Source organism: Azospirillum sp. RU38E (assembly GCF_900188385.1).
Lineage (GTDB): Bacteria > Pseudomonadota > Alphaproteobacteria > Azospirillales > Azospirillaceae > Niveispirillum.
Genome location: NZ_FZOI01000001.1, coordinates 1,141,268 through 1,198,938, shown reverse-complemented (window position 1 = coordinate 1,198,938; position 57,671 = coordinate 1,141,268). Strand labels below are relative to the sequence as shown.

At 63.6% G+C, this 57,671-nt stretch carries 47 protein-coding genes (2 of these 47 running past the window's edge); 20 read left to right on the top strand and 27 right to left on the bottom strand.

From position 1 onward, the window contains the following. The 8 genes from CHB97_RS05195 to CHB97_RS05160 all read left to right on the top strand — a co-directional run. Positions 1–2,302, top strand: the 3' portion of a protein-coding gene (locus CHB97_RS05195) for a PAS domain-containing sensor histidine kinase (protein ID WP_089286814.1). It extends 5 nt beyond the left edge of the window; only the last 2,302 of its 2,307 coding nucleotides appear in the window; its start codon lies beyond the left edge, outside the window; its stop codon occupies positions 2,300–2,302. 6 nt (positions 2,303–2,308) lie between these two features. Next, positions 2,309–3,697: a sigma-54 dependent transcriptional regulator gene (locus CHB97_RS05190; protein WP_089286813.1), complete on the top strand. Its 1,389-nt coding sequence runs from the start codon at positions 2,309–2,311 to the stop codon at positions 3,695–3,697. 4 nt (positions 3,698–3,701) lie between these two features. After that, the gene (gene trkA, locus CHB97_RS05185; RefSeq protein WP_089286812.1) at positions 3,702–5,078 is read left to right on the top strand and encodes a Trk system potassium transporter TrkA; all 1,377 of its coding nucleotides are present in this window, start codon (positions 3,702–3,704) and stop codon (positions 5,076–5,078) included. Between the two features lie 39 nt (positions 5,079–5,117). Then, the gene (locus CHB97_RS05180) at positions 5,118–5,990 is read left to right on the top strand and encodes a D-amino-acid transaminase (protein WP_089286811.1); all 873 of its coding nucleotides are present in this window, start codon (positions 5,118–5,120) and stop codon (positions 5,988–5,990) included. Beyond that, positions 5,987–6,709, top strand: a complete 723-nt coding sequence (locus CHB97_RS05175) for an HAD family hydrolase (protein WP_244559391.1) — start codon at positions 5,987–5,989, stop codon at positions 6,707–6,709. Before CHB97_RS05180 ends, CHB97_RS05175 begins: the two co-directional genes overlap by 4 nt. Before the next feature lie 84 nt (positions 6,710–6,793). Continuing rightward, positions 6,794–7,045, top strand: a complete 252-nt coding sequence (gene hfq, locus CHB97_RS05170; RefSeq protein ID WP_029014379.1) for an RNA chaperone Hfq — start codon at positions 6,794–6,796, stop codon at positions 7,043–7,045. Beyond that, complete coding sequence (hflX, locus tag CHB97_RS05165) at positions 7,032–8,411, top strand: GTPase HflX (RefSeq protein WP_089286809.1); 1,380 nt, start codon at positions 7,032–7,034, stop codon at positions 8,409–8,411. The genes hfq and hflX overlap by 14 nt, the downstream gene beginning before the upstream one ends. Beyond that, complete coding sequence (locus CHB97_RS05160; protein ID WP_089286808.1) at positions 8,399–9,226, top strand: inositol monophosphatase family protein; 828 nt, start codon at positions 8,399–8,401, stop codon at positions 9,224–9,226. The genes hflX and CHB97_RS05160 overlap by 13 nt, the downstream gene beginning before the upstream one ends. Positions 9,227–9,269: 43 nt before the next feature. Here CHB97_RS05160 and CHB97_RS05155 read toward each other — a convergent pair whose 3' ends face one another. From CHB97_RS05155 to CHB97_RS05100, 12 genes are all read right to left on the bottom strand, one after another. Continuing rightward, entirely contained in the window at positions 9,270–10,052 is a 783-nt protein-coding gene (locus CHB97_RS05155; RefSeq protein WP_089286807.1) for an SDR family NAD(P)-dependent oxidoreductase, read from the bottom strand. A 25-nt stretch (positions 10,053–10,077) separates the two neighbouring features. Next, positions 10,078–10,893, bottom strand: a complete 816-nt coding sequence (gene mazG / locus CHB97_RS05150; protein ID WP_089286806.1) for a nucleoside triphosphate pyrophosphohydrolase — start codon at positions 10,891–10,893, stop codon at positions 10,078–10,080. A gap of 162 nt (positions 10,894–11,055) precedes the next feature. Beyond that, entirely contained in the window at positions 11,056–12,093 is a 1,038-nt protein-coding gene (locus tag CHB97_RS05145) for an oxidoreductase (RefSeq protein WP_089286805.1), read from the bottom strand. 26 nt (positions 12,094–12,119) lie between these two features. Continuing rightward, positions 12,120–12,893 carry an MBL fold metallo-hydrolase gene (locus CHB97_RS05140; protein ID WP_089286804.1) on the bottom strand — a complete coding sequence of 258 codons (774 nt, stop codon included), beginning with the start codon at positions 12,891–12,893 and terminating at the stop codon, positions 12,120–12,122. Positions 12,894–12,916: 23 nt separating this feature from the next. Next, positions 12,917–13,717, bottom strand: a complete 801-nt coding sequence (locus CHB97_RS05135; RefSeq protein ID WP_089286803.1) for a TatD family hydrolase — start codon at positions 13,715–13,717, stop codon at positions 12,917–12,919. Beyond that, on the bottom strand, positions 13,717–15,276 hold the full coding sequence (gene metG / locus CHB97_RS05130; RefSeq protein WP_089286802.1) for a methionine--tRNA ligase: 1,560 nt from the start codon (positions 15,274–15,276) through the stop codon (positions 13,717–13,719). The genes CHB97_RS05135 and metG overlap by 1 nt, the downstream gene beginning before the upstream one ends. Positions 15,277–15,315: 39 nt before the next feature. Continuing rightward, positions 15,316–16,437 carry a DNA polymerase III subunit delta' gene (locus tag CHB97_RS05125; protein ID WP_089286801.1) on the bottom strand — a complete coding sequence of 374 codons (1,122 nt, stop codon included), beginning with the start codon at positions 16,435–16,437 and terminating at the stop codon, positions 15,316–15,318. Beyond that, the gene (gene tmk / locus CHB97_RS05120) at positions 16,434–17,072 is read right to left on the bottom strand and encodes a dTMP kinase (RefSeq protein WP_089286800.1); all 639 of its coding nucleotides are present in this window, start codon (positions 17,070–17,072) and stop codon (positions 16,434–16,436) included. Before tmk ends, CHB97_RS05125 begins: the two co-directional genes overlap by 4 nt. A gap of 1 nt (position 17,073) precedes the next feature. Further along, the gene (locus CHB97_RS05115; protein ID WP_089286799.1) at positions 17,074–18,276 is read right to left on the bottom strand and encodes a D-alanyl-D-alanine carboxypeptidase family protein; all 1,203 of its coding nucleotides are present in this window, start codon (positions 18,274–18,276) and stop codon (positions 17,074–17,076) included. A 286-nt stretch (positions 18,277–18,562) separates the two neighbouring features. After that, on the bottom strand, positions 18,563–19,540 hold the full coding sequence (locus tag CHB97_RS05110; protein WP_089286798.1) for a septal ring lytic transglycosylase RlpA family protein: 978 nt from the start codon (positions 19,538–19,540) through the stop codon (positions 18,563–18,565). Between the two features lie 43 nt (positions 19,541–19,583). Next, positions 19,584–20,591, bottom strand: coding sequence for a lytic transglycosylase domain-containing protein (locus CHB97_RS05105; protein ID WP_244559390.1), 1,008 nt, complete (start codon positions 20,589–20,591; stop codon positions 19,584–19,586). Between the two features lie 96 nt (positions 20,592–20,687). After that, a complete protein-coding gene (locus CHB97_RS05100) occupies positions 20,688–21,470 on the bottom strand; it encodes a YdcF family protein (protein ID WP_089286796.1) in 783 nt (260 codons plus the stop codon). A 366-nt stretch (positions 21,471–21,836) separates the two neighbouring features. On the opposite strand from CHB97_RS05100, the gene CHB97_RS05095 reads away from it, so the two are divergent. After that, the gene (locus CHB97_RS05095; RefSeq protein WP_160105575.1) at positions 21,837–23,141 is read left to right on the top strand and encodes a bifunctional diguanylate cyclase/phosphodiesterase; all 1,305 of its coding nucleotides are present in this window, start codon (positions 21,837–21,839) and stop codon (positions 23,139–23,141) included. Here the strand turns inward: CHB97_RS05095 and mgtE are convergent. The 3 genes from mgtE to CHB97_RS05080 form a co-directional block, all read right to left on the bottom strand. Further along, positions 23,138–24,562: a magnesium transporter gene (mgtE, locus tag CHB97_RS05090; RefSeq protein WP_089286794.1), complete on the bottom strand. Its 1,425-nt coding sequence runs from the start codon at positions 24,560–24,562 to the stop codon at positions 23,138–23,140. The genes CHB97_RS05095 and mgtE overlap by 4 nt on opposite strands. Further along, on the bottom strand, positions 24,559–26,844 hold the full coding sequence (locus tag CHB97_RS05085) for an NADP-dependent malic enzyme (RefSeq protein ID WP_089286793.1): 2,286 nt from the start codon (positions 26,842–26,844) through the stop codon (positions 24,559–24,561). Before CHB97_RS05085 ends, mgtE begins: the two co-directional genes overlap by 4 nt. A gap of 154 nt (positions 26,845–26,998) precedes the next feature. Further along, on the bottom strand, positions 26,999–27,415 hold the full coding sequence (locus CHB97_RS05080) for a tautomerase family protein (protein ID WP_089286792.1): 417 nt from the start codon (positions 27,413–27,415) through the stop codon (positions 26,999–27,001). Positions 27,416–27,524: 109 nt separating this feature from the next. Between CHB97_RS05080 and CHB97_RS05075 the strand changes: the two genes are divergently transcribed. Beyond that, positions 27,525–28,385, top strand: coding sequence for a LysR family transcriptional regulator (locus CHB97_RS05075; RefSeq protein ID WP_089286791.1), 861 nt, complete (start codon positions 27,525–27,527; stop codon positions 28,383–28,385). A 9-nt stretch (positions 28,386–28,394) separates the two neighbouring features. Here the strand turns inward: CHB97_RS05075 and CHB97_RS05070 are convergent, their stop codons facing one another. Continuing rightward, on the bottom strand, positions 28,395–30,662 hold the full coding sequence (locus tag CHB97_RS05070) for a TonB-dependent receptor (protein ID WP_160105573.1): 2,268 nt from the start codon (positions 30,660–30,662) through the stop codon (positions 28,395–28,397). Between the two features lie 196 nt (positions 30,663–30,858). Between CHB97_RS05070 and CHB97_RS05065 the strand changes: the two genes are divergently transcribed. Both CHB97_RS05065 and CHB97_RS05060 read left to right on the top strand, forming a co-directional pair. Further along, the gene (locus tag CHB97_RS05065) at positions 30,859–32,133 is read left to right on the top strand and encodes a sensor histidine kinase (RefSeq protein ID WP_089286789.1); all 1,275 of its coding nucleotides are present in this window, start codon (positions 30,859–30,861) and stop codon (positions 32,131–32,133) included. Next, positions 32,126–32,746 carry a response regulator transcription factor gene (locus CHB97_RS05060; RefSeq protein WP_160105571.1) on the top strand — a complete coding sequence of 207 codons (621 nt, stop codon included), beginning with the start codon at positions 32,126–32,128 and terminating at the stop codon, positions 32,744–32,746. The genes CHB97_RS05065 and CHB97_RS05060 overlap by 8 nt, the downstream gene beginning before the upstream one ends. A 3-nt stretch (positions 32,747–32,749) precedes the next feature. Here CHB97_RS05060 and CHB97_RS05055 read toward each other — a convergent pair whose 3' ends face one another. From CHB97_RS05055 to CHB97_RS05045, 3 genes are all read right to left on the bottom strand, one after another. Then, on the bottom strand, positions 32,750–33,688 hold the full coding sequence (locus CHB97_RS05055) for an FAD:protein FMN transferase (RefSeq protein WP_160105569.1): 939 nt from the start codon (positions 33,686–33,688) through the stop codon (positions 32,750–32,752). Next, the gene (locus CHB97_RS05050; protein WP_089286787.1) at positions 33,678–35,774 is read right to left on the bottom strand and encodes a 4Fe-4S binding protein; all 2,097 of its coding nucleotides are present in this window, start codon (positions 35,772–35,774) and stop codon (positions 33,678–33,680) included. Before CHB97_RS05050 ends, CHB97_RS05055 begins: the two co-directional genes overlap by 11 nt. 124 nt (positions 35,775–35,898) lie before the next feature. After that, a complete protein-coding gene (locus tag CHB97_RS05045) occupies positions 35,899–37,083 on the bottom strand; it encodes an ABC transporter substrate-binding protein (protein ID WP_089286786.1) in 1,185 nt (394 codons plus the stop codon). A 197-nt stretch (positions 37,084–37,280) separates the two neighbouring features. Between CHB97_RS05045 and nosP the strand changes: the two genes are divergently transcribed. Together nosP and CHB97_RS05035 are read left to right on the top strand one after the other, a co-directional pair. After that, positions 37,281–38,429, top strand: a complete 1,149-nt coding sequence (gene nosP / locus CHB97_RS05040; protein ID WP_089286785.1) for a nitric oxide-sensing protein NosP — start codon at positions 37,281–37,283, stop codon at positions 38,427–38,429. After that, complete coding sequence (locus CHB97_RS05035; protein WP_089286784.1) at positions 38,426–40,675, top strand: NahK/ErcS family hybrid sensor histidine kinase/response regulator; 2,250 nt, start codon at positions 38,426–38,428, stop codon at positions 40,673–40,675. The genes nosP and CHB97_RS05035 overlap by 4 nt, the downstream gene beginning before the upstream one ends. Here the strand turns inward: CHB97_RS05035 and CHB97_RS05030 are convergent. Further along, complete coding sequence (locus tag CHB97_RS05030; protein ID WP_089286783.1) at positions 40,629–41,036, bottom strand: helix-turn-helix domain-containing protein; 408 nt, start codon at positions 41,034–41,036, stop codon at positions 40,629–40,631. The two genes, CHB97_RS05035 and CHB97_RS05030, sit on opposite strands and share 47 nt — an antisense overlap. 340 nt (positions 41,037–41,376) lie before the next feature. On the opposite strand from CHB97_RS05030, the gene CHB97_RS05025 reads away from it, so the two are divergent. Beyond that, on the top strand, positions 41,377–41,763 hold the full coding sequence (locus tag CHB97_RS05025) for a nuclear transport factor 2 family protein (protein ID WP_089286782.1): 387 nt from the start codon (positions 41,377–41,379) through the stop codon (positions 41,761–41,763). On the opposite strand, the gene CHB97_RS05020 is transcribed toward CHB97_RS05025, so the two are convergent. Both CHB97_RS05020 and adh read right to left on the bottom strand, forming a co-directional pair. After that, entirely contained in the window at positions 41,745–42,140 is a 396-nt protein-coding gene (locus CHB97_RS05020) for a DUF779 domain-containing protein (protein WP_089286781.1), read from the bottom strand. The genes CHB97_RS05025 and CHB97_RS05020 overlap by 19 nt on opposite strands. Before the next feature lie 134 nt (positions 42,141–42,274). Further along, positions 42,275–43,795 (bottom strand): aldehyde dehydrogenase, encoded by a 1,521-nt coding sequence (gene adh, locus CHB97_RS05015; RefSeq protein WP_089286780.1) that lies wholly within the window; start codon positions 43,793–43,795, stop codon positions 42,275–42,277. Between the two features lie 214 nt (positions 43,796–44,009). Here adh and CHB97_RS05010 point away from each other — a divergent pair, with 214 nt between their 5' ends. Next, positions 44,010–44,450 (top strand): pseudoazurin, encoded by a 441-nt coding sequence (locus CHB97_RS05010; RefSeq protein ID WP_089286779.1) that lies wholly within the window; start codon positions 44,010–44,012, stop codon positions 44,448–44,450. A gap of 60 nt (positions 44,451–44,510) precedes the next feature. Here CHB97_RS05010 and CHB97_RS05005 read toward each other — a convergent pair whose 3' ends face one another. Continuing rightward, positions 44,511–45,197 carry a response regulator transcription factor gene (locus tag CHB97_RS05005; protein WP_089286778.1) on the bottom strand — a complete coding sequence of 229 codons (687 nt, stop codon included), beginning with the start codon at positions 45,195–45,197 and terminating at the stop codon, positions 44,511–44,513. Between the two features lie 481 nt (positions 45,198–45,678). On the opposite strand from CHB97_RS05005, the gene CHB97_RS05000 reads away from it, so the two are divergent. Next, positions 45,679–47,496 carry a PQQ-dependent methanol/ethanol family dehydrogenase gene (locus tag CHB97_RS05000; protein WP_371332961.1) on the top strand — a complete coding sequence of 606 codons (1,818 nt, stop codon included), beginning with the start codon at positions 45,679–45,681 and terminating at the stop codon, positions 47,494–47,496. Between the two features lie 77 nt (positions 47,497–47,573). Beyond that, positions 47,574–48,149: a pentapeptide repeat-containing protein gene (locus CHB97_RS04995; protein WP_089286776.1), complete on the top strand. Its 576-nt coding sequence runs from the start codon at positions 47,574–47,576 to the stop codon at positions 48,147–48,149. 56 nt (positions 48,150–48,205) lie between these two features. On the opposite strand, the gene CHB97_RS04990 is transcribed toward CHB97_RS04995, so the two are convergent. The 4 genes from CHB97_RS04990 to CHB97_RS04975 all read right to left on the bottom strand — a co-directional run bounded on the left by CHB97_RS04990 (position 48,206) and on the right by CHB97_RS04975 (position 55,837). Next, entirely contained in the window at positions 48,206–49,951 is a 1,746-nt protein-coding gene (locus CHB97_RS04990; RefSeq protein ID WP_089286775.1) for a methanol/ethanol family PQQ-dependent dehydrogenase, read from the bottom strand. Positions 49,952–50,229: 278 nt separating this feature from the next. Next, entirely contained in the window at positions 50,230–53,292 is a 3,063-nt protein-coding gene (locus CHB97_RS04985) for an efflux RND transporter permease subunit (protein ID WP_200819798.1), read from the bottom strand. Beyond that, positions 53,289–54,410, bottom strand: a complete 1,122-nt coding sequence (locus tag CHB97_RS04980) for an efflux RND transporter periplasmic adaptor subunit (protein WP_160105567.1) — start codon at positions 54,408–54,410, stop codon at positions 53,289–53,291. The genes CHB97_RS04985 and CHB97_RS04980 overlap by 4 nt, the downstream gene beginning before the upstream one ends. 41 nt (positions 54,411–54,451) lie before the next feature. After that, positions 54,452–55,837 (bottom strand): efflux transporter outer membrane subunit, encoded by a 1,386-nt coding sequence (locus CHB97_RS04975; protein ID WP_089286773.1) that lies wholly within the window; start codon positions 55,835–55,837, stop codon positions 54,452–54,454. Between the two features lie 186 nt (positions 55,838–56,023). Between CHB97_RS04975 and CHB97_RS04970 the strand changes: the two genes are divergently transcribed. After that, entirely contained in the window at positions 56,024–56,713 is a 690-nt protein-coding gene (locus tag CHB97_RS04970; protein ID WP_089286772.1) for a response regulator transcription factor, read from the top strand. Between the two features lie 158 nt (positions 56,714–56,871). Further along, positions 56,872–57,671, top strand: partial view of a HAMP domain-containing sensor histidine kinase gene (locus CHB97_RS04965; protein WP_089286771.1) — the 5' portion only. The gene runs 451 nt beyond the window's last position; the window shows 800 of its 1,251 coding nt (coding positions 1–800); its start codon is at positions 56,872–56,874; its stop codon lies beyond the right edge, outside the window.

The following is a 57,671-nucleotide window of genomic DNA, read 5'->3' as shown; positions in this document are numbered from 1 at the left end:
TGATGTGGCACCCGACGTGACGCCCCCGTCGCAAGGGCTGTGGCGGCGCATTTTCGGCTGGTCACGCGGGCGGCACCTGTCGGCCATTGCGGCGGTGGCGCTGACCATTGCCGCCATTGCCGCCGGTGCCGCCACCTATGCGGCACTGACCGAGACCTTGCCCGTCGGCAATGATCAGAACACCGTCACCCTGTTGCTGACGCTGGATGGCGTGCTGCTGCTGCTGTTGGGGGCGGTGGTGGCAAGGCGCATCGTGGCGCTGTGGGTGGAACGGCGGCGCGGCATGGCGGGCTCGCGCCTGCATATGCGACTGGTGGCCGTCTTCTCCATCCTGGCGGTGCTGCCGGCCATCATCATGGCTATCTTCTCCGCCTTGTTCTTCTATGTCGGCCTGCAAAGCTGGTTCAGCGACCGGGTGCGGCTGGTGGTGAATGAATCCCTGGCCGTGGCCGAGGGATATCTGAAGGAACACCAGCAGACCCTGTCGCGCGATGCGGAGGTGATGCGCAACGACATTGCCCGCCTGCCGCCCTCGATCTATTGGGATCCGCCGCGTTTCCGCCAGTTCTTCCAGATGCAGGCGCTGCAGCGCTCCGTGACGGAAGCGGTGATCTTTGACGGTACCGGCCGGGTGGACGCTGTGTTCGGCCTGGGGTTCGCCTTTGATTTCACCACGGTGAACACCAACGATCTGGAACGCGCCCGCAAGGGCGAGGTAGTGCTGATTGTCAGCGAAAGCGGCAACCGGGTGAATGCCATCATCCTGTTGGATGCCGATTTCGACCGTTTCCTGTTCGTGGGTCGCCCGGTGGAAAGCCGGGTGTTGGAACATATGGACACGACGCAGAGTGCGGTTCAGGAATATCGCCAGATGGAGGGCCAGCGCTTTGCGCTGCAGGCCCGGATGACGGTGATCTTCGTCGGCATTGCCGTGCTGCTGCTGCTTTCCGCCATCTGGATGGGGTTGAACTTTGCAACATATCTGGTGGCCCCCATCGGTGCCCTGATCGCCGCCGCCGACCGTATCCGCGCCGGCGATCTGACAGCGCGCGTGCCCGATACCGGGCTGGAGCCAGAGGATGAGCTGGCTTCCCTCTCCCGCGCCTTCAACCGCATGACCAGCCAGTTGGAAAGCCAGCGCGGCGAGCTGGTGGAGGCAAACAAGCAACTGGACCTGCGCCGCCGCTTCACCGAGGCCGTGCTGGCCGGTGTCTCGGCGGGTGTGCTGGGGCTGGACCATCAGGGCCGCATCAACCTGCCCAACCTGTCGGCGGCGCAATTGCTGGGCGTCGGGGATCCGGCCAGCCTGATCGACCATGACCTGCTGGAAGTGGTGCCGGAAATGGCCGAACTGATGGCCAGCATCCGCCGCCGCGCCGGCCGGCAGGTGGAAGGGCAGGTACAGATCCGCCGCAATGGCCAGATGCGCACCTTGCTGGTGCGGCTGGCGGCAGAGATCGTGGCCGGGGAGGTGAAGGGCTATGTCGTCACCTTTGATGATGTGTCCGAACTATTGTCCGCCCAGCGCAAGGCGGCCTGGGCCGATGTGGCCCGCCGCATTGCGCATGAGATCAAGAACCCGCTGACGCCCATTCAGCTTTCGGCGGAGCGGCTGCGCCGCAAATATCTGAAGGAAATCACCAGCGACCCCGATACGTTCCGCACCATGACGGACACCATTGTCCGCCATGTCGATGATATTGGCCGCATGGTGGATGAGTTTTCTGCCTTCGCCCGGATGCCGCAGCCGGTGATGAAGCCGACCGCGATGCAGGATCTCTGCCGGCAAGCGGTGGTGCTGCAGGGCTCCGCCTATCCGGCGATCCGCTTCCAGGCAGCCTTGCCGGAGGCGCCGCTGCTGCTGACCTGTGACAGCCGGCAGGTTGGTCAGGCCCTGACCAACCTGCTGAAAAATGCCGGTGAATCCATCGAAGGCCGGATTGAGGAAACACCAGCCGGCACCGATGCACTGCCCGGTGAAATCACCCTGCGCCTGACGGTGGAGGATGAACGGGTGTTGCTGGCGGTGGAAGATAATGGCAAGGGCCTGCCGGTCACGGAGGAACGTGACCGGCTGACCGAGCCCTATGTGACCACGCGGGCCAAGGGCACCGGCCTTGGCTTGGCGATTGTGAAGAAGATCATGGAAGATCACGGCGGTGCGCTGCTGCTGGAGGATCGGCCGGGCGGTGGCGCCCGGGTGACCCTGGTGGTGCCACGTACCATCGAAGCGACGGGCGCGGCTGTTCTCGATGCTGCCGCCGACCGTGACGCGATGACCGCCGCCGGGCGGAGGGGTTGAGGAAAAATGCACGACATTCTTATCGTCGATGATGAAGCCGATATCCGGATGCTGATTGCCGGCATCCTGGAGGATGAAGGCATGGGCACCCGCGAAGCGGCGGATGCCGATCAGGCCCTGGCCGCCGTGGCACAGCGCCGCCCCAGCCTAGTGATCCTGGATATCTGGCTGCAGGGCAGCCGGCTGGATGGCCTGCAGATCCTGGCGGAACTGAAACGTGACCATCCGGATGTGCCGGTGGTGATGATTTCCGGCCATGGCAATATTGAAACGGCGGTCTCGGCCATCAAATCCGGCGCCTATGATTTCATCGAAAAGCCGTTCAAGGCTGACCGGCTGTTGCTGCTGGTGGAACGTGCCATCGAGGCGGCCCGGCTGAAGCGAGAAAACCGGGAACTGCGCCTGCGCACAGGCGTGGAACTGGACCTGATCGGCCGGTCGCTGCCGATCAACCAGATGCGCCATTCCATTGAAAAGGTGGCCCCCACCGGCAGCCGGGTGCTGGTTTCCGGCCCGCCGGGCAGCGGCAAGGAAGTGGCCGCCCGGATGCTGCACGCCCGGTCGCGCCGGGCCGATGGGCCGTTCGTGGCGCTGAACTGCGCCACCATGCGGCCCGACCGGCTGGAGGTGGAGCTGTTCGGCACCGAACATGCCAGCGAGGGCGGCGGGCGCAAGGTGGGTACCTTTGAACAGGCCCATGGCGGCACGCTCTATCTGGATGAAGTGGCCGACATGCCGCTGGAAACCCAGGGCAAGATCGTGCGGGTGCTGCAGGAACAGACGTTCGAGCGGGTGGGCGGCACCTCCCGGGTGGAGGTGGATGTCCGCGTCATCGCCAGCACCAACCGCGACCTGACGGCGGAAATTGAACAGGGTCGCTTCCGGCAGGATCTGTTCTACCGTCTGTCCGTCGTGCCGCTGAAAATGCCGGCCCTGCGGGAACGGCGGGAGGATATCCCCCTGCTGGCCCGCCATTTCATGCAGCGCACGTCGGAATCCGCCGGCCTGCCCATTCGCGTCTTTGGCGAGGATGCCATGGCAGCACTTCAGGCCTATGACTGGCCGGGCAATGTGCGCCAGTTGCGCAATACGGTGGAATGGTTGCTGATCATGGCGTCCGGCGATGCCTCGGAACCGATCCGCGCCGATATGCTGCCGCCGGAAATCGGCGCCATCACGCCGACGGTGCTGAAATGGGAGAAGGGCGGGGAGATCATGGGCCTGCCGCTGCGGGAGGCGCGTGAAGTCTTTGAACGCGAATATCTGTTGGCCCAGGTGACACGCTTCGGTGGTAACATCTCCCGCACCGCCAGCTTTGTCGGCATGGAGCGGTCAGCCCTGCACCGCAAGCTGAAATCGCTGGGCGTCCATGGTTCCAAACTGATCGTGGAGTAAGCCCATGAAGGTCATTGTCTGCGGCGCCGGTCAGGTTGGGTCCAACATTGCCCGCTATCTGGCATCAGAGGGCAACCATGTCACGGTCATCGACCAGTCGCAGGAACTGATCCAGAAGATCAGCGACCAGTTGGAAGTGCAGGCGATGGTGGGCTTCGCTTCCCACCCCAATGTGCTGGAGGCGGCAGGGGCGGCGGATGCCGACATGATCATCGCCGTCACCCTGGCGGATGAGGTGAATATGGTCGCCTGCCAGGTGGCGGCCAGCCTGTTCAACGTACCGACCAAGATTGCCCGCATCCGCCACCAATCCTATCTGCAGCCGATCTGGGCCGACCTGTTTTCGCGGGGGCATCTGCCCATCGATGTCATTATCTCCCCTGAGATTGAGGTGGCGCGCGCCGTGTCCCGTCGCCTGCAAGTGCCGGGTGCCTTTGACATGATCCCGCTGGCCGATGGGCTGGTGCGGGTAATCGGGGTGGTCTGTTCGCAGAACTGCCCGATCATCAATACGCCGCTGCGCCAGTTGACCGGCCTGTTCCCCGACCTGTCCATTGAGGTGGTGGCCATCATCCGGGGTGACCAGCAATTCATCCCCGGTGGCAATGACCAGATGCTGGCCGGTGACGAGGTTTATTTCGTCGCCGATACCAAGCATGTGTCCCGCGCCATGGCCGCCTTCGGCCATGAGGAGCGGGAGGCGCGACGGGTGGTGATTGTCGGTGGTGGGAATATCGGCCTCTGTCTGGCGGAAGAAATTGAGGCCAAACACCCCGGTGTTTCCGCCCGCATCATTGAAATCGACCGCCGCCGGGCCACCCAGGTGGCCCAGAAACTGGGCCGCACCATGGTGCTGCATGGCGACGGGCTGGACCCGGCCATTCTGGAAGAGGCCAATATCAGCGCATCGGAAACCATCGTCGCCGTCTCCAACAGTGACGAAGGCAATATCCTGGCCAGCCTGCTGGCCAAGCGCCATGGCTGCCAGCGCGCCATCACCCTGATCAACAAGACGACCTTCCAGCCGCTGGTGCAGCCGCTGGGCATTGACGCGGTGGTCAGCCCGCGCTCCATCACCGTTTCATCGATCCTGCAACATGTGCGGCGCGGCCGTATCAAGGCTGTCCACGCCCTGCGGGAGAATTTCGCTGAGGTGATCGAGGCGGAGGCGCTGGAAACCTCCACCCTGATCAATATGCCGCTGAAGGATATCAAGATGCCGGCCGGCATCATTGTCGGCGCCATTGTGCGCGGGCAGGAGGTGATTATTCCGCGCCCCTCTACCGTCATCAAACCGAACGACCGGGTGATTATCCTGGCGGAGGTTGGACAGGTGAAGAAGGTTGAGAAGATGTTCGCCGTAAGGCTTGAATTCTTTTAATCTTCTGGCAATCCCAAGAAATCACTTTAACGGGAAATCATGCCCCGCTTCGCTTATGTCAATGGCCGCTACCTCCCGCATGACCAGGCGCATGTCCATGTAGAGGATCGCGGCTTTCAGTTCGCCGATGGCGTCTATGAGGTCATTACCATCATCGGTGGCAAATTCGCCGATGAGGAAGGCCATATGCTGCGGCTGGAGCGCTCGCTTCGGGAATTATCCATTCCCTGGCCGGTGAAGCCGGGCAGCCTGCGCTTCATCATGCGGGAGTTGGTGCGGCGCAATAAGCTGCGCAATGCCACACTCTATATACAGATCACGCGCGGACCGGCCCCACGCGATTTCAAATTTCCCAAGGAACCCGTGCCGACGCTGGTGCTGACCTGCCGTCGCGCCGGTTTCCAGTCGCCGGCAGCCTTGGAAAAGGGTGTTGCCGTCATCACCCTGCCGGATATCCGCTGGCAGCGCCGGGATATCAAATCCGTTTCCCTGCTGCCCCAGGCCTTGGGCAAGCAAAAGGCGTTCGAAGCCGGCGCCTATGAGGGCTGGCAGGTGGATGAACAGGGATTCGTCACCGAGGGCTGTTCATCCAACGCCTGGATCGTCACGCAAGAAGGCGTGTTGGTGACAAGGCCGCCGAGCAACGCCATCCTGAACGGCATTACCCGTTTGTCGATTCTGGAATGTGCCCGTGCCCAAGGTATCACTTTCGAAGAACGGCCCTTTACCGTGACTGAGGCGCTGGCCGCCAAAGAGGCCTTCATGTCCAGCGCCGGCACCTTCGCCCTGCCGGTGGTGCAGATTGACGGTCAGCCGGTGGGCGATGGAACGCCCGGCCCGCTGACGCTGCGTATCCGCCGAGCCTATCTGGATCATGTCGGGGCGGCCGACCCGCTGCTGAAGGGGCAATGATGAGCGATATGATCACCCCGCCGCCGGCCCCGACCCGGCTGCCGCGCGCCGTTCTGTTCGATTGGGACAATACATTGGTCACCAATTGGCGCTGTATCCATGCCTCCATCAATGCGGCCCTGGCTGATTTCGGCCTGCCACTCTGGACGCTGGAGGAAAGTTATGAACGGGTGCGGCACAGCCTGCGCGACAGTTTTCCGCTGATCTTTGGGGAAGAGTGGCCGCGCGCCCGCGATATTTTCTATGCTCATTTCGAGAAGCATCATCTGGATTATCTGGATGTGCTGCCCGGTGCGGCGGAATTGCTGGTGCTGCTGCAGCAAAGGGGCGTGGTGCTGGGCGTGGTCAGCAACAAAACCGGCCGGTTCCTGCGGCGGGAGGCGGAGGTTCTGGGCTGGACCGGTTACTTCACCGCCGCCCTGGTGGGGGCGAACGATGCCGCCGCTGACAAACCCGATCCGGCCCCGGTGACCATGGCGCTGGCCGGCACGGGCATCGAACCGGGGCCGGATGTCTGGTTCATCGGCGATGCGGATGTGGATATGGAATGCGCCCACCGCACCGGCTGCACCCCCATTCTGGTCGGCCATACGCCGGCAGGGGGGGAGGGGTTGCGGCATTTTCCCCCTGCGTTAAGGCTGGATAGCTGTGCGGCTATTTCATCCTTGGTTATTACATTTGATGATACCATATCTGCCGATGCTGGGATGGACCGGTAAACTGCCGGACACTGGCATCATGTCGATGTAGTCGGGTACCCACCAGGGTGCCCCAATAAACTGAGCATAAGCGAGGCTGCTCCAATGTCTGAAAAATCCCAAAACGTTCAGGACGTCTTCCTCAACCATGTCCGTAAAAGCAAGACCCCGGTGACCGTATTCCTGGTCAACGGTGTGAAGCTGCAGGGCATCATCACCTGGTTCGACAATTTTTCGGTCCTGTTGCGGCGTGACGCGCATTCCCAGCTGGTTTACAAGCACGCCATCTCGACCGTGATGCCGGCGCATCCGATTCAACTGTTCGACCCGCCGGCGAAGGAGAATGACCACGACTGAGTTGGGTAACCTCGAAGCGCGCGGGTCTTCCACCCGCGCCTTCGTTCTGCACCCGGTCCTGCCAGAGGACCGCAATGGTGCCCGTGAACCTGAATCCTGCCTGGAAGAGGCCGTGGGCCTCGCCGCCGCCATTGAGGTGGAGGTTGCCGCGTCGCGCATCGTACGCACGATGCGCCCGCGACCGGCCACCCTGTTCGGCAGCGGTGCGGTGGAAGAGGTGGGGGCGGCGATTGAGGCGGAAGAGATCGGCCTTGTCATCGTCAACCATGCCCTGACACCCATCCAGCAGCGCAATCTGGAACGGGACTGGAAGGCCAAGGTCATCGACCGCACTGGCCTGATCCTGGAAATTTTCGGCAAACGCGCCCGCACCCGTGAAGGTCAGCTTCAGGTGGAACTGGCAGCGCTGACCTATCAGCGGTCCCGCCTTGTCCGCTCCTGGACCCACCTGGAACGCCAGCGCGGCGGTTTCGGCTTCCTGGGTGGTCCCGGTGAAAGCCAGATCGAAATGGACCGCCGGTTGATCAGCGACCGCATCGTCAAGCTGAAGGCGGAACTGGACGAGGTGCGCCGCACCCGTGGCCTGCACCGCAAGGCGCGCGAAAAGGTGCCTTATCCGGTGGTGGCGCTGGTCGGTTATACCAATGCCGGCAAAAGTACCCTGTTCAACCGCATGGCCGGGGCGGATGTGTTTGCCAAGGATCTGCTGTTCGCCACGCTGGACCCGACCATGCGGTCGATCACCCTGCCATCGAACCGCAAGATCATCCTGTCCGACACGGTGGGCTTCATCTCCGACCTGCCGCATGGTCTGGTGGAGGCGTTTCGCGCCACTTTGGAAGAGGTGATGGCCGCCGACATCATCCTGCATGTCCGCGACGTGTCGCATCCCGATACGGGGGCGCAGAAGGCCGATGTGGAAGCGGTGCTGCGCGATATGGGGATTGAGGCGGAGAGCGACGAGCGGGTGATGGAGGTGCTGAACAAGCTGGACCGGCTGGGGGAGGAGGATCAATCCACCCTGTTGCGGCAGGCCCGGCGTACCGGCGGTATCGCCATTTCAGCCCTGACCGGCGATGGCATCGACACGCTGTTCAACGCCATCGACCGCCGCATGGTGGCCGGGCGGGAGGTGGTGGATTTTGTTCTGCCGCCAGACGATGGCGCCGCCATGGCTTGGCTCTATGAAAAGGGCGAGGTGCTGGAACGTGACGATCAGGATGAGCATATCCGCCTGCGCGTCGGGCTGGAGCCGGCTGATCTAGCCCGGTTTGAGGGGCGCTTCCCCTACAAGGCGCAGCTTGGCCCCGGTCAGGTCTCTGCACGGGAAGCCAGGCAGGAGGGGCGGCAGCCATGGCTTCCCTGACGGCCCATGCCCGCGTCGATATGGATGCCGTGGCCGCCATCCTGCGGGATGTCGCGGCCACGGAAATCATGCCGCGTTTCCGCAACCTGCAATCCAGCGACATCCGGGAAAAGAACCCTGGCGATCTGGTAACGGTGGCGGATGAGGCATCCGAAAGGGTGCTGACGGCACGGTTGCGCGACCTGCTGCCCGGTTCCATCGTGGTGGGGGAGGAGGCGTGCGCCGCCGACCCCGCCCTGGTGCGGCATCTGGCCCATGCCGCAGAGCCGGCCTGGATCATCGATCCGGTGGATGGCACCCATAATTTCGCCCATGGCAAGCCGGTGTTCGGCCTGTTGCTGGCCCTGTCCCAAGGTGGACAGGCGAAGGCCGGCTGGATTTACGATCCGGTGGGCGACCGGATGGCGATGGTGGAGGTGGGAGAGGGCGCCTGGATGGCGGGTCAGCGTTTGACGGCCAAGCCGGCAGCGCCGATCCCGCAGATGCAGGGCTCACTGTCCACCAAGTTCTTTCCGCCGGAGGAGCGCCAGCGGCTGGATAAGCTGCGCCCGCATTTCGCCGATACCTATCGGCTGTTCTGCGCGGCGCATGATTATCTGAACCTGCTGACCGGTATCGGCCAGTTCGCCATGTATAACCGCATCATGCCATGGGACCATGCCGCCGGCACCCTGGCCTATGCGGAAGCGGGCGGCCATGTCGCCAAATTCGACGGCACACCCTATCGCGCCGCCGACGTGGATGGTGGGTTGCTGATGGCACCCGATCTTGTCACCTGGACCGGCCTGCGCGATTTCATTTTTCCTGAAATTTAAATTCAGCGCGGGCGATCAGGCCCGCGCTGTTCTTTCATCAGGCTCAAGGCTTTGGCGTGCGATGCACGGCCAAAACGCCCGGTCCCTGGGTGGTGGGCATGATCTCCAGCCGGTTGACATTGAAATGTGCCGGTAAGGTTGCCGCCCAATAAACTGATTCAGCGACATCTTCAGCCATCAGCGGCACCGTGTCGGCATAGACCTTGGCGGCCCGTTCCGCATCCCCCTTGAAGCGCACCAGGCTGAAGCTGGTTTCCACCATGCCGGGTTCGATGGAGGTGACGCGCACGCCCGTGCCGATCAGATCGGCCTTCAGGGCCAGACTGAACTGCGTGACGAAAGCCTTTGACGCGCAATAGACATGGCCGCCGGGATAAGGGTAGCTGCCGGCGATCGAGCTGATATTGATGACATGGCCGCGCCCCCGTTCCACCATGCCGGGCAGGACCAGTCCGGTGATGATGGCCAGCGCCTTGTCGTTGGTATCGATCATCACTTCCCAATCATCCAGATTGGCCTTATGCGCGGGCTCGGCACCCAGGGCCAGCCCAGCATTATTGATCAGCAGATCGATATCCTTGAATTCGGCGGGCAGGGCGGCCAACGCCGCTTCAACCGTCTTGCGGTCCCGCACATCCAGTTCCAGCACATGCACCGGCACATCCAGCGTATCCAGCAGGGGACGCAGCTTTTCCGGCTTGCGGGCCGTCAGGATCAATTTGGAGCCGATGGCGGCGAAACGGCGGGCAAAGGCGGCACCAAACTCACCAGTGGCACCGGTAATCAGCACGATATTGGGCCGGTGGGCGGGGGCAGGGTGGTTCATGGCGTTTCCTCGTTCCTTCAAGCGTTCAGGCGTTATCCGGGCGTTCACGGCGCTTGGCCTCCACCCACAGGGCTTCCATCTCTTCCAGACTGGCCCCTTCCGGGCTGCGGCCCTGGGCGGCAAGGCCGGCTTCCACCTGCCGGAAGCGACGGTCAAACTTGGCATTGGTGCCGCGCAAGGCGGTTTCTGGGTCGATATCCAGGCGGCGGGCGAGATTGACCAGGGCGAACAGCAGATCGCCCAATTCATCCTGCATCCGTTCCTTGGTCGGGGTGGCGGCCGTGATCTCCACCCGCAATTCGCCGATTTCCTCCTCGATCTTGTCCAGGATTTCCTCGGCGCGGGTCCAGTCGAACCCGACACGGGCGGCACGCTTTTGCAGCTTTATCGCACGGGTCAGGGCGGGCAGGCCGGCAATCACCCCGTCGAGCGCAGAGGGCGGCTTGCCACTGGCGGCGGCCTTTTCGGCGCGTTCCCGCGCCTTCAATTCCTCCCAATGGCGGACCTGATCATCCGCCGTCGCCACATTCACCTCGCCGAAAACATGGGGGTGGCGGCGGATCATCTTGTCGGCGATGTGGCCGGCAATGGCGTCAAAATCGAACAGGCCGCGTTCCTTGCCCATCTGGGCATAAAAAACGCTCTGAAACAGCAGGTCGCCCAACTCATCCTTCACCGCCATCATGTCGCCGGACTGGATAGCGTCCGCCACCTCATAGGCTTCTTCAATCGTGTGGGGGGCGATGGTGGCGAAATCCTGCTCCAAATCCCACGGGCACCCACCATTGGGATCACGCAATTTCGCCATGATATCCAGCAAGCGGGAAAGATTATCGGACATGGATCAGGTTCCGGTCGTTGACGGCGGTTTGGACCTTAGCCCGTTGCAGGCGGTCATTCCAGCAGCAGGAAATAGGTAAAAATACCAAAATAAGAAAATATTCTTAATACGCGATAAGTAAGATTATGGAAATTAAAGATAGCGGCGCGGCATAAAACCCGTTCAGCTCAGGGAAATTTCCCGCTTCTGGTCAGCGGCCCGCTGACCATTCTCAATGAGTTCCATCACCTGAATGGCTTCTTCGGGCCGAACGGGATTGTCCGCACCATGCAGAATGGCGTCCCGCAGCTTTGCGAAATACCGCAGATAATTGCCGCGTTCGGCGCTGACCGTCCGGTTCGACAGGCTGCCATCCTCGGCAACGCTGGTGATGGATGGCGGCTGATACGCCGCACCCCAGCCATCACCGCCCGGCTGCTGGCCGGCCTTCAGCGCGTCCTCCTGGCTGTCCAGCCCATAGCTGATGAAGCTGGCCTTGTCGCCATGGACGGCGAAGCGCAGGCCGCTGGCCGGTGTCAGCATGGAACCATGCAGGATTATCCGCAAACCATCAGCATAGCACAGCAGCGCGTGGAAATAATCCGGCGCCCCGTCGCCGCTGCGTTGGGTGCCGATATCGGCATAGATTGATTGCGGTGGCCCGAACAGGCAGAGCGCCTGATCGATCACATGCGGTCCCAGATCGTACCAGAGGCCGGCACCGGGCCCCGGCTTTTCCCGCCAGCGGTCGCGCACTGCCGGACGGAAGCGGTCAAAGTGGCTTTCAAACTGGGTGACGCGGCCCAGTTCCCCGGCATTGATCAATCGCTTTAAGGTAAGAAAATCACCGTCCCAGCGGCGATTATGGAAAATAGATAAAATCCGACCACATTGTTTAGCCTGGACGGCCAGCCGTTTCGCATCGTCCAGTTCCACGGTGAACGGCTTGTCGACCACCACATGCTTGCCAGCGGCCAGGGCCCGGCCGGCAAGGTCGGCATGGGTATCGTTGGGCGTGGCGATGACGATCAGGTCAATGTCGGCGGCGTCAAAGGCCATGTCCGGCGTCGGCAACAGCCGCACATCGGGCAAATGCCCCCTCACCTTCTCCGCATTGCTGGAGACAATAGCTGCCAGTTCAAGCCCGGGCGTGGCTGCAATCAAAGGGGCATGAAAGGTCTGTCCCGCATAGCCATAGCCGATAAGAGCGACCTTTAACATTGCCGGATATCCCCTTGATCTAAGGCTCAGATGACCTCGACCACCATGCCATCATAGGCGGGTTCCACACCGTCGGGCAACAGGTCACACAGCGTGTCATAATCCATCATATGGTTCATATGGGTGAGGATGGCGCGCCGGGGCCGCAACCGCTCAATCCAGGCGCGCGTGATGTCCCAATGGGCGTGAACCGGGTGTGGCGGTTCCAGCCGCACACAATCCACGATCCAGGTATCCACCCCTTCCAGAATCTCGAACGCCTCATCGCTCAACCGCACCACATCGGTGGAATAGGCAATGCGGCCGAAGCGAAATCCCAGACTATTCGAGTGACCATGATCCTGCACGAAGGGAATAATATCAATGGAACCAACACGGAACGGTTCATTGATGATGTGCGGTGTCAGCACGGGTCGGGCATAGATATTGCCGCCGGGCGGCAATGGCTTGAAACAATAATCGAACCGCTTTGTCAGGATGGCCAGCGTGTCGGCATCGGCATGAACATCCAGCGCTTTGCCGGTCAGCCAGTTGATGGCCCGCAGATCATCAATGCCATGGGCATGGTCGGCATGGGCATGGGTATAAAGCACGCCATCCAGATGCTGCACCCCGGCATCCACCAACTGTTCGCGCAAATCCGGTCCGGTATCGACCAGAATGGCGGTGGACGCATTCTCCACCAGGATGGAGGGGCGGCGGCGGCGATTGCGCGGGTTGGCCGGATCGGCCTTGCCCCAGACATTGCCGATCAACGGCACACCGGAAGAGCCACCGCAGCCCAGAATGGTGACACGCATGGCCGCCCCTTTTTCCCCCGCCGTCACGCCGCAAGCGACAGGGCGGCGGCGGGCACCTTGGTGAACAGGCGCTGGAAGTTCGCCGTCGTCACCCGTGCCAGTTCGGCCTCAGTAACGCCCTTCACCTCCGCCACATGGCGGGCGGTGTGGGCAACGAAGGCCGGCTCGTTCCGCTTGCCACGCATCGGCACCGGCGCCAAATAGGGCGCATCGGTTTCCACCAGAATGCGATCCAGTGGCACATCGGCGGCAATGGCGCGCAAATCCTCCGACTTCTTGAAGGTTACGATGCCGGATAGGGAGATATAGAAGCCCAATTCCAGAGCTTCTTCAGCCAGTTGCCGGCCGGAGCTGAAGCAATGCAGCAACCCGCGCAGCCGCCCCTGCCCCTCTTCCCGCAGGATGCGGATCGTGTCCTCATCCGCATCGCGGGTATGGACGATGATCGGCAGGTCGGTTTCCAGGCACACCCGGATATGGCGGCGGAACGCTTCCTGCTGAATGTCGCGCGGGCTCTTATCGTAGAAATAATCCAGGCCGGTTTCACCGATGCCGACAACCTTGGGATTTTCCCTGGCCAGTTCGATCAGTTTTTCAACGTCGCAAAGGGAAAATTCCTCCGCCGCCTGATGCGGATGGATGCCCAAGGTGCAATAAACATCGGGATAGGATTGAGCAACATCAAGCACTTGCCCGAATTTGCTGACATGGGTGCAGATGGAAAGCATCAAACCCACGCCGGCATCGCGGGCGCGCTGCACCACGGCATCGCGCTCCGGCGCGAAATCCGGGAAATCCAGATGGCAATGGCTGTCAACCAGCATCACTTGGTCTCCTCCGCCTCCGGCGCCACATAGCGCGGGAAGGCCGGCTGCGGGGCGGGCAGCGGCGTACCGGGCACCAGCTTGGCGGTCAGCAGATCGCCGAAGCCACGCTGATCGGCCGGGATCACCAGTTGATCCAGAATGCGGGCGCTGCTGCCCGGCATGAAGGGCTGGGTCATGATCGCCAACTGGCGGATCACATCGGCCAGATTATAGAGCACGGTGCCCAGGCGGACCTGATCGGTCTTGCGCAGGGTCCAGGGTGCCATTTCATCGACATAGCGGTTGGCATCGCCCACCACGCGCCAGATGGCATCCAGCGCCTTGTTGAAGGCCTGGTTGTTCAGTTCTGCCCGCACGCTATCCAGCATACCGGCAGCAGCACCCAGCAGGGTGTTATCCGCCTCTGTCAGCGCGTCAGGCTGGGGCACCTTGCCTTCATGGTATTTCTGGATCATGGAGAGAACGCGCTGGCACAGGTTCCCGTAATCATTGGCCAATTCGCCATTGATCCGCTGCACCATGGCACGCTTGGAGAAATCACCATCATTGCCGAAGGGGATTTCGCGCAGCAGGAAATAGCGGGTCTGGTCCAGGCCATAGGTATCCAGCAGTTCCTGCGGCTTCACCACATTGCCCAGCGACTTGGACATTTTCTCGCCTTCCACCGTCCACCAGCCATGGGCGAACACGCGGCGCGGCAGCGGCAGGCCGGCCGCCATCAGGAAGGCCGGCCAATAGACGGTGTGGAAACGCAGAATATCCTTGCCCACCATATGCAGGTCGGCCGGCCAATATCGGGCGAAATCCGTGCCCTCGCCGGTTTCCGGATAGCCGATGGCGGTGATGTAATTCACCAGCGCATCCAGCCAGACATACATAACATGTTTTTCATCGCCCGGCACCTTCACCCCCCAGTCGAAGGTGGTGCGGCTGACCGAGAGGTCGCGCAGGCCAGTCTTGACGAAGCTGATCACTTCCGACCGCTTGCCCGACGGCATGATGAAATCCGGCTGTTCCTCATAAAGCTTCAGCAGCTTTTCGCCATAGGACGCCAGCTTGAAGAAATAGCTCGGCTCTTCCACCCATTCCACCGGGGCGCCGGTGGGGGCGAAGCGCTGGCCATTGCGCTCCGTCAGCTCATCCTCGCCGTAATAGGCCTCGTCACGGACGGAGTACCAGCCCTTATAGCTGCCCAGATAGATGTCACCATTATCCAGCAGCTTCTGCCACACAGCCTGCACGGCCTTGATGTGGCGCGGTTCGGTGGTGCGGATGAAATCGGTGTTGCTGATATTCAGCAGGGCCGCCAGATCGCGGAAATTCTGGGAATTCTTGTCGGCCAGGGCCAGCGGCGTGGTGCCGAAATTCTCCGCCGATTTTTGCACCTTCTGCCCATGTTCGTCGGTGCCGGTGAGGAATTTCACATCAAACCCGTCCAGCCGCTTGAAGCGGGCCAGCACGTCGCAAGCGATCGTCGTGTAGGCGTGGCCGACATGCGGGGCGTCGTTCACGTAATAGATCGGCGTCGTGATGTAATAAGGCGCGCGCCCGGACATGGTGCTTCTCCGCAAAAAACGGCAAATCGGAAACGTTTTTCAGGCGGATGCTGCTTCGATCTGCATCAAGACGCCCATCAGGGTCTGACGCCGATCCAGGCTGGCATGATCCGCCTTGCTGAACAGATGGTTGGTGTTCTCCCACACCTCCACCCAGCGATCAAGGCGCCCGGCCCGAAGGCTCCCCTGCATCAGGCGGTGGACAAGGGCCGCTTCCCCCGGCACCACCTCCGGCGGGATGGTGCCGCGCGCGGCGGCACGCGCGATACGCCCCAGCCACCAGCCGATCAGTTCGGAAATGGCGGCCCAGCTTGCCTCATCATTGCCGCGCAGCACGGCATCAATGAAGGCATAGGCACCCAGAATATCCAGCCGGGGCAGCGTGTCGAACACGCCCAGCATGGCCTTGTAAAGATCCATGCCGCCGGCATGATGCAACTCCAGCGCCTTGCCCACCGAGCCTTCACCCAAGCGGGCAAGGGCTGTGCGGTCACCATCGGCCATATCAGGCTGATAGCGGAACAGCAGGCTTTTCACCTGCGCCTCGCTCAGCGGCTCCAGCATCAGCTTGCGGGTGCGCGACCGGATGGTCGGCAGCATGGCGCCGACATTATCCGCCACCAGCAGGATCAAAGTCTTGGGCGGCGGTTCTTCCAGAATTTTCAGGATGGCGTTCTGGCCGCTGGTGTTCAACTGGTCAGCGCCATCCACGATCACCACGCGCCATCCCCCTTCTGCGGAGGTCAGGTGCAGGAAGGGGGCGATCTTGCGTACCTCATCCACCGGCAGGTCGCGCTTATAGCGTTTACGCTTTTCGTCCCAGGTCCGCTGAATGGTCAGCAGGTCGGCATGACCGCTGGCGGCGATCCGGCGACAGGCCGGGTGCTCTGGATCGACATTCAGGCTGGTGGGCGTGGGCGGCGGGCCGAACAGGCCGCCATCCGCTTCCCCCGGCAAACCCTTGACCAGCACGAAACGGGCCATACGATAGGCCAGCGTCGCCTTGCCGACACCCGGCGGCCCGCCGATCAGCCAAGCATGATGCATCCGACCGGAATTCCAGCTTTCCAGCAACAAGGCCTGGGCAGCGGAATGGCCTTCCAGATGGGTATTGCGACGCGGATGATAGGTCTCCGCGTCGAACGGGGTTTCCGCGCTCACCGCAGGCCCCCCAGCCGGTCCCGCACGGTCTGGCGGATGGCGGCCTGGATAGCATCAATGCCTTGGGCAGCGTCGATGATGGCGCAGCGTTCCGGCTCGGCCGCTGCGATGGCGAGATATCCCGCGCGCAGACGCCGATGGAAATCCAGCTTCATCTGCTCGTACCGGTCCTCCCCGCCATTGCGGGCGGCGGCACGGGCAAGACCGATGGCGGGATCAATATCCAGAATCAGGGTCAGGTCGGGCTGGGTCTCCCCGACCGCAATCCCCCGCAACTGTGCCAGCAACGCCTTGTCCAGCCCATGCCCATCGCCCTGATAGGCACTGGTGCTGTCGGCGAAGCGGTCGCACAGCACCCATTGCCCATGCTCCAATGCCGGCAGAATGGTCCGTTGCACATGGTCATAGCGGGCGGCAGACAGCAGCAAAGCTTCGCTGACCGGCAGCCAGCGGCCAACATCGCCATTGACCAGCAGGTTGCGGATGGCCTCCGCCCCCGGTGAACCGCCGGGTTCACGGGTGGTCACCACCTGCCGGCCATCGACGCGCAACGCCTCGGCCAGCAGGCGGATCTGGGTGGATTTGCCTGCCCCTTCGCCGCCTTCCAGGGTGATGAAGCGGCCGCGTTCAGCCATGTTACGGGGCCTTTGCCGGTTCCGCCGCCGGCGCGGCGGCGGGCTTGGCCGGCCCGAACAGCATATGGGAGGCGGCAGCGGCCACACGACCGAACAGGCCCAGACGTTCCACATCGGCCGCCGCCACCAGCGGCACCTCCAGCGTCGGGAAATCTGGTGCCGTCACCTTCAGGGTGGCCAGCTTGGTGCCCTTGGCCACGGGTGCCGCCACCGGCGCATCGGCCACCAGCGTCACCTTCATCAGGCGGCGCTGTTCATGGGTCAGGGTGATTTTCATCTGGCTCTGCACGGTCAGCGGCACGGTTTCCGCCTGCCCCAGCCAGACGGGCAGGTTGTCCACCACCTCCCCTGCCTTGAACAGGGTGTAATTGTCAAATTCGCGCCAGCCCCATTCCAGCAGGCGGGCGCTTTCATCGGCGCGGGCCTGCATGTTGGGCAGGCCATTCACCACCAGGACAAGCCGGCGCTCATTACGCTTGCCGGTGGCGATCAGGCCATAGCCGGCAATATCGGTATGGCCGGTCTTCATGCCGTCCACCCCCATATTGCGATAGAGCAGCGGATTGCGGTTGCCCTGCTTGATGCCGTGATAGGTGAATTCCTGTTCCGAATAATAATGGAAATATTCGGGGAAGTCCCGGATCAGCCGGACAGCCAAGGTGGAAAGGTCACGCGCGGTGGAATGATGATCTGGGTCCGGCCAACCTGATGCGTTCGTCAGGTTGGTGTTGTTCATGCCCAGTTCCTTCATCCGCTTGTTCATGGCGGTGGCGAAGGCCTGCTCCGTCCCGGACAAGCCCTCGGCCAGCACCACGCAGGCATCATTGCCGGACTGGATGATCATGCCGCGGATCAGGTCTTCGACCTTGATGCTGTTGCCCAGCTCCACGAACATCTTGGAGCCCTGGACCTTCCAGGCGCGTTCCGACACCGGCAGCGTGTCGTCCAGCTTCATCCGGCCTTCTTTCAGCCGTTCGAATACCATGTAGGCCGTGGCGACCTTGGACATGGAGGAGGTTGGCATCTGCTCGTCGGCATTTTTCTCAAACAGGACTGTGCCTGTATCTGCGTCCAGCAGAATCGCCTCCCGGGCGATTGTGTCCAGGCTGGCCGCCATTGCCGGCGTGGCTGCGGCGGTGAACAGGAAGGCCACCGCCACCCGGCGGACAGCGCCCTTCATCCGACGTGCGAACCGAAATTCCATGGTATTCCGCTAACCCTTTGTCTGCGTAAAGCGACACCGGGGGCGCTTCATGCGCCCGGTACCGGCATAATGACGGCACAACACGGTGAATGCCACCCCTAGAACGCCGCAGGAGTGGATACAAGCGTCGCGCCTGCCGATACCAGGAGCCATGGATCATGGCTCCTGGTCATTACAAGTTCCCTCAAGCGCCGGGCGGCGGCATCCGCCGCCTTGGCTTGCGCGGGCATGGGCCCGCGGTCGCTGGCCTCCAAGGGTCATTAGGCATGACCCTTGGGGTTACCGCTTAATCGACGATGATGCGCGCACCATTGGTGCCGGTCTGCAGCACCTGGGCCAGCACCTGATCGGCCCGGTCAACATTCTCGAACGGGCCGACGCGGACGCGGAAGAACTGCGTATCGCCCACCATCGCCGACGAGATGTTGGTGGGGGAGATGGAGTTCAAGCGCGCCCGCAGCTTGTTGGCATTATCATAGATGGTGAAGGAGCCCGCCTGCACATAGATGCGCTGCGGCCCCGGCGGCACCGGCTTCTGTTCCACCACGGGGGCCGGCATGAAGCGGCCGTCATCCGTGGTGCTGCCGGCCACGGTGACCGGCGGGGCGACATTGCGTGACGGGGTCGGCTTCGGCGGCGGCAGGGGGGCGCCTTCCACCGTCACCTTGGGCCGGGGGGCGGCCTGCGGCACCGGGCCGCCATCGGGGGAACCGGCCACCTGGGTGCCACCGGCATTCATCGCCGCCGCCGCGATGGCGCGGCTTTCTTCGGCCAGAATCTCCACCCGCACCTTGGCGGTGCCCTTCTGGTCAAACCCCAGCAACTGGGCGCCACGGCGCGACATATCGATGATGCGGCCGGGCACGAAGGGACCGCGATCATTGATGCGCACTACGATGGAACGGCCATTTTCCAGATTGGTCACGCGCACCAAGCTGGGCATCGGCAGCGTCTGGTGGGCCGCCGTCAGCTCATTCTCATTATAGGCCTCGCCATTGGCGGTGGCCTTGGTATGGAAACCGGGGCCATACCAGCTGGCAATGCCGGTCTGGTTATAGCTGTAATCGACCTGCGGATAATACCAGACCCCTTCGATCTGATAGGGGGTGCCAACCTTATAGGTGCCGCCCGGCGTCGGGCTGGCAGATGAGGCGGGGGCACCTGCCTGCTGGGGTGCGGTGGGCGGCGGCTTGGAGGCGCAGGCCGAAAGGCCGGCCATCGTCACGCTAAACAACACCCATTTTACCACATTTGCCCGCGACATGCCGCTCTGTCCCCAACCGATTGTGGCGGCACACTACATCAAGTCAAACGCCCGCGCCAATATGGTCGGCGAGAATTCCCACCGCTGTTGCGAAATAAGTCGAGCGGTTCCAGTCCATGATGGTGCGATAATTCTCATAGACAAGATAGGCCTTGCCGCCGGGGCCGTCGGGCAGCACCAGGGACGCGGAAAGGGAGGCTGCCGGCAGCGGTTTACCATTCATCTGTCGCACACCGCGCTTGGCCCAGACGGACAGGGGCTGCGCCTTATCGAATCCGGTCCAGCCGGCAGCGGCATTGCCTTTCGGCAATTTCACCTCCCGCCCCCAAGTCTGATCCATCCGCCAGCCGACTTTGGAGAGATAATTGGCGGCAGACGCAAAGACATCGGCCGGCGTGCCCCAGATGTCGCGCCGGCCATCGCCATTGAAATCCTGGGCATAGCGCAGAAAGCTGCTGGGCATGAACTGGCTCTGCCCCATGGCACCGGCCCAGGAACCCAGCATCCGGTCGGCCGTGATATGGCCCTCATCGATGATCTGCAGCGCCTCCAGCAATTCCTTGCGGAAATAGGCGCTGCGCCTGCCATCATAGGCCAGGGTCGCCAGGGCATCGACCACCTTGAAGCCGCCCATATTGCGGCCGAAATCCGTCTCCATCCCCCACAGCGCCACGATGAAGCGGGGTTGCACGCCGTATTGCCGCCCCACCTTCTCCAGCAGGGCATGATGGGTGCGGTAAAGTTCGCGGGCCTTGGCGATCCGCTGCTTTGTCACCGTGCGGGATAGATAGGTATCAAAGCTGATGGTCCGTTCCGGCTGTTTGGCATCCAGTTCCAGGATGCGGGGAATCGGGGCAATCCCGGTCAGTGCCAGCTCAAGGGTAGGGGCAGAGATGCCTTTGGTCACCGCCTCCTGCCGCAGCGTTTCCAGCCATTGCGGGAAATCCACCGCTGGCGTCGCCTTGCCGACCACCGGCAACAGCGAAAGGCCAAGTGCGAGCAGCCATGCGGCGGCCCGTCCGGTGCGGCGCGTGGATATGCTGTCGGTCAAGGCGCTGGCTCCCATTCTGCCGTCGGCCCTCTGTTTTGGCACGCGGCTGCACGCAAAAGCAACCAGAGCACAAGGGGCCAAGAGGGGGTAAGACGGTCAGGGGGCCGGGAACAGGGCAGAGGTACGGCCGGACAGCCAATAGACGATCAAGCCGCGATATTCATAGGCCGCACGTTCCAGCATCGACAGATTATCGGACAGGTTCAAGCCGAAGCGCCATCGTTCCGACCGGTTGGCCCCATAGCTGACCGGGTAGGGCACGACATCGATGCCCACCTTACGGAAAATGCCCACGGACCGCGGCATGTGGGCGGCGGAGGTGACCAGCAGCACGCGGCCACCCGGCGGCACCAATAGTTGGCTGTTGACGGCATTTTCCCAGGTATTACGGGAGGTTCCTTCCAGCCGCACCCGGTCCATATCCACGCCTAAATCGGCCAGCAGGGCGGCGGCCACCGGGGCTTCCCGCGCGTCGGGTTCGCGTGGGTCGCCACTGCCGCCACTGAAAATCACCGGAATATCCGGATAATGCCGCATCAGCCCCGGTACCACCGTCAGCCGCTCCGCCTCCTGGTTCAGCTGGGGGGCGCCATGCTCCATTGAGCCGATGGGGCCGACGGCCCCCCCCAGCACGATGATGGCATCGATTCCGCTCGGCGGGGTGACGGGGGCCGGGAAGCGCTGTTCCAGGGGCAGCAGCACCCAGGTTGCCAAGGGCGTGACCATGATCAGGGTCAGCAACAGCGCCGCCAGGGCCAGAAGCCACCGTCCCAGCGCCCGCCCGGCCAGCATCAGCAGAAAGCCGGCCAAGGCCAGCAAGCCGATGATATTGCCCGGTGCCGTCAATGCCGCCAGCAGTTTCCCCAGCTCAAATCCCATCGCCAATGCCCTTCCCTGCTTTCAGATGATCCGTGCCCATACCGCACCGCTGCCAAAGAATTGAAGCAAATGTCCCTAATCCTGGTTCCAAATCGATGGCAATTGTGAAAATATGCTGTGGATAACCTGATGAGAGTCAGGGGTGTGGGGTTGCCATGTGTTTCCCAATGGGGATGGGGGAAGCGTTCGGTATGTTCAGCGAATTTTGGAACATATTCGTCACGGGCGCTGAACCGGAAACATTGATATACTGGTCTAACATGGAGCCATGTTTCCCTTGCCACCCCATCTATACCGTTGCCCGTTTTTCGGAATATTGACGTCGTGACATTACCCAACATCATGACGCCGGCGGAAACTCCGGCCGTGAAATCTTCCGCCCGTGATGCGGTTACGGGCCTGTGGGAGATGCGGCCCTTCATTTCCCAAGTTGATCAAATCCTTCATGATCATCAGGGACGGCTGATCGCCGGCCTGCTGGTCATTGAAATCGAACGGATGCATCAGCTGTTCCAGGTGCATGGCCAGGGGGCGCTGGATTATGCCATGGCCTTGCTGGTGGAGCGGTTATTGCCGGCCTGTGGCCCCCAGGACCTGATCTGCCGTTTTGCGCAGACCCAGTTCGCCATTTTCCTGCCCGGGCTGGATCATGCCGGCAAGGCCTTGTTCGCGGCCTCCGCCATTGCCAATAATATGGCCGCGCCGATCATCATCGAAGGTCGGCAATTGCATGTTTCGGCCAAGATGGGGGTCGCGGTTTCCCCCAATGATGCCACCGATGGTGCCAGCTTGATCCGCAATGCCTGTGTCGCCCTGCGGCAGGCGGTGGCATCAGGAACCACCAGCTATCTGCATTTCACCCGCACCATGCAGGATGATCTGCGCGACAAGCTGGATCTGGAGGATGCCTTGCGGCTGGCCATGCAGGAAGGCCAGCTGAGTGTGCATTACCAGCCCAAGGTCGCCATCGCCGGCGGCCATGCCATCGGGGGGGAGGCGCTGCTGCGCTGGCGTCACCCAGTGCGGGGCATGATCCCGCCCGGTACTTTCATCCCTACGGCGGAGGAAACTGGCCTGATCGTCCCCATCGGCGAATGGGTGTTGCGCCAGGCCATCAACCAGATCAAGGCGTGGCTGGACCAGGGGCTGCCGCCCATCCAGATTGCTGTCAATGTGTCGGAACGCCAGTTCCGTTGGGGGCACCTGCCGGCCCTGATTGATGTGTTGCTGGCGGAAAGCGGTATCCCGCCGCATCTGCTGCAGCTGGAAATTACCGAAACCATCCTGCCGGCCGATCTTGACGGTGCCTTGCAGCAGATGCGCTGGATTGCCGATCGTGGGGTGGCGCTGGCGCTGGATGATTTCGGCACCGGCTATTCCTCCCTCTCCTATCTGCGGGAATTGCCGCTGGACTGCCTGAAGGTGGATCGGCAGTTCGTCATGGATATGGAGCATGACCAGTCCACCCGTCATATTGTGGAAGCCATTGTCGCCATGGCCCAGGCCATGGATCTGAAGGTGGTGGCGGAGGGGATTGAGACACTGGCACAGTGGGAAATCCTGCAGCGGCTGGGGGTGGAGGAAGGCCAGGGCTATCTATTCGCCCGCCCCATGCCGGCCGAGGATTTCGCCGCCTATATCCGCAATGGCGGGCCGCAGTCTAAAAATTAAAGCAGCATCAGCGTTGCCAGACCCAGGAAGGCCAGGAATCCCACCACATCGGTCACAGTGGTGAGGAAGACACCCGATGCCACGGCTGGATCAACCCGCATACGGTCCAGCACAAAGGGGATCAGGGCGCCGAACAGCCCGGCGCAGAACAGGTTCACCACCATGGCGCAGGCAATCACCACGCCGAGCAAGGGTTGGCCAAACCAGATATAAGCGATGACGCCGATAATGCCGGCCAGGGCACAGCCATTCAACAGGCCTACCAGCACTTCCTTGCCGATCACACGGGTGGCGTTGGCCGGTGTCAGTTCCTTGGTCGCCAAGGCGCGGACTGCCACGGTCAGTGTCTGTGTCCCAGCATTGCCGCCCATGCTGGCGACGATGGGCATCAGCACGGCTAGCGCCACCAGATGCGAAATGGTAACGGAGAACAGGTTGATCACCATGGCCGCCAGCAGCGCCGTCACCACATTGACGGCCAGCCAGCGGAAGCGGGAGCGCGCAGTGGCCAGCACGGCGCGGTAGAAGTCATCCTCCCCGACGCCGCCCATGGCCAGCATGTCGGCCTCCGCCTCCTCCTCGATCACGTCCACCACGTCATCGACGGTGATGACACCCAGCAGACGGCCGCCCTTATCCACCACAGGGGCAGACACCAGTCCGTAATTGCGGAACAGACGGGCCACCTCTTCCTGGTCCATGGTGGCGGGGATGCGGTGGATATCCTCATGCAGGATTTCGTTCAGCTTCACCCCGCGCCGGGCCCGCAGCACGCGTGACAGGGGGACTGTACCCACCACCCGATGCATCGGATCGACGATGAAAATATCGTAGAATTGTTCGGGTACATGGCTGTCATCGGCGGTGGCAGCGGCGCGCAGATAATCAAGCAAACCACCGACCGTCCAGAATTCTGGGACGGAAACAAATTCCCGCCCCATCAGGCGACCGGCGGAGAATTCCGGATAGGTCAGCCCTTCCTCGACCAGTGCCCTGGCCTCGGGCGGCAGGTTGGACAGGATTTCAGCCTGCGCCTCTTCATCCAGATCCTGGATGACGTCGATGGCGTCGTCGGTATCCAGTTCGGCAACGGCAGCAGCCAGGGCCTTCGGCTCCAACTGCTCCACCACCTCTTCACGCAGATCGACGGAGAGATAGGCCAGGATTTCGGCGTCGAAGCTGGGGCGCAGCAGCGCCACCAGCTCGACACGCCGTTCATCGTCGGCCTGCTCCAGCAGGTCGGCGACGTCGGACGGGTGCAGGTCCGCCAGCATTGTGGCAGCGCCCTGCATATCGCCAGCCTCCATCAACGCGATGACGGCCAGCCGTTCACTTTCCCCGGCATCGCCATCATCAGCGATGACGTGCCGGGGGTCACCATGCGGCCGATCTGAAGGTGGGCGATCGGCCGGAGACATCATGCGGCACCTGCGGGGTTATGAACCTGCGCATCAATGACGGCCAGGGCCGACATGTTGACGATACCGCGCACCGTCACCGACGGGGTGAGGATGTGGGCCGGCTTGGCCGCCCCCAGCAGCACCGGCCCCACGGCCAGACCATCGCCCAGCACCTTCAACAGGTTGAAGGAGACGTTGGCGCTGTCACGGTCGGGCATGACCATCAGGTTGGCACTGCCCTGCAGGCGGCTGTTGGGGAAAATGCGGCTGCGGATTTCCGGGCTGATCGCCGCATCCGCGTGCATTTCGCCTTCCACCTCCAGATCGCCACAACGAGCACGGATGGCCTGCAGCGCTTCCCGCATCTTCAGGGCCGCCGTATCATTATGGCTGCCGAAGCTGGAATGCGACAGCAGGGCCACCTTCGGCGTCAGACCGAAACGCCGCACCTCTTCCGCTGCCAGCTCGGTGATTTCCGCCAGATCGGCGGCCGTCGGGTTGGCATTCACATAGGTATCGGTGAGGAAGAAGGTACCGCGATTGAGGATCAGCACCGACAGGGCCGCCATGACGCGGGCCCCCTGCTTCTTGCCGATCACGTCATTCACATGCTTCATGTGCCAGTCATAAAGGCCGACCGTGCCGCAGACCAGGGCGTCCGCCTCCCCCTTCTCCACCATCAGCGCACCGATCACGGTGGTGTTGGTGCGCACCACCTGGCGGGCGCGGTCGGGGGAAACGCCGTTACGTTCCATCTTGCGATGGTAGGTCTGCCAATAATCGTTATAGGCGGGGTCGTTCTGCGGGTCGATCAGGCGCACATTCTCGCCCAGGCGCAGACGCAGCCCCAGCTTTTCGATGCGGCGGGCCACCACTTCGCGGCGGCCGATCAGGATCGGCTGGGCGATACCATCTTCCAGCACCTGCTGCGCGGCGCGCAACACCCGTTCCTCTTCGCCCTCGGCATAGGCGATGCGGCGCGGATCGGCCTTGGCCTTGGCGAAGACCGGCTTCATCAGCAGGCCGGAGCGGAAGACGAACTGACCCAGCTGTTCGCGGTAGGCGTCGAAATCCTGGATCGGACGGGTGGCGACACCGCTATCCATGGCCGCCTGGGCCACAGCCGGAGCGATTTCCAGGATCAGGCGCGGGTCGAACGGGCGCGGGATCAGATATTCCGGGCCAAAGCTCGGCGGGGCCTCGCCATAGGCCATGGCCACCACATCATGCACCTCTGCCTGGGCCAGACGGGCAATGGCGTTGACGGCGGCGATCTTCATCGCCTCGTTGATGGTGGTGGCGCCCACATCCAAGGCACCCCGGAAGATGAAGGGGAAGCAGAGGACGTTATTGACCTGATTGGGGAAATCCGACCGGCCGGTGCCGACGATGGCATCGGGCCGCACGGCCTTCACCTCATCCGGCATGATTTCCGGGGTGGGGTTGGCCAGCGCCATGACGATGGGGTGCGGCCCCATCTTCTTCACCATATCCTGCGTCAGCACGCGCGGGGCGGACAGGCCCAGGAACACATCGGCATCGCCAATGATATCGTCCAGGGTGCGGGCATTGGTCGGCTTGGCGTAACGGGCCTTGCGCGGGTCCATCAGCTCGGTGCGGCCTTCATAGACCACGCCCTTGATGTCGTTGACCCAGACATTTTCCACCGGCAGGCCCATATCGACCAGCAGGTCCAGACAGGCCAGGGCCGCCGCACCGGCACCGGAGCAGACCAGCTTGACGGTGGAGAAATCCCGCCCCGTCAGCTTCAGCGCGTTGGTGATGGCGGCGGCAACGATGATGGCGGTACCATGCTGATCGTCATGGAAGACCGGAATCTTCATGCGGTCGCGGAGCTGCTTCTCCACATAGAAGCATTCCGGCGCCTTGATATCTTCCAGGTTGATGCCACCGAAGGTCGGCTCCAGCGCGGCGATGACATCGACCAGCTTGTCCGGGTCTTTCTCGTTGATCTCGATATCAAAGACATCGATACCGGCGAACTTCTTGAACAGAACGCCCTTGCCTTCCATGACCGGCTTGGAGGCCAGCGGCCCGATATCACCCAGGCCCAACACGGCGGTGCCGTTGGTGATCACGGCCACCAGATTGCCACGGCTGGTATATTTCGCGGCGTTGGCCTCGTCTTCGACGATGGCCTCACAGGCATGGGCCACGCCGGGCGAATAGGCCAGCGCCAGATCGCGCTGGGTGGCCAGCGGCTTGGTCGGGGTAACGGCAATCTTACCGGGCGTCGGCAACCGGTGATAATCAAGGGCCGCATCACGAAAGGCGTCGGTCATTTCCTAACTTGCTCCCAGCAACCGTAACGGAGGGTCTTTGCGGATTGTTTTTCTTTGGTCGCTAGTTAGGCTGTTCCGGGTGCGGCTGTCCAGTCTGTGGCGCTTGCGGCGGGCGTGGACCTGCCCCCCGCCCGCCGCGCCGATGCCGCGTTACTCATGCGCTGGTATTCACCTGCGACGCTGCCCAGCGCTGTTCCTGGGTCAAGCCACCATAGCCATAGGCATGTCCATCGACGGCATGGACCAGCACATAGCTTTCCGGATGCAGCGGCCCCAGCAATTCCGCCATGCCGGCAAAGGCCGCCCGCACGAAGCGCGCCGTTTCTGCCTTGAGATTGGTGCCGGCGGTTATCTTGATATCCAGCCAGAAGGCAGCAAGGCCGGCATCTGTCGGCCGCTGGCCGGCAATGTACCAGCCGGCGGGATCCGCCGGCTCCACCAAAACAGCGGTAACGCCCTTATCCTTGCCCAGATGCTCGGCAGCCCAACCGGCCGCAGCCCCGGCAATGGCGGCCCGATGATCGGGGCCCCCGGTTGCCGGCTCCACATAACGAATGGTGATCATTGGCATCGCTTGCTCCCATTTCTCCTTGGTGATGGCGAGATTATGGCGCGACACCCATCATACTGGAATGATATGATTTACAATAATCAAGATCGCAAATTTTAATGGTTATCCGATGCTCGACCTTGAATCGGTGCAGCTTTTCGTGTTGACGGTGGATCTGGGTGGCTTGACGCGGGCGGCTGAGGCGGTGGGAACCGTGCAGCCGGTGGTCAGTCAACGGCTGAAGGCCTTGGAGGCGCAGTTGGGAACCCAATTGCTGGAGCGTTCGCCCCGCTTCGTGCGGCCCACAGCGGATGGGGTGGTCTTCCTGGAACGGGCGCGGGCCCTGCTGGCCGCCCATGATGCGACACTGCGCTTCAAGGACGGTCCGGCCCTGCATCTGCGCCTGGGCATCAGCGACCATGTGATGGGGGCCGCGTCCGGCCCGCTGCTGCGACGGTTGCGGGCAATCCTGCCGGCAGATATTCGGCTGGAACTGCGGGTATCATTGTCCCAGTCCCTGCGAACGGCCTTCGAACAGGGGGAGTTGGACACCATCATCATCCGCCGTGAGGCTGGCGGCAATGATGGGGAGGTGTTGGGCAGCGAGCCCTTGATCTGGTGCGGCGATCCCACGCTGCTTGCCGGCACCTCACCCTTGCCCATCGCGTCATTGGGGGAACCTTGCGGCGTGCGCGCCCTGGCGATACGGGCCCTGGGCAAGGCCGGTATCCCCTGTTACGAAAGCTTCGTGGCCGGCAGCAGCAGTGCCTTGCTGGCTGGGCTTTCCGCAGGATTTGGAATTGCGCCCATGGGGCGGTTCGGGGCCGCCAGCCAGGATGTCGGGCCATTGCTGGGTCTTCCCCGGCTTCCTGCGTCCGATATCATCCTTCTGGGCCGCGCCACGGGCCAGGCACGGACCAGGGCGATCAATGCCATTGCCGCCAGCGTCCGCGCCGCCCTTGCCGCCCCCGGTGTGACCGGGGGGCACTAAACCCGTGGATCAGAACCGGGCGGACAGGCCCGCGATGAAACGGCGGGGTGCGCCGGTTGACAGAAAACGCGGATCATCAAAGCCCAGTTCCCCGGCATCCCCATAAATACCGAAGGTGGCATAGCGATGGTCGAACACATTATCGATCCGGCCATTCAGGGTGACACCCTCGATCAATTGATAACGGGCCGACAGGTTGAACAAGGCGAAACCGCCCAGCGGTCGCGTCAGGTTCACCTCATCCCCACGCAGAAAACGGCTGGAGGAATAGTGCATCTCCGCCCCCAGCACCAAGGCCCTGCCCAACGCCAGATCGGCGCCGATCTTCAGGCTGTGCTGGGGAATGCCGGGGATGCGGTCGCCTGGGCTGACGGCGATGTCGCCATCGGCCTCCGCCTGCGGATTATACGGGGCCTGGATCGACAGCGGGCTGCGGAAGCTGGCCTTCACCAGCGCATAATCGATGAACCAGGAAACCGGCCCCTGGCTGCCCGATAATCCGGCCTCCAGCCCCTGGCGCCGGGTGCGGCCGACATTGCCGAAATAGCCGGTGCCGATGACGGGACCGGCGGAAATGAAGATGATGTCGTCCCGGTTGTCGGTGCGAAAGGCCGCCAGCGACCATTCCACCTGTCCATCTGCCCATTTCCCCCTGGCCCCCGCCTCCCAGGTGCGGGATCGCACATCATCCAGTGGCGGATCGGCCAAAAAGGCATTCGGGAAGCGGCAGGGGCGTTTCGGGTCGGCACAGGACAGCTCAGCCGGCGTGGGGATGCGGTTATTCTCATTGACGCTGGCATAGAGCACCGTCCCCGGCTGGGGATTCCAGGCCAGCCCCATGCCGGGGTTAAGCGCGGTATAGGTATGGTCACCGTCCAGATCGCTGCCCAACTGGTCCCGCAGGCGCAGATCGGCATGGGTCAGCCGCAAGGCCCCGGTCAGATGCAGATCGGGCGCCAGCGACAGCGTGTCGGACAGGCTGGCCCCCAGCATCCAGGACCGGGTTTTCAGCCCGACATTGAATTCATCATTCCCGATGGCAATCCCCAGGCTTTCCACCCCGCGTGTGGCGTCCAGTTGCCCAAGCTCGGTACCGCTGCCATAGCGGGTGCTGGCATGGTCCAGCGTTGCCCCCAGGATCAGGATATTCTCCAGACCGCCCGGCGCGCCGGCGTGCCGCGCCTGCAGGCTGAGCCCCTGGCCGTCGGTGCGGGTCCGGGTGCGGTTGAAGACGGCATCGGGCTCCTCGGTCAACCCGCCAACCGGCCTGCCATCAGCGCCGATAACCGGTTCCAGATCGTCACCCTCCTCCACACAAAGGCCGCTGCCGCACAGTTCAAAACTGCCCTGGTCGCCATTGGCCGTCCGGCGTTTCAGATGGCGCCAATGCGCGGCGGCCCGCAGGGTCCAGCCCTGCCCGGCCATCATCTCCCCCCGCAGGGAAAGCGCCAGCAGGTCGCTATCCGTGCGGTCAGGATGGGTGAAGACGGCCCGGCGATCCTGCGTCAGCAGATCGCCGGGTGCCGCGCCATTGCCCGTCAGTTCCGATGTCGCAGCGGTGATGGAAAGGCCCAGTTCGCCACCGCCATCCGGCCGGTACAGCACATCGCCATAGGCCCGGGTCAGCCGGCTGGGGGAGAAATCCCGCCAACCATCATCCCGCCCGTGCGACAGGCCCAGATAATAGCCCGTCTTCCCCTCCGTCCCGCCCGTCTGGGCGGTCAGGGAGAGGAAACCATCCGATCCGGCAGCAACCTCAGCTTCCGTGCCCTGAAAGCTGAACCCGTCCTTCATGGACAGCAGCACCGATCCACCCAGCCCGTTGGGGCCAAAGGTGGGGTTGGAACCGGCGATCACCTGGGCATGGTCGATGGCGAAGGCCGGCAGCAAATCCCACTGCACCACATCGCCAAAGGCCTCGTTGACGCGCATCCCGTCCTGATAGACGGCCACCCCCTGCGGTTCACCCAAGGCAGGGGCGGCGGTGAAACCGCGCAGGGCCACGCCCTGCTGCCAGACATTCCCCAGACTGTCGATGCTGCTGACCGATCCCAGCCGGCGCTGCAGCCCCTCCGTTGCCGTCACGGTGCCCGGCCGGTTCATCGTGGCGCTGTCCAGGCGGTGGCCGCTGGCCGGCAACCGGTCCAGCGGCACCCCTTCCTGGCCGCCGGCAAGGCCAATGACAATCACCTCCTCGGCCTGTTCCTGCGGCTGGGCCAGGGCGGCAGGGGTCAGCAGGCTGCTGGTCAGCAGCCAGAATAGCGGCGGGCGGCGCATGGGGTTCTTCCCTGGAACGGTCTTTGTTGACCCCATTGGGCCGCGCCAGGGTCGATCCGGACAATTGTACCATCGGGTCAGTCATTTATCCCGGAATTGACGGGATATTTATCCTGATACCTTCGCCCTATGGCCGGGGTGGCCCAGCTCGGTCTAAGCTGAACTTTCACGCCCGTTGGACGGGAAGGGGGACGGCTTGTCGCTGCGGTGGCGGATCATTCTGCTGGTGATGCTGGCGGCGGCCCTATCGGCCCTGGCCGGGCTGGCGGTGACCGTGGCGGGTGCCCGCGTTTCCGTGCGGATGGAGACGGAAGCCGCCCTGGAACTGGCGCGGGCCGAGCCCCCCCGGGCGGCATTGCCCGCCCATGTCCGCCATGTCACCCGCCAGTTCGTGCCGCAGGGCAGCCCCCTGCCCCCGGTGGAACGGCACCATCCGGGGGTGCCGGGCTGGTTTGCCGCCCTGGTCTGGAATGGGGCAGACGATATTCTGCTGCCGGTGGAGGGTGGTGTCTGGCTGCTGCGCGCCGATCCGGCGGATGAGGTGGCGGAGGTCTGGTCGGACACCGTGGTGCTGGCGGTGACGGCCGCCATCATGCTGCTGTTGATGCTGCTGGCCCTGTCGGTTCTGGTGGGGCGGGCGCTGGCACCGCTGAACGGCTTTGCCCTGGCGCTGGACCGTTTGGCCCAGGGGCAGCAGGCGGGGCCGGAAACTGCCATTGCCATCCCGGAACTGGCAGCCATCGGTCAGCGGATCGCCCGGCTGGATCGGGAACTGGTGGCGGCACGGGCGGAGAATGCCGCCCTGTCACACAGCCTGATTGCCCTGCAGGATCAGGAACGGGCCCAACTGGCGCGCGATCTGCACGATGAGTTGGGACCGCTATTATTTGGTATCCGCGTGGATGCCCATGCCATTGGCCGCGCTGCCGCCACCGGCCCGGTACCGCCGGGGGATGCGGCGGGCCGGGCTGGCGCCATCGCCGATGCTGCCGCCGGCATCCGCGACCTGTCCCGCCGCATTCTCAACCGGTTGCGCCCGATGGGGTTGGATCATCTGCACGCAGCCGACATCTTGCGCGATCTGACGGCGGGGCTGGCGCGGCAGCATCCGCAGACAAGCTTCAGCGTTGATCTGGACATGTCGGCCTTCGCCCGCAGCGAGGCCGCCGACCTGACGCTGTACCGCATCGCGCATGAGGCAATCCTGAACGCCCTGCGCCATGGCCAGCCCAGCCGGATCGGCCTGCGGGTGCAGGGCCAGGCCGACAGCATTACCCTGCAGGTCAGCGATGATGGCGGCGGCATGAAGCCGGACGCGCTGCCGGGGCACGGCATTACCGGGATGCGGGAACGCGTCCGCGCCCTGGGTGGCCGGTTCAGCATCACCAGCGGGGCGGATGGGCAGACCCTGGTGGAAGCCCATATTCCCGTCCCCGCCGCAACAGCAGAAGGATTGCACCGCCATGGCTGAAACCGCCCCCCTGATCCTGGTGGTTGATGACCATGCCATTGTGCGCGGCGGCTGCCGCCAGTTGCTGGAGCCACCGCTGTCCCGCTTCCGCGTGGTGGAAGCGGCCGACGGGCAAGCCGCGCGAACCCAGGTGGAGCGCCATGATCCCGATCTGGTGATCACCGACCTGAACCTGCCGGGCACGCCCAACGGGTTGGACCTTGTTCGGGAACTGACAGAGGCGGGGCGGCGTGTCGTTGTTCTGTCCATGCATGAAACGCCGGGCATTGCCAGCCGTTGTATTGAACTGGGTGCTGCCGCCTATGTCACCAAGTCCGACGCGCCGGAAGCCCTGGTGGAAGCAACAGAGGCGGCATTGCGAGGTGCCCGCTGGCTGTCGGCCGATATTGCCCGCGCCCTGGCCCTGCCCAACCGCGAAACCGACCTGACGGAGCGGGAGGCGGAAATACTGGACCTGCTGGCCGATACGGCCGACCTGGATGATGTCGGCCGCCGTCTGGGCATCAGTTACAAGACGGTGGCCAATACCCTGGTCCGCCTGCGCAACCGGTTCGGCGTGCGCCGCACGGCCGATCTGGTGCGCGTGGCGGTGCAGCGCCGGGTGGGTGGTTAGGGATTACACCCGCCACCCCGCCACAATCGCCTGCCCGCCCCCGGCGGCCAGCAGGGATTGGGCGCGGGCCGGATCGCTGGCGGCAATGGCGGTGGAGAGGGCATCGGCCAGGGTGGCCGTGGATGCGGCGACGCTGACCTGCCGCCAGCGATCGGCCGGAAGCCCGGTTGCCGGGTCCAGGATATGGCCATAACGGCCAGCCGCATCGATCAGGCTGCCGCGCGGGGCAGAGGTGGCGACGGCCCGGCCGGAAACGGGAATGTGGGTGGCGATCCGCGCGGCATCAACCGGATCGGCCACCCCCAACTGCCATTCCCGCCCGTCATCACGCCGGCCGATACCGCGCGGTTCCCCCATATCCACCAGCATATGCCCGATACCGTGGGCCAGCAGCAGATCGGTCACCCGGTCAGTGATATAGCCCTGGGCAATCCCGTTCAGGGTCAGCGCCATACCCGGTGGCAGCCGTACCCGGTCGCGCCGAACCTCCACCCGCTGCCAGCCGACCGCCTGCCGTACCGCCCCAAAATCAACCGCCCCATCCCGGTAGAATTGCCAGAGCGGCTGGACCGTGGGATCAAAGGCGCCAGCGGTGGCGGCTGACAGGGCCAGGGCCTGGCGCAGCAGATCGGTGAAGGCGGCGGGCGGATCAGCCAATTCCCCTTCCCGGTTCAGGCGGGACAACAGACTGTCCGGCCGATGCAGGCTGAACAGCCCCTCCAGGGCGCTGATCAACCGGACAACATGGCCGATCAGCGCCCGGGCCGCCCCTTCCTCCACCCCATGCAGGGTCAAGCTGGCGGGGCCGCCCATGGCCTGGCCCTGCCATGTCACCGGCGGTGGTCGGCGGGGCCAGAGGGCGAGCGCACTGCCCGCCAGGGCCAGGGCGGACAGGCGCAACACCCGGCGGCGGCTGGGCAGCGGCATGGTTTCAGGCGGCATGGTGACCGCTCCCCTTTCTGGGCTGGATGCGGGCTGCGGCCCCTTCCCCATGACGTGCCGCCACCACCAGCGGCACGCAGCGCCCCTTGTCGGCATAGATGCCGACGCAATCCAGGCACTGGAAACATTCGTCATAGCGGATGGAGCCATCCCGCCGGATGGCCTTGTACCGGCAGCGGCTGGTGCAAAGCTGGCACGGGCTGCCGCAGGCCGGCCGCCTGGGTATCCAGTCCAGCAGGCGCAACCGGCCGGCCAGTGCCAGAAAGGCACCCAGCGGGCAGAGATAGCGGCAGAAAGGCTTGAACATCACCAGCCCCAGCAGCAGCCAGAACCCGGCATAGAGCACGAAGGGCAGATCGCGGACGAACCCCAGCGTGATGGCGGTTTTGAACGGTTCCACCTCTGCCGCTTTCTCCGCCTCCCCCGGCAGAACCAGGGCCGTGACCAGCAGCAGCGCCAGCACGGCATATTTCACCAGCACCAGCCGCTGATCCAGCCAGCCCGGCACCCGGATACGCCGCAGCCGCAGCAGCCGGCCCAGCGCATCGGCAAATTCCTGCAGCGCGCCGAAGGGGCAGAGCCAGCCGCAGAACGTGCCCCGCCCCCAGATGATGGCGGTGACCGCGACATAGGCCCAAAGCAGCAGTGACACCGGATCATAGAGCAGGAAGCTGAAATCCATGCCGTTCACCGCCCCCTTCACCACGCCTTGCACAGTGACGATGGAGAGCTGGCCCTGGGCCTGGATGCCGATAAAGCCCAGCGTTGCCGCCAGAAAGCCCATGCGCGTCCAATAGAACTGCCGTTCGCGCCGGGACAGGCGGGTCTGCGCGATCAGTCCCGCCGTCAGCCCCAGCAGCATCAGCCCCAGAATGGCCAGTTCCGGCAGACGGCTGCCCCAGGCCAGGAGCCATTCCGGCGGAGTTTCCACCATCACCGGGGCAGTGAACAGGCTGGCCGGCAGCGCATAATTCGTTGTGAAATCGCGCATCTGCCGGTCGGGCAGGATCAGGCCCTTTTCCCGCACCGTGCGCAGTGACAGGGTCCAGGGGCTGGCCGGATCGAAGGCGGCGGAACCATCGACGCGGAACAACCGCACCTCATCCACCGTCGGCAGGCCGGCGGGCAGCACATAATCATGCACCATGTCGCGGATATTGACCGGAAAGCCTGCTTGGGTGACGGCCAGCCGGTCCGGCACCGTGGCCGGCACGAAATCCGGCCCGGTATAGGAATAACGCCCGCTGGACAGCACCAGCAGCACCTCTTCCCCTGGCTGCAGCCGGTCCATCACCTGGACATACTGCGCCTCCCCCAGCAGGGAACGGCCGATGGCAGGCACGTTCAGATAGGCGACCCAGAGGTCGATGAAAATCCCCTGCGGATCGGCCAGCCCCGCCGCATCCAGGCCAGCAAAGGGGGTGCCCTGGAATGCCTGTTCAACCATGGCGTTGGTCAGGCTAAGGCGGCGGACGTAACCGCTGGCGACCAGGGCATCCCAGCCCATGATCTGGTCCATCTCCGGACGCGGGATGGATTTCGGCTTCGGTGCCAGGGCCGCCATCTTGGCCTGCGCCACCTTGGTGGCGGCCCCCAGAATGGTCAGGTTGGCAATGCGCAGGCTGGCCGTCGCCTTGGCCACCCCATCCAGGGTGACCGAACTGCTGCCCGCCCTGTCGGAGGTGCCGTACTGGCTGCCGATCTTGATATTCTGCCGGATGGTAAGGCCGCGATATTGCGTCAGGAAATCCGCGAAGGGTTGCGGCCCCAACCCATCGACAAAGACCGGTTCATGCTGGGACAATATCTGCACATCCAGGAAGCGGCCGGCATCATCCATCGCCACCAGCAGGTTCATAGGCGTGCCGGAAAAGCCGGGAATGGACGTCAGCGATCCGGTTTCAAAAATATACCCCGCCACCATGCCGGCCTTGATCAGCGGCCAGGCCGGCACCGTCTTTTCCTTTTCCCCCAGGCTATAACCATCGGGCAGCAGACGGGCCAGTTCCTCCTCCGTCAGCGCGGCGGCGGGGGCCGGGGCGGCGAACAGCACAAGCATCAGGAACAGCACCAGCCGCAACAGCATCACACCCCCTCCGGTTGCTGAAAAGGCTAGGATGCATAAGGGCCGGCGGGTATTGGACTTTGGTTTCACCAGCGGTCACAAGTTCGGCTCAGACGCCGGCGCTGCGTCTTTACCGCAACCCGCGCTATCGTCTCTTACAGCCGCTATCCCCCTCATCATCGCCCAGGCTATCCAGCGGGGTGCGCTGGTGCAGGAAGCCTTCCTGCGGGGAGACGGCCACCAGCAGGCGGGGGGAGGTGATCAGCACAGGCTGGCGCAATTGCCCGTCCCAGGGCCGGAAGCTGAGCGCCTGCCCCTTGAAGGCGGCCAGGGTGAAGCCGGGATCATTCAGCGCTGCCACGATGGCGGCGGTATCGCCTGGGTTCACCTTGGAGGCCGCCTCCGTCACCGCGCGCACCGCCGTCCAGGCGGCATAATCGCGTTCCGTCATCACCCGGCCGGCCAGGGCCTGGAACCGGTTCTGCAACTGGGTGCCGCCCCATTGTTCAAACACCCGTGACCAGGCCGTCGGCACCAGTTCCGCCGTTCCGGCCACCGGGCGGGGGCGGGCGGTGCGGTAGCTGAGATAATCGCCGAACGTCCCTTCCTCATCCGCCACGATCAACACATCATGGTCAGCCCCCCGGGTGAAGGTGGCCACGACATCGCGTTCATTACTGAAACCATCATCGGTGCGGGCATGGCCGACATCGAATGTCCAATCCTTCTCCGCCACAATCCGCGCGCCCAGCCGTTTGGCGGTGCGGCGGATGGCGTCGGCATAGGGCTTGTCGCCCGGCCCGCTGCCGGTGACCAGGAACCAGTTCGTCCAGCGCCGCAGCACCAGATATTGGCCCAGCGCATCGGCCAACATGCGGCGGCTGGGGATGGTGTGCAGCAGGTTGGGCCGGCATTGGCCATTGCGCAGATCATCATCACGGGCCCGCACATTCAGCACCAGGGCACCGGCTGCCCCTGCCCTGTCCGCCACCCGCAGCAGCGCATCGGCCGGCAGATCGGCAATGATGAAACGCACCCCCTGGCCCAGCAGGGCCGGCAGGTCAGCCTCCTTGCCCTCCACCAGCCGATAGGCGCGTTTCAGGAAGCGGCCACTGATATTGCCATCCTGCACGCCCAGCCGCGCGCCCTGCAGGGCGCCATCGCGGATCACCGGGTCCAGGAAGGAAAGCGGCGTTGCCGGCGGTTCCGCCACCCCGATGAAGCCGATGGGAAGCATGTCGGCGGCGGGGGCAGCAGCGGGCGGTGGGTCGGCGGCCAGCAACGGCATCGCCGACAACAGGGCCAGGGCAAGCATCAAGGGGCGCAGCATGGCTCCATCTCCCGCGTCATGGATGCGGACAGGCATCACACCGGATAGACCGAACGTCTGTCGCGTCACATTGCACTATCGTCTAAGTGCTTGGTGAAAGCCGGCATCTTGGCAGCCCGCCCTGCTGGCCTTACCATTCGGGCAACCATGCCCCGGTCCCCCGGCCGGGGCGATGCCGAGCCTGGATCGAGGGGCGCATGTCGCCACAGCCAAGCCGGCCGCTGGTCCGGGCCTGCAGCCATCAGGCGGACCCGGCGGCGGCCATTGATGAGCTTTCCCCATCGCTGCTGGCGGCCGACCCGGTGCTGGTGGTGCTGTTCTGCTCGTCCCATCATGATCTGCCGGCCGTGGCCGCACAGGTGCGCGCCCGTCTGCCGGGCGTTCCCGTCATCGGCTGCACCACGGCCGGGGAATTGACGCCGTTCGGCTATATGGATGGGTCGATCAGCGCCGTCGCCTTCCCCAAGGGCGATTTCGCCGCCACCATCGGCCGCTTTGATCATGTCAGCCGGTTTGAAATCGGCGATGCCCGGCCCCGCGTGCGGGAATTGCTGGCGGAAGCGGAGGATGCGGCCATCGGCATGGGCCCCGATGCCCGCAATGTCGCCCTGTTCCTGGTCGACGGGCTGTGCGTGAAAGAGGAACTGATCATCAGCGCCCTGCATGATGCGCTGGGCGGCCTGCCGCTGATCGGCGGGTCGGCCGGCGATGACATGCGGTTTGAACAGACCCATGTGCTGCATGACGGGGAATTCCATGTCGATGCCGGGGTGTTGCTGATCCTGACCACGATCCGGCCCTTCAAGGTGTTCCGCAACCAGCATTTCGTGCATTCCGACGAAAAGATGGTGGTCACCCAGGCCGACCCCACCCGCCGCATCGTCACCGAAATCAATGCCGAGCCGGCGGCCCGCGAATATGCCCGCATGGTCGGGCTGGAGGGGGAGCCGCTGACCCCGATGATCTTCGCCTCCTACCCCGTGGTGGTGCGGGTGGGCGGGGAATATTATGTCCGCTCCATCCAGAAGGTGAATGAGGATGAAAGCCTCACCTTCTTCTGCGCCATCGATGAAGGCATCGTGCTGACGGTGGCGACCGGCGTGGATATTGTGCGCAACCTGGAAGAACTGTTCGAAGGCCTGACGGCAGAAATCGGCAAGCCAGAGCTGATCCTGGCGTTCGACTGTGTGTTCCGGTCGCTGGAACTGGAACAGAAACAGTTGAAACATGCCGCCTCCAAGGTGCTGGCCAGCCAGAATGTCGTCGGCTTCTGCACCTATGGCGAACAGTTCAACGCCATGCATGTGAACCAGACCTTCACCGGTCTGGCGATAGGTCGCCGATGACAGCCCTGCTTGACCCCGCCAACGACCTGCCCAGCCCGGAACAGGAGCGCATCGCCATCCTGGAGCGGGAAAACTGGAAGCTGCGGCGCATCAATAAGGCGCTGATGGACCGGGTGGAACGGTCCATGGATTATCACGGCAACGCCTTTTCCCTGTTCCAGACGGCCATCGTGCTGGAAAGCCGGGTGCGCGAACGCACCCAGCAGCTGGAAGATACCTTGCGCAAGCTGGAAGCCTCCAACAGCGCACTGGCCAGCGCCAAGGAGCTGGCGGAAACCGCGCAGACAAGGCTGGCCGAGGCCATTGAAAGCGTGAATGAGGGCTTTGCCCTGTTCGACGCGGATGACCGGCTGGTGATGTGCAACCGCACCTATCTCAGCCTCTGGCCCGCCATCGCGGAGATGATCCGCCCCGGCATCAGCTTTGGGGAGATCGCCCGGCTGGCGGCGGCCCGTGGCTCCGTGCTGTCGGACAGCAGCGGCCCGGACCGCTGGGTGCGCGACCGGGTGGCCCAACATGCCGGGGCAGATGGCACGCATGTCCACGCCCTGGCCGATGGCCGCTGGATACAGATCAATGAGCGGCGGACCGGCGATGGCGGCATCGTCGGCATCTATACCGACATTACCGATGTGAAGGAACGCGATGCCCGCGACGGGCAGGAACGCATCCGTCTGATCACCGATGCCATGCCGGCCCTGATCGCCTATGTCGATGCTGACGAAACCTATCGTTTCGTCAATCGCCGCTATGGCGAAATCTTCCGCCGGCCCCGGCATGAGATTGTCGGCTCCACCATGCGGGAACTGCTGGGGGAGCCGGCCTATCTGCTGCGCCGCCCGCACATCGCTACCGTGATGGCGGGCTTTGAGACCCAGTTCGACCTGGAATTCGATACAAGGTCCGGCAAACGCTATTCCCAGGCAACCTATGTGCCGCATTTCGCCCCCGATGGGGGGGTGCTGGGCTTCTTCTCCCTGATCCAGGATGTCACCGAACGGCGCAGCGTGGCCGAGGCCTTGCGGGAAGCCAATGAAGGGCTGGAACGGCGGGTGGCGGAGCGCACCGCCGCCCTGCAGCAGGAAATCGCCGAACGCCAGCAGATCGAGGCCAAGCTGCGGGAGGCCAAGACGGCGGCCGAGCAGGCCAACCTCTCCAAAACCAAATTCCTGGCCGCCGCCAGCCACGACCTGCTGCAGCCGCTGAACGCCGCCCGCCTGTTCGTCTCCGCCCTGACCGAGACGGAACAGCAGGCCGGCGCGCGGGTGCTGGTGGAAAAGACTGACGCCGCCCTGCTGTCGGTGGAAGATCTGCTGGAAGCGCTGCTGGATATTTCCAAGCTGGATGCCGGGGTGGTGCAGCCGCAACAGGATGATTTCCCGCTGGCCATGCTGCTTTCCTCCATGCAGGCGGAATATGCGCCGGTGGCCAAGGAGCGCGGGCTGGACCTGCGGGTGCTGCCCAGCCGGGCGATTGTCCATACCGATATGCGGCTGTTGCGCCGCATCTTGCAGAATTTCGTCTCCAACGCGCTGCGCTACACCCGCACCGGGCGGGTGCTGGTCGGTTGCCGCCGGCTGGCCGACGCGGTGCGGATCGAGGTGCTGGATACCGGCCCCGGCATCCCGCCCGACAAGCTGGAAGCCGTGTTTGAAGAATTCCGCCGCCTGGAAGGTGACCGGCCGGCCGGCCGCGACAGGGGTATGGGGCTGGGGCTTGCCATTGTGCAGCGGGCCGGGCGCATGTTGAACACGCCCATCGGCCTGCGCTCCCATCTGGGACGCGGGTCGGCCTTTACGGTGACGGTGCCGCTGGGCAGCAAGCAGCGCCCGCCGCAGGTGGGCAGCGTCCGCGTCGCCCCGCCGGCCAGCCCGCTGACCGGTGCGCGCATTCTGGTGATCGATAATGAACAGGCAATCCTGGACGGGATGGGCGCGCTGCTGCGCGGCTGGGGCTGTCAGGTACAGGTGGCCCCCAGCGCCACGGCCGCCATGGGCGTTCTGCCGGCGCTGGGCGGCTGGCCCGATGTCATTATCGCCGACTACCATCTGGAAGATGGTGAACTGGGCGTGGAGGCCATCGCCCAGGTGATCCAGGCCCGTGGCCGCGACATCCCCGCCATGGTCATCACCGCCAACCGCACCACCAGCGTGCATGAACGGGTGCAGAATGATGGCTATGCCCTGCTGACCAAACCCGTCAAACCGGCCCAGTTGCGGGCGCTGGTGACGCAGTTGATCGGGTAGCGTTATCCGCATCCGCTTGCAGCGCGGCTTTCAGCTTATGCCCAACCTCAACGATCGCATCCAGCGCCGGTATCAACTCCAGCCCCAGCGGCGTCAGGGCATATTCGACCGACGGGGGCGAGGTCGGTTGCATGGTGCGGGTCAAGACCCCCCTGCCCTCAAGCTCCCGCAGGCGCTGTGACAGAACCTTGGCAGAGACCGGTGGAATATCCAGCCGCAGTTCGTTGAAGCGGCGCGGCCCGGCACGCAGATGCCAGATTACATTCGGGGCCCAGGCTCCGGCAATGATGGTCATACACTCGGTCAGCGCACAGGGCTCGGGCGGAGGCGCGCTGCGGTTCTTGCGAAGCTTGAGGCTCATGCCTGAACTCATACTCTGCTGCCTTGATCAGAACCTATAGGTTCTGATCAAGGCCCTCAATCGCCGGCGCCAACATCCGTTGGCTTGGCTTCACGCGGCACGTGCCGCGCGGCGGCGGTCGCCGCCGTACCAAGTTGCGATGAGTTCACATCATCGCAACTTGGTATCAGGTTACTGCGGGGAAACCTGAGAATCCAGTAACTGTTGGAAACTTGGTTGGCAAGGGAAACCGCGCTGCATAACCTTCCGTTATCAGCAGCAAGGAACCTCGTCATGAATTTTTTTTCAAGCCGGACGCCTGTTCGATGCAGCAAGAGGGTCTGATCGTGGAGAAAGCGGCATGACACAGGCGTTCACCGACATTACCGCCGTCTTGCAGGACTATTTCGATGCGCTTTACTTCTGCGATACTGAGATTCTGCAGCGCGTCTTTCATCCCAAGGCAATCTATGCCACAGCGGATGAAACACCCATGCTTTATCGCACAATGGCGGACTATGTCCCGGTGGTGGCGGCCCGCCAGTCTCCGGCGTCACGGGGGGAGCCACGCCGCGACCATATCGATGCCATCGATCTGGCGGGGGAAAACACGGCCGTCGCCCGCCTGCGCTGTTCCATCGGGCAACGGGACTTCGTGGATTTTCTCACGCTCGTCCGCACCGAGGGGCAGTGGCGTATCATCGCCAAGGTCTTCCAGATTATCGAGCGTCAGATGATACAGACCTGATCGCCCCGCAGCGGCGGCCCCGCTGCCTGCAGCGCTGCCGCTTCCGCGTCTGTGAAAACGCGGGAACGGGTGAGGAAGCGCAAACCCTCCGGGCTTTCCAGGGAAAAGCCCGCCCCGCGCCCCGGCACGGCATCGATGATCAGTTGGGTATGTTCCCAATATTCGAATTGGGCGGCACCGATGAAGACGCGGGCGCCGTGAATATCCCCCAGATAGACATCCCGGCTGCCGACCTTGAATTCCCCTGCCTGATAGCACATCGGCGCCGAACCATCGCAGCAACCGCCGGACTGGTGGAACATCACCGGCCCATGCATGGCGCGCAGCCGATCAATCAGCGCATCGGCGGTAGCGGTGGACAGAACGCGCGGCACCATGGGTTCGCTCCATCACGTGGCAGGGGAAGACCAAAAAGGAAGGGCGGATGGCGCCTTGGGACGCCATCCGCCTTTACACTCACCACATAATACCAGCGGCACGAAATCAAGACCGTTGGTATATGAGGGCTGGTTTAGAAGAAGCCCAGCGCCTTCGGGCTGTAGCTGACCAGCAGGTTCTTGGTCTGCTGATAATGGTCCAGCATCATCTTGTGCGTCTCACGCCCGATGCCCGACTGCTTGTAACCACCAAAGGCCGCATGGGCCGGGTAGAGATGGTAGCAATTGGTCCAGACGCGGCCGGCCTGGATATTGCGGCCAAAGCGATAGGCACGGTTGCCATCGCGGCTCCACACCCCCGCACCCAGGCCATAAAGCGTATCATTGGCAATCGCCAGCGCCTCTTCCTCGCCCCGGAACTTGGTGACGGCCAGCACGGGGCCGAAAATCTCCTCCTGGAAGACGCGCATCTTGTTATGGCCTTCCAGCACCGTCGGGGTGACGTAGTAACCGTTGGTCAGATCCCCGCCCAGATCGGCGCGGCCGCCGCCGGTCAATACCTTGGCCCCTTCGTCGCGGCCGATATTGATGTAGGAAAGGATCTTCTCCAACTGGTCGTTGGAGGCCTGGGCCCCGATCATGGTGGAGGGATCGAGCGGGCTGCCCTGCTTGATCTTCTGCACGCGGGCGATGGCCTTTTCCATGAAGCGGTCATAAATCCGCTCATCCACCAGGGCGCGCGACGGGCAGGTGCAGACTTCGCCCTGGTTCAGGCCGAACATAGCGAAGCCTTCCAGCGCCTTGTCCAGGAAATCATCATCTTCCGCCATCACGTCGGCGAAGAAGATGTTGGGCGACTTGCCGCCCAGTTCCAGCGTCACCGGGATCAGGTTTTCCGAGGCATATTGCATGATCAGCCGGCCGGTGGAGGTCTCCCCGGTGAAGGCGATCTTGGAGATACGCTTGTTGGTGGCCAGCGGCTTGCCGGCTTCGATGCCGAAGCCGTTGACGACATTCAGCACGCCGGGCGGCAGCAGGTCACCGATGACATCCATCAGCACCATGATGCCCATCGGCGTCTGCTCGGCCGGCTTAAGCACCACGCAATTGCCGGCGGCCAGCGCCGGGGCCAGCTTCCAGGCGGCCATCAGGATGGGGAAGTTCCAGGGGATGATCTGGCCGACCACGCCCAGCGGCTCATGGAAATGATAGGCAACCGTGTCATGGTCGATTTCCGCCAGGCTGCCTTCCTGGGAGCGTACACAGGCGGCGAAATAGCGGAAATGATCAATGGCCAGCGGGATATCGGCGGCCGTCGTTTCCCGGATCGGCTTGCCATTATCGATGGTTTCCGCCAGGGCCAACAATTCCAACTGCGATTCCATGCGGTCGGCGATGCGGTTCAGCACGCCGGCGCGATCAGCAACGGAGGTACGACCCCATTTTTCGCGGACCTTATGGGCGGCGTCCAGCGCCAGTTCGATATCCTCTGCGGTGGAGCGGGCCACCTTGCAGACCACCCCGCCGGTGATGGGGGAGATATTATCGAAATACTGGCCCCGGACGGGGGCAACCCATTCACCACCGATGAAATTATCATAGCTGGAACGGATGGCGATGCTGGATTTCAGCTTCTCAATGGCCTGGTGCAGCATGGGGGCGTCTCCCTGAAAGGACAATGTCAGGCCCCAATGCCGGGGGGCCAGGATCAGGCCTCAGAGTGCGCCTTACCGCTGCGGCCGTATATTAGACTTTATGTGAAGAAACACGTCTCAGAAGCGCCGTTGCACCACCATGGTGCAATTGCGAAAAGCGTCCGGAGACTGGCTTCTGATGGGAAATTCACCCGCAAAATAAAGGGGTTCCCCAATGACGCTGCGCCCGCTTCTTCTGGCCGCCATGGCGGCCCAGTTCCTGATTGCCGGTACCGCCGATGCTGCCACGCATGAAGTGACGATGCGCAACCAGGGAAGCACAGGCACTATGGTGTTCGAACCGGCGATGCTGACCATCGCGCCCGGTGATACGGTGCGCTTCATCCCCACCGACAAAAGCCACAATGCCGAAGCGATCAAGGGCATGTTGCCCGAAGGCGTGGAACCATTCGTCGGCAAGATGAATGAGGAGATCAGCGTCACCTTCGACCAGCCGGGCCTCTATGGCTTCAAATGCAGGCCGCATTACGCCATGGGCATGGTGGGTGTTGTGGTGGTGGGCCAACCGGTCAATGCCGATGCCGCCGCCCAGGTGAACCATCCGGGCAAAGCCAAGGAGATGCTGAGCCAATTGCTGGCCAAGCTGCGGGGGTGAAGCCCCCTCTTCCGAACCGACCGTGATGCCCCGGCGCGCCATGCACGCCGGGGCCAGACGTCATGGGGTGGCCGCCGCCCGGGCCGAGGCTTGTGGCGTGCCGGGTGAGGGGGCGAAATTCACCTTGTTGGCCAGGATCACTGCCTGCGTGCGGCTGAAAACCCGCATCTTCTGCAGGATGGCGGAGACATGGGCCTTCACCGTCGTCTCCGTCACATCCAGCTCATAGGCGATTTCCTTGTTCAGCCGGCCGGCCACCACCAGTTCCAGCACCTTGCGCTGCTGCGGGGTCAGGGTATCGATGCGGCGCAGGATTTCCTGATCCTCCCCCGATTGCGTGGGGGGTGGGGCATCCGTCAGATCGGACGGGATATAGATATCCCCTTCCAGCACCTGGCGCAGCGCCTGGGCAATCTGCCCGCGCGGCAGCGATTTGGGCACAAAGCCTGCCGCCCCATGGCGCAGCGCTTCATGCACCAATTGCCGGTCGCTGGTGGCCGAGACCATGACCACCGGCAATGACGGGTAGCGTGCCCGCAGCGTGGACAGCCCGGCAAATCCATTATTGCCGGGCATGTTCAGGTCCAGCAGGATCAGATCGAAATCCCCTTCCCGATCGATGATGCGGATCACCTCATCCAGATCGGACGCCTCAAACAGCTCGCAACGGTCCAGCGCCACGGCCAGCACCGTGCGCAGCCCGTCGCGTACCAGCGGATGGTCATCCGCGATCAGCACCTTGCCCATGCCTATCCTCCCGTCGCCCTGTCGGGCCTGCCGACGCTTGATTTTTTTGTGGGCGGTTTCAAAGCTACACGCAGGAAGAAGGTCGGACAATCACCGGCCCGACCGGGAACACCCTTCTTTAGTATAAGCCACAGCCCGCCCCGGCGAAATGGCGCAATGCCATGGTTCAAGCCCTGATCCGGGATATTCCACCCTATCTGACCGGGATAAAAATCCCGATCAACAAGGATGTTTCTCACAGGAAAAATTCAGGAAAATCCCGTATCATCGCAAGTCAAAATCACCTTTCATCAGAAAGCATCATTTTCCTTATTCGCCGCTGGTGCCAGTGTTTTCTCATAAGCAGCGGGTCACGGCTCCCGTTACGCATGGGCCTACACCCCGATAATCCTGATAATCGGCGAATAGGGAGAGAATGATGCTGAGAAATCCATCGGCCCGCACCTGGCGTGCCCTGCTGTCCGGGGTCAGCCTGGGTGTCATGGCGGCCATCGGCGGCGGCAGCGCCCTGGCCGATGCGCCGCGCCCCGTCACCTGGGAAGACATCGCCAATGATGCCAAGACCACCAGTGACGTGCTGATGTATGGCATGGGCCTGGATGCCAAGCGGCACAGCACGCTGGCCCAGGTGAATGACAAGAATGTCGGCAATCTTGTACCCGCTTGGTCTTTCTCCTTTGGGGATGAGAAGCAGCGCGGGCAGGAAACCCAGGCCATCGTGCATGATGGCATCATCTATATCACCGCCTCCTACAGCCGGATGTTTGCGCTGGATGCGCGCACCGGCAAGCGGCTCTGGTCCTATACTCATCGGTTGCCCGACGATATCCGCCCCTGCTGTGACGTCATCAATCGCGGGGCCGCCATCTATGGCGACAAGGTCTTCTTCGGCACGCTGGATGCCAGCGTGGTGGCACTGGACCGGCATACGGGCAAACTGGTCTGGAAGAAGAAATTCGGCGAGCATGAGGCCGGCTATACGATGACCGGCGCCCCCACCATCGTGAAGGATCAGAAGACCGGCAAGGTGCTGCTGATCCATGGCTCGTCGGGTGATGAGTTCGGCGTGGTCGGCCGCCTGTTCGCCCGTGATCCCGATACGGGCGAAGAAATCTGGATGCGGCCCTTCGTAGAAGGCCATATGGGCCGGCTGAACGGCAAGGACAGCACCATCACCGGCAATCCCAAGGCGCCAAGCTGGCCGCGCGACAAGGATGGCAAGCTGGTGGAAGCCTGGAACCATGGCGGCGGCGCGCCCTGGCAAAGCGCCACCTTCGACCCGGAAACCAATTCCATCGTGGTCGGTGCCGGCAATCCGGGGCCGTGGAACGGCTGGGCCCGCTGGCCGGGCGACAGCCTGTTCACCTCCGGCCAGGCCTATGTCGATCCGACCACCGGCGAATTGAAGGGCTTCTACCAGCACACGCCCAACGATACCTGGGACTTTTCCGGCAATAATGAAATTATCCTGTTCGACCTGAAGAAGGACGGCAAGACCATCAAGGCCGCCGCCCATGCCGACCGCAACGGCTTTTTCTTCATCACCGATCGCACCAAGCTGGCCGCACCCGGCGGGGAGATCAACCGGCCCAAGGCGCTGATCGCCGCCTATCCCTTCGTGGACAATATCACCTGGGCCAAGGGTTTCGATCTGAAGACCGGCCGCCCGATCGAGGTGGAAGGCCAGCGCCCGCCTTTGCCGGAAAAGGGAGAGTTGAAGGGTAAGGCGGTGGAAGTCTCCCCCCCGTTCCTGGGCGGCAAGAACTGGAACCCCATGTCCTATAGCGAGGAGACGGGCCTGTTCTACATCCCCGCCAATCACTGGAAGGAAGATTACTGGACGGAGAATATTTCCTACCAGAAGGGCAGCGCCTATCTGGGCATGGGCTTCCGCATCAAGAAAATGTACGAGGACCATGTGGGCATCCTGCGCGCCATGGACCCGGTGACCGGTAAGATCGTCTGGGAACATAAGGAAAGGCTGCCGCTCTGGGCCGGCACGATGACGACATCGGGCAACCTTGTCTTCACCGGCACCAGCGACGGCTATCTCAAGGCGTTTGATGCCAAGAATGGCAAGGAACTTTGGTCGTTCCAGACCGGCTCCGGCATCGTCTCCTCCCCCATCACCTGGGAGATGGATGGGGTGCAATATATCGGCATCGCCTCAGGCTATGGCGGGGCGGTGCCGCTCTGGGGCGGCGACATGGGGCCGTTGACCAGCAATGTGCCGCAGGGCGGTTCCTTCTGGGTCTTCCGCCTGCACCAGGACCGCAGCACCACAGCGGCAGCACCGTAAAAAGCCACGCCCCCTCCCGTCCGTCTGGCGGGAGGGGGCGCTTATTCGGCCACCCGTTCGCCCATGGAGTCCTCCCGATGCGCCTGCTCTGCTCCCTTTTGCTGGCCAGCCTTCTCGCCTTCCCTGCCGTGGCGCAGGAGGAGGAGGCCGACAGTCCCCGCAAGGTGGGCGATTGCCTGCTAGTGAAAGGGGCGAAATGTCCGGGTGTCGATCTGCGCCATCAGAATCTGCGCGGGCTGAACCTGTCAGGGGCCGACCTGACGGGGGCAAAGCTGGCCCGCGCGGATCTGCGGGACACGGATTTGCGCGGGGCCATCCTCGATAACGCGGATCTGGAGGCAGCCGATCTGCGCAAAGCCTTCCTGCAGGGGGCCAAGCTGCGCGGCGCCAGCTTGCGCGGGGCAAACCTGGAATTTGCCCGTGCCGCCAAGGCGGATTTCAGCCGCGCCGATCTGACCGCCGCCAATCTGGAAGCCGCCTGGTTCTCCGGCGCGCAGTTCCATCAGGCCAAACTGGTGAATGCCGGCCTGCAGGAGGCAAAATTCTACGAGGCCAACCTGATCGGCGCCGACCTGACCGGGGCCCATTTTCCCTATGCCATCTTCCAGAACACCTACATGCAGGATTGCACCGCCTGCCCGGTGAACTGGTGAAACGCAAAAGGGCCGCCCCGACAATGGGGCGGCCCGAACGCTTCAACCCAGGTGCATTACGCCTTGGGCAGTTTGAACACCCAGAGAGAGCCACCCTGATTGATATGCTGGATGGACTTCGCCACCTCGCCACCCCACAGGGGCACGGCACCGCCCCAGCCGGAGACGACGGCGACAAACTGTTCGCCATCCTGTTCCCAGGTGATGGGGCTACCGACGATGCCGGAGCCGGTATTGAACTTCCAGACCTCCTGGCCGGTCCTGGCATCGAACGCCTTCAGGTAGCCTTCCGGCGTGCCGGTGAAGACAAGATTGCCGGCAGTGGTCAACACACCACCCCAGAGCGGGGCCTTGTTCTTATATTCCCACTTGATCTCACCAGTGGCGGGATCGATGGCGCGCAGCACGCCGATATGGTCGTCATAAAGCGGCTTGATGGTGAAGCCGGCCCCCAGATAGGCAGCCCCCTTCTTGTAATTGATCGCCTCGTTCCAGATATCCATGCCCCATTCATTGGCGGGCACATAGAACAGGCCGGTATCCTGGCTATAGGCCATGGGCATCCAGTTCTTGCCGCCCAGGAAGGACGGGGCGGAGAAGACGGATTTACCCTTGGTGTCACCCTGTGCCGCTTCCATCGGGTTGCCCGGACGGTTGGCCGGGTCATAGATCGGGCGACCCTTCTTGTCGAACCCCTTGGCCCAGGTGATCTTCGACACAAACGGCGTGGCGCTGAGGAATTTGCCGTTGGTGCGGTCCAGCACGAAGAAGAAGCCGTTGCGATCAGCCTTGGCCCCGGCCTTGACGACCTTGCCATCCTTCTTCAGGTCGAAGGGGATGAATTCATTCACCCCGTCGAAATCCCAGCCATCATGCGGCGTGGTCTGGAAATGCCATTTGATCTCTCCCGTATTGGGATCAATGGCCAGGGTGGAAGAGGTATAGAGATTATCGCCCGGCCGCAGATGGCTGTTCCACGGTGCCGGATTGCCGGTGCCCATATAGATCAGCTTGGTTTCCGGGTCATAGGTACCGCCCAGCCAGGTGGCCCCGCCCCCCTGCTTCCACATGTCACCCTGCCAGGAAGCGTTCAGCTTGCCGGTCATGGTGCTGTCCTTGCCATTCAACTGGCCGATATGGCCTTCGATGGTGGGGCGCGACCAGATCAGCTCACCGGTATTGGCGTCCCGCGCCTCCACCTTGCCGACAATGCCGAACTCACCGCCGGAATTGCCGGTGATGATCTTGCCATCCACGATCATGGGGGCGGCGGTGAAGCTATACCCAGCCTCGTAATCGGCCATCTTCTTCGACCAGATGACCTTGCCGGTCTCCTTGTTCAGCGCGATCAGCTTGGCATCCAGCGTGCCGAAATAAACCTTGTCGCCATAGATGGCGGCACCGCGATTGATGACATCGCAACAGGGCATGATGCCGTCCGGCAGGCGGGCATCATATTGCCACTTCTCCTCACCCGTGCGGGAATCCACCGCCCAGATGCGGCTGTAGGAGCCGGTCACATAGATGGTGCCATCCTGCACGATGGGCTGGGATTCCTGCCCGCGCTGCTTCTCCCCCCCAAAGGAGAAGGAGAAGGCGGGCACCAGCTTGGCGACATTGTCCGTGTTCAGCGTCTTCAGCGGGCTGTAGCGCTGCGCCTGCGGCCCCATGCCATAGGTCAGCACGTCGCCGGTGCTGGCGGCATCGTTCATCAACTCGGCATCGGTGGGGCCGGTGGCGAGGGCGGGCGTGGCGGCGGCCAGCCCCAACATGGCGCAGGTTGCCAGCAGAATGCGCTTCATGGCGTCTTGTCTCCCTGTTCAGGGCCGGGGCCAGGACGGAATGTCTGGCCCGGCCGTCAGCATTTTCCGCCCGCAAGCCACAGGCCGCAGCGGGCAGCAGGGCGCCCGCACGGGTCCGACATTTCAAAGGCTGGGAAGCGGAATGGTTTCAGTGACAGGGGGAAAGTAACGCTACGCGGCGATGGGCAAAATTGAACCTTGGTATCAGCGGGGCATGAGGGCGCAAGCTGCACCGGGATGCTGACCATGACGATGTCATGGCCAGCACAACCCCACCTTCAAGCCGCGCGGCGGTGGAACAGCCGCCGCAGCCAGATAACGAAATCATCGACATAGGTGAAGATCACCGGCACCACCAGAAGGCTGAGCCCGGTTGAGGTGATCAGGCCGCCAATGACCACCACCGCCATCGGCTGTCGGAAGGCCGGATCGGCCCCCATGCCGATGGCGGTCGGCAACATGCCGGCCCCCATGGCAATGGTGGTCATCAGGATGGGTCGGGCGCGTTTATGACAGGCATCCACCAGCGCCTCAAACCGGGTCATCCCATGTTCGCGCCGCGCCATCACCGCATATTCCACCAGCAGGATGGAATTCTTGGTGACGATGCCCATCAGCATCAGCAGGCCGATCACCGTCGGCATCGACAGGCTCATGCTGCAAATCAGCAGGGCGAAGATGGCGCCCCCCAGCGACAAGGGCAGGGCCGACAGGATGGTGACCGGCTGCAGGAAATCATGAAACAGCAGCACCAGCACGGCATAGATGCAGAAGACGCCGATGGCCATGGCCAGGCCGAATCCGCTCATCATCTCCGCCATGCGCTGCAGCTCCCCCTGCTCCACAATGCGGATACCGCCGGGCAGATGGGCCATGGTGGGCAGGGCGCGCACCTCCTGCATCACCTCACCGATGGTGCGGCCATTCAATTCCACCGACAGGGTGATGTTGCGCGACCGGTCCAGCCGGCGGATCTGTGACGGGCCGCTGCCCATGGACAGGTCGCCCAAGGAGGCCAAGGCCACCTGACCATTGGCCCCCTTCACCCGCAACTGGCCGATGCTGTCCAGGTCGGTGCGGGCGGCCGGGTCCAGACGGACACGGATATCCACCTGCCGCTGCGACAGGTTGATCTTGGCCAGTGCTGCGGAATATTCGCCATAGGTGGCCACGCGCAGCATGTCGGCAATATTCTGGCTGGATACACCCAGGGCGGCGGCACGGGCATAATCGGGATGGAAATGTACCTCCGGTCTTTGCAGGGCAGCGCTGGAGGTGACATTGCCGATCCCCTTGATGGTACGGCGGATTTCTGATTCCACCGTCGCCGCCGTCCGTTCCAGCAGGGCCCCATCATCGCTGGCCAGCACCAGTTCCAGCTTCTCCCCATTGCCGGCCCCGCCGACGGAGACACGCACCCCCGGCAGACCGCGCAGCAACTGGCGGATATCCGCCTCAATGGCGCTCTGTTTGCGATGACGGTCGCTGCGCTCCTGCAGATCGACGGTCAGGGTGGAGGCGCCAAAATCGGCAGTGCTGCTGGAAATCAGCGCACTCCCGCTAACCGAGGTGCCGACGGAGCTGAACACACCCACCACCTCCGGCACCTGCTTGATCAATTCGGCGGCACGGTGGGTCATTTCCGTCGTCTGGTCCAGGGTGGTGCCGGGCGGCAGTTCCAGGCTGACCCGGGTTTGCCCCTTGTCCTGTGCTGGGAGAAATCCGGATGGCAGCATCGGCAGGCAGAGCACCGCCACGATGAAAAAGGCCAAAGCCGCCGCCACCGTGCGCTTGCGCGCACCTAGGCAGCGATGCACCCATGCCATGTAGCGGCGCATCACCGGCCCGTCATGTTCCTCATGATCGGTTGCCTTCAGCATATAGGCGGCCATCATCGGCGTCAGCAGCCGGGCCACCAGCAGGGAAACCAGCACCGCCACCGCCGCCGTCAGGCCGAATTCCCGGAAAATCTTGCCCGGAATGCCGCCCATGAAGGCAGTGGGCAGAAAGACGGCGACCAGGGTGAAGGTGGTGGCGATCACCGCCAGCCCGATCTCGTCCGCCGCCTCCATCGCCGCCTGATAGGGGCTTTTGCCCATGCGCAGATGGCGGGCGATATTCTCCACCTCCACAATCGCGTCATCCACCAGGATGCCGATCACCAGCGCCAGCGCCAGCAGGGAAACGGTGTTGAGGCTGAACCCCAGCAGATACATCAAGGCAAAGGTGGGGATGATCGATAGCGGCAGGGCGGTGGCGGAAATCAGCGTCGCCCGCCAGTCGCGCAGGAACCACCAGACCACCAGAATGGCCAGCACCGCCCCTTCATAGAGCAGATGCAGCGACCCTTCATAATCGCTGATGATGGCGCTGACGCCGTTGGTAATTTCACTGATCTGCACGCCCGGATGCTGGGCGGCAAACGCCGCCACCGCCGCCCGCGCCGCCTGCGCCACCGCAACGTCGGAGAAACCCAGCGAACGGCTGACCTGGAAGGCAATCACCGGCTTGCCATCGCGGAAGGCACGGCTGGATCGTTCGGCATAGCTGTCGCTGATGGTGGCGATATCGGCCAGCCGCACCGTGCGCCCGCCGGCCAGGGGGATGACCACCTGGCGCAGATCCTGCGGATCATCCAGGGCGGCCAGCGTGCGCAGCGACTGGCGCTGGCTGCCAATTTCGCCCAGGCCGCCGGAATTATCCTTCTGCATCGCCTTCAGGCCGCTGGCCACATCGGCGGCCGACACCCCCAGACCCGCCATCAGCGTGGGGGAAAGATCGACCTGCACTTCCCGGCGGACACCACCGACACGGCTGACCTTGGCGACACCCTTCACCGCCTGCAGCGCCTTGGCCACATCATTATCGATGAACCAGGAAATCGCCTCCTCATCCATGCGGTCGGACGCCACCTCATAGGTCAGCAGAGAGCCGGAACTGGTGGTGATTTTGGAGACGACGGGGGTGCGCAGGGCCGCCGGCAGTTCCGGCATGGCCCCGTCTACGGCGTTGCGCACCTCATCCAGTGCCTCGTTGGTGTCCTTGTCGATGGTGAAGCTGACGCTGATATTGACATTGCCGTCGCTAATCGTCGTGCTGATATGGTCCAACAGCCGCAGGGAGGTGAGCTGATCCTCAATCTTGCGCGCCACCTCCGTTTCCAGCTGCTGCGGGGCAGCCCCTTCCAGGGTGGCGCTGATATTGATGGTGGGGATGTCCATGTCGGGGAAATTCTGCACCCCCAGACGTTCAAACCCCAGGAAACCCAGCACGGTCAGCAATATGAACAGCAGGACCGCCGGCACCGGATGCCGGATGGACAGGGCGGAAATATTCATCATTTCGCGGCCTTTCCATCATCGGCCATGCGCACAGGCATCCCATCGCTGAGGAAGGCGCCGCCGCTGGTGACGATGCGGGCCTGCGGGTCCAGCGGACTGGTGATCTCCACCCGCCCGTCACGCCGGCGCCCCAGGCTGACCTGCTGCTGGCGCACCTTCATGTCATCCTGCAGCAGATAGACGTAAGAGCGGCCATCGCGCAGCACGATGGCCGTATCCGGCACGGTGATGGCGTTGCTGGGTGTCAGTTCCACCTGTCCGCTGGCATACATGCCGGCCCGCGCCGGGCTTTCCAGCGGCAGGCGGACATAGACGATGCCCCGACTGGTATCGGCATTCAGGGTGGGGGAGACCAGCCGCACCAGCCCTTCCACCACCTGCCCGTCGGGCAGGGTCAGCACCGCTTTCAGACCCGGTTTGGCCTGGGCGAGCTGGCGGCTGTCCAGTTCCGCCCGCCATTCAATATGGCCCTGGCGGACCAGCCGGAACAGTTCCGTCCCCGCCGAGGGAACCTGCCCCAGCAGGGCAGAACGGGAGGAGACGAAACCATCATCGGCCGCAACGATGCGGGACTGGCGCAGCTTGATGCGCGCCGTCTGCAATTGCGCCTCTGCCGAGGCGACATTGGCTTGCGCCGTCAGCTTGGCAATGCGGTACTGGTCCAGTTGCTGGGCGGAAAGCGCCCCGCTCTGCCCCACCTTGGTGGCACGCGCAGCATCGGCCGTCGCCTGTTCCAGCGTCGCCTTGGCCGATGCCAGCGCCGCGACCAGCCGGTTTTCCTCCGCCAGCAGGGTGGCATCGTCGAACTGGGCCAGTATGTCGCCCCGCTTCACCCAATCGCCGACATCTGCCTTCAGGCTGTCGATGCGCAGGCCGCCGACCTCCGCCCCGATGATCACTTCCTGCCAGGGGGCGATGGCCCCATTGGCGGTCAGCTGCATCGGCCAGGACAGTACCTGCGGCGACGTCACGGTAACAGCCAGGCTGCTGGCCGCCGGGGCCGGTTTAGCCGCTGCACCATCCGCCTTTTCCGGCGGCTTGCCACAGGCGGACAGGGCCAGCAGGGCGGCCAGCGCCAGCAGGGGCAACGGGCGGGGGTGGGTCGGGACTGTCGGCACGGGGAGGCTCCACCCATTAATGAATTGATGTTTAGGGGACATTATTGGCCGCCCTCCAGATGCCAGCCGCCACCGGCCGCCTTGTAGAGCGCGATCCAGGAACGCACCTGTTCCTGGCGCAGGTTGATCAGGGAAATATCGGCATCCAGGGCACTGCGCCGCGCCTGTTCCCGGTCCAGCAGGCTGGCATTGCCGGCCTGCCAACTGGCATCAATGGCCTGGAAATGGCGCTGGTAACCATCGGCCGCGCGGGCGGCATCGGCCTGCCGGCGGGTGCTGGTATCCAGCTTCACCAGGGTCTGTTCCACCTCCAGCACCGCACTGCGCACCTGGACGCGATAGCTGGCCACCGCCTGGGCATAGGCCGCCTCTGCCCGGGTGACGGCGGCGGCGCGGCGGCCGGCATCGAACAAAGGCAGCGACAGGCTGGGACCATAGGACCAGGTGGTGGCGCTGCCGTTGCCGCTGTCGGCCATGCCGATGCTGCCGGTCAGGCTGAGGCTGGGCAGACGGTCGGCGATGGCCGCCCCGATCTCCGCATTGCTGGCCGCCACTTCGCGTTCCAGGGCCGCCACATCGGGGCGCTGGCGGATCAGGTCGGCGGGCAGTTGGGTGATGGAAAGCTGGGCCGGCTGCGGCAAAGCCCCCTGCCCGTCGGCCAGCATCTGCCGAACCGCCGGTTCATCGCCACCACTGATGGAGACGAGGCTTTTCACCAGCAATTCGCACTGGCCCCGCTGCTGGGCGGCCTGCGACCGGCTTTGCGCGGCGCTGGCATCGGCCAGCGCGCGGTCACCGGGGGCGGTGAAGCCCGCCTCTTCCTTGATGCGGGTCAGATCAATGGTGGATTGCTGGGATTGGGCCTGCTGATCATAGGCGGCGGCCAGCAAGGTGCAGCCGCGATATTGCACATAATAATCCGCCACCTCCGCCGCCAAGGAGACGCGGGCATCATGCCATTCATCGGTACGGGCCTGGATGCGGGCATCGGCCGCCTCTGCGGTGCGGCGGTTTTTGCCGAACAGATCCAGTTCCCAACTGGCATCCAGCCGGCCGTTGCGGTTCTCACTGATCACCCCGTTGCCGGCCACGGCCTGCCGGCTGCGTGTATCGCCGGCATTGGCGTTGACCGCCGGGAACAGGGCGCTGCGGCTGCTGGTCAGGGTGGCGCGCGCGCTGTCAATCCGGGCCAGCGCGCGGTCAAGCGTGGGGCTGTCGGCCTCTGCCATCCGCTGCAGGCGGGTCAGGGTCGGGTCATTGAACTGACCCCACCAGCCCAGCAGGCTGCCCCCCTGGCCACCATGGGGTTGGGGGGCGGCCCAGGCGGGGGCCAGTTTGGCCACGGGTGGCGATTGGTAATCCGGCCCCATGGTACAGCCGGACAGGGCCATACCCGCACCCAGGACAAGATAAAGGGAACGTCTCATTCTTATTTTCCCCTGCCGGCCGCTTTGGGCCATCACGCTGCATGGCTTAGCGCAGGTGAATGTTTATCGGGGTATCGAAAGGGTAAAGTTGGGTAAAGTTGGTGTGACACCCGGCCAGGACCGGCGCAACAAGGGGCACTTGCCCCGCCGGCCCCGGCCGGGTTTTGCAATCATGATGGCCCGGCCATGACGCATGTGCTGCTTGTTGATGATGACCGCGAACTGACGGCGATGCTGGCCGAGTACCTGACCCGTGAAGGGTTCGAGGCGCGGGCCGTGCATGATGGCCAGCAGGGGGAGACGGAAGCGCTGTCCGGCCGCTATGACATTGTCGTGCTGGATGTGATGATGCCGCGCCTGTCGGGGATTGAGGTTTTGCGCCGCATCCGGGCGCGCAGCCAGATCCCCGTGCTGCTGCTGACGGCGCGGGGCGATAATGTGGATCGCATCGCCGGGCTGGAACTGGGGGCCGATGATTATGTGCCCAAGCCCAGTTCGCCGGGCGAGCTGGTGGCGCGGCTGCGCGCCATCCTGCGCCGCACGGGTGCGCAACGGTCGGAGAATGTGGCCACCGAAACCCTGGTCTGCGGGGCTTTGGCAATCAACCCAGGCACCCGCACCGCCCATTGGCAGGGCAAGGCGCTGGAACTGACCGGCACGGAATTTTCGCTATTGGAGGAGCTGGCCCGCCATGCGGGACAGTTGGTCAGCAAACAGCAATTGTCGCTGAACGCCCTGGGCCGGCCGCTGACCCGATTCGACCGGCGGATTGATGTGCATATCAGCAGCATCCGCCAGAAACTGGGGCTGCGCGGGGATAACCAATCATGGATCGTCAGTGTGCGCGGCCAGGGCTATCAGTTGGTCAGCGAGTGAGGCCAAATTGTCGAAGGCCAAGCCTTCGGCAGTTTGGCGGCCAGCGACCGCTGGCCCGCGCACCCATGTGCGCGTGAGCCAAGCCAACGGATGTTGGCGCCCGGCGATTGAGGGAATCTGAAATCTCCCTTGGTCGGTGACGAGCAAGGGAGATGGGTATGAGACCCGGGCGTCTTTTCTGGAAACTGTTCCTGTGTTTCTGGCTGGCAACCACCCTGTCCTTCACGGTGCTGTTCGCCATCTTTGAATATAAGGAGCGCAACGGGCCGGAAAGTGGTTCCTGGCTCCGCACGGCCCTGTTCATGACCATATCCAGCATGGTGGAGGCACAGGGGCCGGACGCCGTGCCGCCGATCGTCCGCCATGCCAACCGGGAAAATGACCAGTTCAGCTTTACCGAACTGACGCCCGGCACCCGGATCACCCTGCCAGCGGAGGGGGCCAGCAAGCTGTTGAAAAGCCCCGATGGACGGCTGTTCCTGCTGCAAAGCCGGCTGCCCATCTGGCAAAAGCCGAACCATCGGCTGCCCTTTGCCATCGGCACCATCTTCAGCATCCTGTTCAGCGCCCTGCTGGCCTGGCACCTGTCGCGGCCCCTGCGCCGGCTGGGGGAGGCGGCGCGGGCTGTGGCGTCCGGCCAGCTTTCCACCCGTGTCGGCCCGCTGATGGGCCGGCGGCGGGACGAAATCGTTGATCTGGTGCGGGAATTCGACCGGATGGTGGAACAGTTGCAGCAGACGCTGGAAGCACAGCGCCGCCTGCTGCACGATATTTCGCACGAGCTGCGCTCCCCGCTGACCCGCTTGCAGGCCGCCATCGGCCTGTTGCGCCAATCCCCCGCTGAACAGCAGGCCATGCTGGCCCGGATCGAACGCGAATCTGAACGGCTGGATGAGCTGATTGAGGAATTGCTGACCCTGGCCCGGCTGGAATCCGGCCAGCAGAACTTACCTTACGA

Coding starts and splice junctions, on each gene's coding strand:
- CHB97_RS05030 (WP_089286783.1), bottom strand. CDS start 41,036: ATGAGCCTCAAGCTTCGCAAGAACCGCAGCGCGCCTCCGCCCGAGCCC.
- CHB97_RS05005 (WP_089286778.1), bottom strand. CDS start 45,197: ATGGGCAAGGTGCTGATCGCGGATGACCATCCGCTGGTACGCGACGGG.
- CHB97_RS05160 (WP_089286808.1), top strand. CDS start 8,399: ATGGCTTCCCTGACGGCCCATGCCCGCGTCGATATGGATGCCGTGGCC.
- CHB97_RS05180 (WP_089286811.1), top strand. CDS start 5,118: ATGCCCCGCTTCGCTTATGTCAATGGCCGCTACCTCCCGCATGACCAG.
- CHB97_RS05060 (WP_160105571.1), top strand. CDS start 32,126: ATGGCTGAAACCGCCCCCCTGATCCTGGTGGTTGATGACCATGCCATT.
- tmk (WP_089286800.1), bottom strand. CDS start 17,072: ATGGCTGAACGCGGCCGCTTCATCACCCTGGAAGGCGGCGAAGGGGCA.
- CHB97_RS05075 (WP_089286791.1), top strand. CDS start 27,525: ATGCTCGACCTTGAATCGGTGCAGCTTTTCGTGTTGACGGTGGATCTG.
- CHB97_RS05155 (WP_089286807.1), bottom strand. CDS start 10,052: ATGAACCACCCTGCCCCCGCCCACCGGCCCAATATCGTGCTGATTACC.
- CHB97_RS05175 (WP_244559391.1), top strand. CDS start 5,987: ATGATGAGCGATATGATCACCCCGCCGCCGGCCCCGACCCGGCTGCCG.
- CHB97_RS05050 (WP_089286787.1), bottom strand. CDS start 35,774: ATGCTGTTGCGGCTGGTGCTGTTCCTGATGCTTGTGCTGTTCGCCGCC.
- CHB97_RS05080 (WP_089286792.1), bottom strand. CDS start 27,415: ATGCCAATGATCACCATTCGTTATGTGGAGCCGGCAACCGGGGGCCCC.
- CHB97_RS05135 (WP_089286803.1), bottom strand. CDS start 13,717: ATGCTGGTTGACAGCCATTGCCATCTGGATTTCCCGGATTTCGCGCCG.
- CHB97_RS04970 (WP_089286772.1), top strand. CDS start 56,024: ATGACGCATGTGCTGCTTGTTGATGATGACCGCGAACTGACGGCGATG.
- trkA (WP_089286812.1), top strand. CDS start 3,702: ATGAAGGTCATTGTCTGCGGCGCCGGTCAGGTTGGGTCCAACATTGCC.
- CHB97_RS05145 (WP_089286805.1), bottom strand. CDS start 12,093: ATGTTAAAGGTCGCTCTTATCGGCTATGGCTATGCGGGACAGACCTTT.
- CHB97_RS05140 (WP_089286804.1), bottom strand. CDS start 12,893: ATGCGTGTCACCATTCTGGGCTGCGGTGGCTCTTCCGGTGTGCCGTTG.
- hfq (WP_029014379.1), top strand. CDS start 6,794: ATGTCTGAAAAATCCCAAAACGTTCAGGACGTCTTCCTCAACCATGTC.
- metG (WP_089286802.1), bottom strand. CDS start 15,276: ATGTCCGGGCGCGCGCCTTATTACATCACGACGCCGATCTATTACGTG.
- CHB97_RS05000 (WP_371332961.1), top strand. CDS start 45,679: ATGGCGGCCATCGGCGGCGGCAGCGCCCTGGCCGATGCGCCGCGCCCC.
- CHB97_RS05055 (WP_160105569.1), bottom strand. CDS start 33,688: ATGCCGCCTGAAACCATGCCGCTGCCCAGCCGCCGCCGGGTGTTGCGC.
- CHB97_RS05045 (WP_089286786.1), bottom strand. CDS start 37,083: ATGCTGCGCCCCTTGATGCTTGCCCTGGCCCTGTTGTCGGCGATGCCG.
- adh (WP_089286780.1), bottom strand. CDS start 43,795: ATGCTGCACCAGGCCATTGAGAAGCTGAAATCCAGCATCGCCATCCGT.
- CHB97_RS05070 (WP_160105573.1), bottom strand. CDS start 30,662: ATGCGCCGCCCGCCGCTATTCTGGCTGCTGACCAGCAGCCTGCTGACC.
- mgtE (WP_089286794.1), bottom strand. CDS start 24,562: ATGATGTCTCCGGCCGATCGCCCACCTTCAGATCGGCCGCATGGTGAC.
- CHB97_RS04985 (WP_200819798.1), bottom strand. CDS start 53,292: ATGATGAATATTTCCGCCCTGTCCATCCGGCATCCGGTGCCGGCGGTC.
- nosP (WP_089286785.1), top strand. CDS start 37,281: ATGTCGCCACAGCCAAGCCGGCCGCTGGTCCGGGCCTGCAGCCATCAG.
- CHB97_RS05035 (WP_089286784.1), top strand. CDS start 38,426: ATGACAGCCCTGCTTGACCCCGCCAACGACCTGCCCAGCCCGGAACAG.
- CHB97_RS04995 (WP_089286776.1), top strand. CDS start 47,574: ATGCGCCTGCTCTGCTCCCTTTTGCTGGCCAGCCTTCTCGCCTTCCCT.
- CHB97_RS05100 (WP_089286796.1), bottom strand. CDS start 21,470: ATGGGATTTGAGCTGGGGAAACTGCTGGCGGCATTGACGGCACCGGGC.
- CHB97_RS05115 (WP_089286799.1), bottom strand. CDS start 18,276: ATGGAATTTCGGTTCGCACGTCGGATGAAGGGCGCTGTCCGCCGGGTG.
- CHB97_RS05010 (WP_089286779.1), top strand. CDS start 44,010: ATGACGCTGCGCCCGCTTCTTCTGGCCGCCATGGCGGCCCAGTTCCTG.
- CHB97_RS04975 (WP_089286773.1), bottom strand. CDS start 55,837: ATGAGACGTTCCCTTTATCTTGTCCTGGGTGCGGGTATGGCCCTGTCC.
- mazG (WP_089286806.1), bottom strand. CDS start 10,893: ATGTCCGATAATCTTTCCCGCTTGCTGGATATCATGGCGAAATTGCGT.
- CHB97_RS04990 (WP_089286775.1), bottom strand. CDS start 49,951: ATGAAGCGCATTCTGCTGGCAACCTGCGCCATGTTGGGGCTGGCCGCC.
- CHB97_RS05025 (WP_089286782.1), top strand. CDS start 41,377: ATGACACAGGCGTTCACCGACATTACCGCCGTCTTGCAGGACTATTTC.
- CHB97_RS05190 (WP_089286813.1), top strand. CDS start 2,309: ATGCACGACATTCTTATCGTCGATGATGAAGCCGATATCCGGATGCTG.
- hflX (WP_089286809.1), top strand. CDS start 7,032: ATGACCACGACTGAGTTGGGTAACCTCGAAGCGCGCGGGTCTTCCACC.
- CHB97_RS05020 (WP_089286781.1), bottom strand. CDS start 42,140: ATGGTGCCGCGCGTTCTGTCCACCGCTACCGCCGATGCGCTGATTGAT.
- CHB97_RS05085 (WP_089286793.1), bottom strand. CDS start 26,844: ATGACCGACGCCTTTCGTGATGCGGCCCTTGATTATCACCGGTTGCCG.
- CHB97_RS05110 (WP_089286798.1), bottom strand. CDS start 19,540: ATGTCGCGGGCAAATGTGGTAAAATGGGTGTTGTTTAGCGTGACGATG.